This window comes from Bradyrhizobium acaciae (genome assembly GCF_020889785.1).
GTDB classification, from domain to species: Bacteria; Pseudomonadota; Alphaproteobacteria; order Rhizobiales; family Xanthobacteraceae; genus Bradyrhizobium; species Bradyrhizobium acaciae.
The window spans coordinates 1-41,829 of the sequence record NZ_JACMYK010000060.1; the positions used below are offsets into that span (position 1 = coordinate 1).

Genomic DNA, 41,829 nt, shown 5'->3' on the forward strand with positions numbered 1-41,829 from the left:
CGAGGTCGGTACCGACGGCAGTCTCGGCGGCCAGGCCAACGTGCCCGGCGTCGCCGGCACCTGGAAGGACCTCACCGACAGCGTCAACTCGATGGCCGGCAATTTGACGGCGCAGGTTCGTAACATTGCCGAGGTGACCACCGCTGTGGCGCGCGGCGACCTGTCGCGCAAGATCACGGTGGACGTGAAGGGTGAAATCCTCGAGCTGAAGAACACCATCAACACGATGGTGGACCAGCTCAACGCGTTCGCCGGCGAGGTGACGCGCGTCGCGCGCGAAGTCGGTACCGAAGGCAAGCTCGGCGGCCAGGCTGAAGTACCCGGCGTCGCGGGCACCTGGAAGGACCTGACCGACAACGTCAACTTCATGGCGTCGAACCTGACTGCGCAGGTCCGCAACATCGCAGAGGTCGCGACCGCGATCGCCGGCGGCGACCTCTCCAAGAAGATCACGGTGGACGTGCGCGGCGAAATCCTGCTGCTCAAGGACACCCTCAACACGATGGTCGAGCAGCTGCGCTCGTTCGCTGCCGAAGTGACGCGCGTGGCGCGCGAAGTCGGTACCGAAGGGCGGCTGGGCGGCCAGGCCGTGGTGCCCGGCGTCGGCGGCACCTGGAAAGACCTCACCGACAACGTCAACCTGCTGGCCGCGAACCTGACCACCCAGGTCCGCAACATCGCGGAAGTCACGACCGCCGTGGCGCGCGGCGACCTCTCGCGCAAGATCACGGTCGACGTGAAGGGCGAGATCCTCGAGCTGAAGAACACCATCAACACGATGGTGGACCAGCTCAACGCCTTCGCCGGCGAGGTGACGCGCGTGGCGCGCGAAGTCGGCACCGAAGGCAAGCTCGGCGGCCAGGCCGAGGTGCGCGGCGTCGCCGGTACCTGGAAGGACTTGACCGACACCGTCAACGTCATGGCGGCGAACCTGACCGAGCAGGTGCGCGGCATCGTCAAGGTGGTGACCGCGGTCGCCAACGGTGACCTGAAGCAAAATCTCACCGTGAAGTCGAAGGGCGAGGTGGCTGCGCTCGCCGACACCATCAACAACATGACCGAGACGCTCGCGACCTTCGCCGAGCAGGTCACCAGCGTGGCGCGCGAAGTCGGCGTCGAAGGACGATTGGGCGGTCAGGCCAACGTGCCCGGCACCGAAGGCACCTGGAAGGACCTCACCGGAAACGTCAATTTGCTGGCGGCCAACCTGACCTCCCAGGTGCGCGCGATCGCGGAGGTGGCGACCGCCGTGACCAAGGGCGACCTGACGCGCTCGATCCAGGTCGACGTGCGTGGTGAAGTCGCGGAGCTCAAGGACAACATCAACACGATGATCGGCAACCTCCGTCTCACCACGGAGCGCAACACCGAACAGGACTGGCTGAAGACCAACTTAGCGCGGTTCACCAACATGCTGCAGGGCCAGCGCGACCTCGCGACCGTCGGCCGCCTGCTGTTGACCGAGCTTGCGCCGCTGATCAACGCGCATATGGGCGTGATCTACCAGGTCGACAATCCCGAGAATGCGCAGCTGCGTTTGCTGTCGGCCTATGCCAGCGACAGCAGCAATCCGCATCCGCAAATCGTCCAGTTCGGCGAAGGATTGATCGGTCAGTGCGCGCTCGACAAGCGCCAGCGCTTGGTCTCCGACATTCCCGGCGACTCGGTGCCGATCAATTCGGCGCTGATGCGGATCATGCCGAAGAACCTCGTCGTATTCCCGGTGCTGTTCGAAAACCAGGTCAAGGCGGTGATCGAGCTGTCCTCGATCTCGTCGTTCACGACCTCGCAGATTACGTTCCTCGAACAGCTGACCGACAGCATCGGCATCGTGCTCAACAGCATCGAGGCGACGATGCAGACCGAGGCGCTGCTCAAGCAGTCGCAACAGCTCGCCGGCGAATTGCAGACCCAGCAGAAGGAGTTGCAGCAGACCAACGACCAGCTCGAACAGAAGGCCCAGCAGCTTGCCGAACGCAACGTCGACGTCGAGCGCAAGAACCAGGAAATCGAGCAGGCCCGGCGCGCGCTGGAAGAGAAGGCGACCGAACTGTCGCTGACCTCGAAGTACAAGTCCGAATTCCTTGCCAACATGTCGCACGAGCTGCGGACGCCGCTGAACTCGATCCTGATCCTGGGCCAGCAGCTCACCGAGAATCCGGACGGCAACCTGACCGGCAAGCAGGTGGAGTTCGCCCGCACCATTCACGGTGCCGGCACCGACCTGTTGAACCTGATCAGCGACATTCTCGATCTGTCCAAGATCGAGTCCGGCACGGTGACGGTCGATGCCGAGGAGATTCTCACCTCGAGCCTGCTCGAGACCGTCGGGCGGCCGTTCCGGCATGAGGCGGAGAACCGACATCTCTCCTTCAGCATCGATGTCGACGCCAACCTTGCACGCAGCATGGTCACCGACTCCAAGCGGTTGCAGCAGGTGCTAAAGAACCTGCTCTCGAACGCGTTCAAGTTCACCGCCGATGGCGGCGTCAGCCTGACCGTGTCGGCCGCGCTCGGCGGCTGGAGCGTCGAGCATCCGATCCTGAACGCTGCGCCCGCCGTCGTGGCGTTCGAGGTGTCGGATACAGGCATCGGCATTCCACAGGACAAGCAGAAGCTGATCTTCGAGGCGTTCCAGCAGGCCGACGCCGGCACCAGCCGCAAATATGGCGGAACGGGCCTTGGCCTTGCCATCAGCCGCGAGCTGGCGGGCCTGCTCGGCGGCGAGATCCATCTGCGCAGCGCGCCAGGCAAAGGCTCCACCTTTACGCTTTATCTGCCGCTGAAGTATGCAGGACCGTCGGTCGCGTTGCGTCCGCAGACGCAGCCGATACAAATGCCGCACAGCCCGGCACCGTCGCTGCAGGCACCGAGCACGCAGGAGCGCGTGATCGAGCAGCTTCCGGACGACCGGCTCGATCTCGAACCCGGCGACACCATCCTGTTGATCGTCGAGGACGACCCGCATTACGCCCGGGTGCTGATCGATCTGGCGCGCGACAAGGGCTTCAAGGTGCTGGTTGCGAGCCGCGGTGCCGAGGCGCTGGATCTCGCCAAGCAGTTCCAGCCGAGCGCAGTCTCGCTCGACGTCTTCCTGCCCGACATGCTGGGCTGGACCGTGCTGAGCCAGCTCAAGCACAATCCGTTGACCCGTCACATTCCGGTCCAGATCATCACCCTCGACGAGGATCGCCAACACGCGTTGGCGCGCGGCGCGTTCTCTTTCGTCAACAAGCCGACCACGACCGAGGGCGTCAGCGCGGCGCTGTCGCAGATCAAGGAATATGCCAGGCCGCGTCGCAAGCGCCTCCTCATTGTGGAGGATAATGCGGCCGAGCAGCTCAGCATCACCGAACTGCTCGGGCATGAGGATATCGAAATCGTGACCAGCGGCACCGGAGCAGGGGCGCTGGCAACGCTGCGCGAAAATCCCTGCGACTGCGTCGTGCTCGACCTGCGCCTGCCCGACATGAGCGGCTTCGAGGTGCTGGATCAGATCCGCAAGGACGAGACGCTGTGCAATATTCCCGTTGTCGTGTTTACCGGCCGGGAACTTTCGGCTGAAGAGGACGCGGAACTGCACACGATGGCGCGCAGCATCGTCGTCAAGGGTGTGGAGTCGCCGGAGCGGCTGCTCGACGAAACGTCACTGTTCCTGCACCGTGTGATCACGGAATTGCCCGTCGAAAAACAGAGGATGCTGGAGAAGCTCAACAGTTCCGATGAGGATCTGATCGGCAAGACCGCGCTCCTGGTCGACGACGACGCCCGCAACATCTTCGCGCTGTCGAGCGTGCTGGAGCGGCGAGGTATGAAGGTGTTGACTGCGACAACCGGTCACGAAGCGATCTCGTTGGTCGAATCCAATCCGAAGATTGCGATCGTACTGATGGACATCATGATGCCGCAGATGGACGGTTACCAGACCATCGGCGCCATCCGGCAAAATCCCGCATTTGCGCGGCTGCCGATCATCGCGCTGACCGCGAAGGCAATGAAAGGCGACCGCGAGAAATGCCTGGAGGCAGGCGCGTCCGACTATCTGGCGAAACCCGTGAACACAGAGCAACTGCTGCTGGCGATCCGCATGTGGCTGCACCGCTGATCGGCGATCGAACATGATGGACCATGAAAAGGTAAACATCCTTCTGGTCGACGACCAGCCGGCGAAGCTGCTGGCCTATGAGGTTATCCTGAAGGAGCTCGGCGAAACGCTCGTCGCGGCATCGTCGGGCCGCGAGGCGCTCGAGTTCCTGCTCAAGAACGAAGTCGCCGTCATCCTGGTCGACGTCTGCATGCCCGAGCTCGACGGCTTCGAGCTCGCGGCGATGATCCGCGAGCATCCGCGTTTCCAGAAGACGGCGATGATCTTCATCTCGGCAATCCAGGTCAGCGACATCGATCGGCTGCGCGGCTACGAGATGGGCGCGGTCGACTACGTCCCGGTGCCGGTCGTGCCCGAGGTGCTGCGCGCAAAGATCCGCGTGTTCGCCGAGCTCTACCGCAAGACACGGCAGCTCGAACGCCTCAATGCCGAGCTCGAGGACCGCGTGCGCGCGCGCACCGCCGAGCTCGAGCAGTCGACCACGCGGCTGGTCGAGAGCGAGGCGCGCCGCAGCATGGCGATCGCCGCCGGCAAGATGGGCTCGTGGGACTGGGATTGGGTCAACGGCGACTGGATGTGGGACGAGGGGCAATACAAGATCTTCGGCGTCGACCCGAAATCCTTCACCCTGACATCAGACAACATCCAGGCACTGTTTCACCCCGATGATGTCGAGGAGCTGAAGCAGGCCTGGGCTGGGTTCGGCAACGGACGGACGTCTTATGAAGCCGAATTCCGCGTCATGCGGCCGGACGGCGAGGTGCGCTGGTGCGTCGGCACGGCCGCGGCCACCAGTGACAGGAACGGCAGGGTGGTGCGGGTGAGCGGTGTCACCGTCGATATCACCGATCGCAAGAAGGCCGAGGAACGCCAGAACCTGTTGACCCGCGAGGTCGACCATCGCGCCAAGAATGCGCTCGCGCTGGCGCAATCGATCGTGCGGCTGACGCGCGCGCAGAACGTGACGGCCTATGTACGCGCGGTCGAAGGCCGCATCACGGCGCTGGCGCGGGTTCACACCGTGTTGTCGCTGTCGAGCTGGCAGGGTGCCGAGATCCGCCGGCTGGTGACCGAGGAGATCGCGCCTTATTCCGAGGCCGGACAGATCCAGATCGAGGGCGGGGAGGTGCAGTTGCAGCCCGCGACCGCACAGACGCTGGCTCTAGCACTGCACGAGCTCGTCACCAACTCCGCCAAATACGGCAGCCTGTCGGTGCTGTCAGGCCGGCTCGCGATCACCTGGGAAGTGCAGGATGACACGCTGATCCTGGCCTGGGTGGAATCCGGCGGACCGCCGGTGACCAAGCCGAAGCAGAAGGGTTTCGGCACCAGAAGCGTGATCGCCAGTATCGAGACCCAGCTCGGCGGGCGAGCCGATTTCGATTGGCACGTTGAGGGCCTGGTGTGCCGGCTCACGGTTCCGCTCAAGGCGCAGGTTGGAGAGCCGGCGACCTACCGCGATCTGTCGACGACGGCCGAGCGCAAACCGATGGCCAGTTCCAGGGCCGTCTAGGCATCCTGCAAAACAGGAACCAAGCACCCGGCGCTGCGGTTAACGAGGGCTGATTGCTCCCGTTCGTAGCCTGAGGTGCTGCCGTGGATGCCCAAACCCGAGAGCGCGGGCCGTCCGTGGAGGAACCGCGGCAGCCCGGGCGCACCCCCGAGCAAAAATCTCGACCCGACCGTGCATCCTCGCCGCAACAGGATGCCGACCGCAAGCCGTCGATGCGTGACCGGCTGCGCGAGCACTGGATACTCGCGAGCGCCGGCGCCTGTCTGCTTCTGCTCGCGCTCGTTGGTGGCACGGCCTACTGGCTCAATGTCCGCCACTATGAATCGACCGATGACGCGTTCGTAGCGGCGCGTAGCTTTGCCGTCGCGTCGAAGGTCGGCGGCTATGTCGTCGAGGTCCCCGTCACCGACAACCAGCACGTCGACGCCGGCGATCTCCTCGCGAGGATCGACGAGCGCGACTATAAGATCGCGGTCGATCAGGCCAGTGCACAGGTCGCAGTCGCCGAAGCCAACATCGCCAACGTGCAGGCGCAGATCGACAGCCAGCAGGAGCAGATCAAAGAGGCCAAGGCGCAGGCGCAACAAGCCGAAGCCCAATTGAAATTCGCCGAGCAAGAGGCCGCCCGTGCGCAAGACCTCGTCGAGAAGGGGGCAGGCACGGTGCAGCGGCAGCAGCAGACGCACTCCGATCTCGATGCCCAACAGGCCAATGCAAGCCGTGCCAGGACGGCGGTGACCGCCGCCGAACTTGGTGTCAAGACGCTCGAGGCTCAGCTCAAGAGCAGCAAGGCTTCGCTGGAGCAGGCGCAGGCACAGCTCGATCAGGCCAAGTTGAACCTGCAATATACGAGCGTCGTCGCGGCCCAGCCCGGACGCGTCGTGAAGCTGAGCGGCGCGGTCGGCACCTATGTCGCGCCGGCGCAGAGCGTCATGATGTTCGTTCCCGACGAAATCTGGATCACCGCCAACTACAAGGAAACGCAGCTGACGGACATGCGTCCGGGCCAGCCGGTCGAGATCAGGATCGATGCTTATCCGGGACGCAAGCTCACCGGCCACGTGGCGTCGGTTCAGCCGGGCTCGGGCACCGCGTTCAGCCTGCTGCCGGCGGAGAACGCGACCGGCAATTACGTCAAGGTCGTGCAGCGCGTTCCGGTGAAGATCGTGGTCGACAACTGGCCCGCGGATCTGCCGGTCGGGCCGGGCATGTCGGTCGTGCCCTGGACCAAGGTGCGATGAGCGACGTTGCGGCAGGCGGCGGCGCGGCCTGGTCGCCGGAGCGGTCGGCTGCCGGTGGGCACAATCCCTATCTGATTGCCTTCGTCGTCTCGATCGCGACGTTCATGGAGGTGCTGGACACCACGATCGCCAACGTGGCCCTGCGCCACATTGCAGGCGGGCTCGCCGTCGGCATCGACGAGAGCACCTATGTCATCACCAGCTATCTCGTCGCCAACGCCATCGTGCTGTCGATCTCAGGCTGGCTCTCGACCGTGATCGGCCGCAAGCGCTTCTACATGATCTGCGTCGGCACGTTCGCATTTGCCTCGCTGCTGTGCGGGCTGGCCTGGAGCCTGGAGGCGCTGGTCCTGTTCCGGATCATCCAGGGCCTCGGCGGCGGCGGGATGGCAACCAGCGAGCAGGCGATCCTTGCCGACTCCTTTCCGCCGGCCAAGCGTGGCCAGGCGTTTGCGATCTACGGCGTCGCGGTCGTCGTGGCCCCCGTGATCGGGCCGACGCTCGGCGGGTGGATCACCGACACCTATACCTGGCACTGGATCTTCCTGATCAACGTGCCGATGGGCCTGATCTCGCTGTTCCTGGTCGGGACTTTGGTCAAGGAGCCGTCCGGCGCCGAGGAGGAGCGCAAGGAATTGCTCAAGGACGGCCTGCGGGTCGACTACATCGGATTCGTGCTGGTCGCGATCGGGCTCGGCTCGCTCGAGTTCGTGCTCGACGAAGGCCAGCGCAAGGACTGGTTCGGGTCCGACATGATCACGGGCTTCGCACTGGCTTCCGCGGTTTGCTTGATTGCGCTGGTCCCCTGGGAGCTGACGCGCAAGGATCCGATCGTCGACCTTCGTCTGCTGGGACGGCGCCAGTTCGGATCGTGCTTCCTGGTGATGCTGTGCACCGGCGCGGTCCTGATCTCGTCGACGCAGCTGATACCGCAATTGTTGCAGACCGAGCTGAACTATACCGCGCTGCTTGCCGGGCTCGCGCTGTCGCCCGGCGGCATTGTCACGTTGATCCTGATGCCGGTAGTCGGCAATCTCGTCAGTCGCGTGCAGCCGAAATATCTGATCGCGCTCGGCGGCTGCATCGTCGCATTCTCGATGTGGCATCTGACCGGGCTGAACGGCGACATTACCTATGGCTATGCCGCGCTGGCGCGCATCTTCCTTTCCGCCGGCCTTCCGTTCCTGTTTCTGCCGGTGACGACGGCGTCCTACGATGGCGTGCCGCCGGACAAGACCAACCAGGCATCGGCGCTGATCAACGTCGCCCGCAACATCGGCGGTTCGATGGGCGTCGCGCTGGCCCAGACGGCGCTCGCGCAACGCCAGCAATTCCACCAGAGCCGGCTGATCGAGCATGCCGCACCGTCCGATATCGGGTATCAGCAGACCATCGATACGATGACGCGCTATTTCCAGGCGCAGGGGTCGAATGCATCGGATGCCGCATCTCAGGCGATCGCCTGGGTCGGCCAGACCCTGCAGCAGCAGGTCGATCTCCTTGCCTATATCGACGTGTTCTGGTTGCTCTCGATCATCGGCCTTGTGATGATCCCGCTTGCGCTGATCATCAAGCCGGTCGATCTGACGTCGTCGCCCAAGGGACATTGAGGGCCATAGAGCAGACGACATTGTGAACTCGGCCGGCGGTCGAACCGCGCTATGACCTGCATAACCGAACGGACATCAGGCGAGGGGTACATGCTGAACACGAACTTTGCCGGTGTGGGTCTGACGGTCGTCATCCTCGCAGCGACCGGCATCACCCGGTCGGCCGCCGAGCCCGTGCTGAAAGGCACCGAGGCGTTTGGTGACTGGCAGCGCGACAAGCCGGGCACGGTACGCCTGATCACACCGCAGGACTTGCCCAAACCGGGTGCTACGGCTTCCAGCAGCAATTCGTCGCGCGTGGTGCAGAGGCCAGCCTCGGCGGTGCCGCAGGTGCCGGCGGGGTTCAAGATGGAGCTGTTTGCGAGCGGGCTCAGCGGCCCGCGGATCATTCGCACGGCGCCCAATGGCGACATCTTCGTGGTGGAAACCGGCCCCGGCCGTATTCACGTCCTGCGCAGCGACAACGGCGCCAGCAAGCCTGCGACCAACGAAGTCTACGCAACCGGGTTGAACCGCCCGTTCGGCGTCGCGTTCTTTCCGAACGGTGACAATCCGCAATGGCTCTATGTCGCCAACACCGACAGCGTCGTGCGCTTTGCCTACCGCAACGGCGATCTCAAAGCACAGGGCAAGCCAGAGACGATCGTCGCCCGCTTGCCGCACGGCTACGGCCATTCCACGCGTGACATCGTGTTCACGCCGGACGACAAGCGGATGCTGGTGTCGGTCGGGTCCGCCGGCAACGCAGGCGAGGGGCTTGGCCAACCTCCTGGCGGCATCGAGGCCTGGAGCCGCGACCACGCGCTTGGCGCAGCCTGGGGAGCCGAGGCCGATCGCGCCGCCGTGCTTGCCTTCGATCCGGATGGCAAGAACCAGAAGCTGTTCGCCACGGGGATCCGCAACTGCGTTGGACTTGCGATCCAGCCCGGAAGCGGCACGCCGTGGTGTTCGACCAACGAACGCGATGGCCGCGGCGACAACCTTGTGCCCGATTATGTGACGCGGATTCGCGAAGGCGCGTTCTACGGCTGGCCTTGGTATTATATCGGTGCCAACGAGGATCCCGCGCATGCCGGCGCGCGGCCTGACCTGAAGGACAAGGTGACGGTCCCCGATGTGCTGTTGCAGGCGCACTCGGCCTCGCTTGGCCTGACCTTCTACACCGGCAGCAAGTTTCCGTCCGAGTATCGCGGCGACGCGTTTGCCGCCGAGCACGGCTCATGGAATCGGTCGAAGCGCACTGGCTACAAGGTCATTCGCATCAGGCTGAAGGATGGCGTGCCGACCGGCGAGTACGAGGATTTCGTCACCGGCTTTGTCGTCGGCGACAACGAGGTCTGGGGCCGTCCGGTCGGCGTGACCGTGGCGCGCGACGGCGCGCTGCTGGTCTCCGAGGACGGCAATGGCACGATCTGGCGCGTCAGCCACGACTAACCGTTCGATCAGCTGCCGCTATCCGAGGCCATCCTTGAGGCCGTAGTCCTCGTAGATCGTGAGCGGGTCGGTATCCGGAAACAACCGGCACTTGGCCTGCGCCAGATGCAGCGTAACCGCGCCGGCCTCGCATCTCGCGGTCAGGATTTTCCGGACATCCTCCATATGCGCACGCGGCTGATGCTTTGACGGCAGCTGTTCAAGCGCAACCAGCGCGGTAGCCAGGGCCTCCGTGACCACCCATTCGTCATGTCCGGTAATTCCCTTTCGCGGCATTGCGACATCCTCCGTAGCACCGGCTGCGACATTGTAACGCGAGAAGGGTGGGGGCTGTCATCAGCCAACATGGGCAGGGCAGCAAGGAACCGGTTCGCGCGGGCCATGCCACGATGCGTCGCAGGGAACCAGCATGGCAACGCGCGGCGGCAATGATTACAACGACGGTCGCCCTTTCATCGATAACCACGCTGCCGGATGTTCGAACCCTATCTCTCGGCCTGGAGCCTCGTCCCAGACGGCGACCCGATCGCGACGCACGCCGCACGGTTGCTGCCGGTACGACGGCACGGCGAGCCCGCAATGCTCAAGCTCTCGCACGAGCCGGACGAGCGCCTCGGCGCCATCGTGATGGAGTGGTGGGATGGAGACGGCGCGGCGCGCGTCCTTGCCTGTGACGGCGATGCGCTCCTGCTCGAACGGGCGATGGGTTCGGCTTCGCTCGGTCGAATGGCGCGAACCGGCCGGGACGATGAGGCCTGCAGAATTCTCTGTGCAACGGCCGATCGGCTTCACGCCCCGCGAGCGAAGCCACGGCCGGATCTGACGCCGCTTGCGGACTGGTTTCGCGAGCTATGGCCGGCGGCCGGCGCGCATGGCGGCACTCTGAACCGATCGGCTGAAGTCGCCCAGGTACTGCTTTGCGATCAGCGCGAGATCGTAGTGCTGCATGGCGACCTGCACCACGACAACGTACTCGACTTCGGTGCGCGGGGCTGGCTCGCGATCGATCCAAAACATCTCGTCGGCGAGCGCGGCTTCGACTTCGCCAACATCTTCACCAATCCTGACCTTGCGGACCCGACATCGCCGGTCGCGACCCAACCCGGCTGCTTTGCGCGGCGGCTCGACATTGTCGTGGAAGCAGCGCGGCTCGATCGCCGGCGCATGCTGTCATGGATCGTGGCGTGGACCGGTCTGTCGGCGGCATGGTTTCTTGGCGCCGACGATCCGCTCGCCGAAATCGACCTGCAGATTGCAAAGCTTGCCGCGGCCGAGCTCGACCGGATGGGGTAGCGCCGGCAGCGGCTATGCCGCCGCAGCACTCGCTCCACTCAGCGAAACACTCAGGATTCGCCACTTCGAAATATCGAAGAAGTAGGCGGCCTTGATGCGCGCGGATGCGGGGTCCGGCGCCTGAATCGCCGTGTGGAATTGCCGCGTCCCATCGCTCAGCGAAATCCGGAATGTCTGCATTGGTCGAACCTCCACGCGCGGATGCTGCGGCAGGGAGGGTTAACATCCGGTTGCTGACGATCGCGCTCGCGCGGCGCGCTCGCTTCGCGAGCGGTCGCTTTCTCAGTTAGGCCGACGGCAAGCGCACCATCGTATCCTCGGCGCCAACGATGCGTCCGTCCTGTGCACGCAGCTCGAGCCGCCGCACCGGCAGGCCATTCTTTCGGTCGACGAGCAGCACATGCGCCTCGTCGGGCTCGAAGAAGAAATCCTCGCCCCATTGCCGGAGCGCGACGAGGAGAGGGAACAGCCCGCGTCCCTTTTCGGTCAGCACATATTCCTGATACGGGCTGCCGTCCGCCGCGGGCACGGTCTCCATGATCCCATGCGCCAGCAGATTGCGGAGCCGGGCCGAAAGGATGTTCTTCGCAAGCCCGAGGCTCTTCTGAAACTCACCGAACCGGCGCAGCCCGTCGAACGCGTCGCGGACGATCAACAGCGACCACCAGTCGCCGATCGCATCCAGCGGCCGGGCGACGCCGCACATCGAGTGCCTGTGGCTCACTCTCTTGGCCATTGCGATTCGCCTGACGCTCCTCATCCCTACCTTGATCGGCTCGCTGTCGCGGCCGCAGCGACCGTCCGATCACGACTTCGATATATCGGTTGCAAAGTAAAACCTCAAGCGATAGACCATGGTTTCAAACTGAAACCATGCGAGATTGACCGTGATCCAACCCGACGCCACATTCGCCGGCACCTTTCCCTTCTCGCCGCATTTCAGCGCGGCTCCAGGCTTCCGGATGCATTATGTCGACGAAGGCCCGCGGCACGGCGAGGTGGTGCTTTGCCTGCACGGCGAACCGACCTGGGGCTATCTGTTCCGCCGCCTCGTGACGGCTCTGTCCGCGACGCATCGTGTGGTCGTTCCGGATCACATGGGCTTTGGGAAGAGCGCGACGCCGGCGCAGCGCAGTTATTGGCTGCAGGACCACGTCGACAATCTCGAAGCGCTGGTCCACGCGCTCGACCTCACCAATATCACCCTCGTCATGCATGATTTCGGCGGCCCTGTCGGCATGGGATTCGCGGCCCGCCATCCGGATCGGATCCGCCGGATCATCTCGGCCAACGGGCCGACGCCGTTCGGGCAAAGCGACCTGTTCGAGCGCATCACGGCGAATGCGCAGATCTCGCCCTGGTTTCAATGGATCGCCAGGGCCGAGGCCAACGGCGAGCTCGAGCCGGTTCTCGGACAACTCGGCTTCAACATCCTCAGCACGCTGAAACTCAACGGCTTCGAGAACAATGCCGTCATCACCGACGCCTGGCTCTCGGCCTACGGCGCGCCCTTCGCACGTCCGGCCGACTGCCTCGGCGCGATCGGATGGGCGAAGGGCTTTGCGACTGGCGCGCATTCGTTCGCAACGCCCGATCCCGTCGCCGACCGTTTGATCCGCAGCAGACCCGCGCTCGCCATCTGGGGCGAGGCGGACCGCACCCTGCATGCGGAGCATTTCCTGCCGCTGTTTTCCGCGATCTTCCCGGCGGCACCGATCAGGCGCCTTGCCGGCGTCGGGCACTACTGCTTCGAGGATGCCCCGGAGGAAATCGGCAACCTGATTGCGGAGTTCGTCCGGCAGACGTGACCACATGCCGGCCAATACGGGGCAGGGCGCACGTCCCACGAGCTTTGAGCAATGGCGGAGCGCGTGACCGCCAACGCACTCACCTTGTTGCTGTCTGCGCCTCAATGTCGGCGCGAATGGCGCCCCAGCTCGGTACACGGGCTGGGGCGCTGCGCGATGGGAAAGGGCGGCCCTTGCGACGGTGGTGAATCTGCAAGATCGCGTCAGCAGACGTCTGCTTCAATGACCTGCGCGATGATCCCGCGTACCTGTTTTGGGATAATAGCTGGCTCCGCAGGCGTAGGTCTCTCCGCAATGTCGGCCGAGGTTGGCCCCCGGCGTGTTGGATACGGATACTCCGCCTTCTCCCTGCGCTGAACCGCGATGGTCGCGGACGGATGTTGCGAGTGGCGCGAATGCGTGCCCGCCGCCACCGGCACCCGCGAAAGCTGATGATCCTGAGAGAAGTGCGATGGTGACGCCAGCCGCGGCAATATACTTGTTCATCTGATCGCTCCCTTTGCAAACCGGATCATTCCGGCGACGGCAGGACCTTGCGCAGAGACGGGGGACAAATGCCGTGACTCGCGTCACGTTCGGCTATCGAGGCGCTGCCGCGGCGGGACTTGCGCGGTCGAAAAACCAGATTTCGCAGTGGAAGTCTGAATTGCCCACGCGTGTTGTCGCGGCGGGCGGGTTGCCAAAGTCGCTCCGACGGATTTCAATGTCGGCATGGAAATCAATATCCGATGCCCGCCATCCATGATCCCTCATCTGCAGCTGATCCAGCGCGGTGAGTATGACGTCCCATACAATCATCCCCGCCCGATCATCCTCGACGTCGGCGCGAATGTCGGCGGCTTCGCGGTCTGGGCGATCAAGCGTTGGCCGGGCTGCGAGATTTATTGCTACGAGCCGCTTCCGGACAATTTCGCGATGCTGGAAGCAAATGTTGACATTCTCGCCACAGCTCGAGTCTCGAACAGCATCCATGCTCACAACTTCGCCATCGGCGACCCACTACACACTCAGATGTTTCTGGGTAAGAACAATTGCGGCGAGGCCAGTTTCTTCGACTTGGGAGAACAGGCGCGAAGTTCAGTCTCGGTCGCCACCAAGCCGCCGACGGTCATGCCGCCGGCACAGATCCTAAAGATCGATACCGAAGGGTGCGAAATCGAGGTTCTGTCGGGGCTGAAGTCGATCGACTACGACGTCATTCTGCTCGAATACCATTCCGAACGAAACCGGCGAGAGGCGGATGCGTTGCTGCGCGACTACACGCTGACCGGCGGCTATGGGCGCGGCCCGCATCGCGGCATCCTCAAATACATGCACTCGCGACTGATCGCATCGTCCGAACAATCGCGATAGTTGGACCGATGACGCCAGAACGCCCCACATGTTCAGCATGAATGACGATTGCCGCGATCAAGGCCAATCCGGCATCGCAGATGTCGGCGCGGGAGCTGGAAATCCTTCGGTTGCTTGGTCGTGGCGACAAGATCGTCGACGTCGCATCGGCGCTAGGCTGACCCGGTCGAGAATTGAACTGGCCGCGTGCGGTGACGCGGCCAGTCATTCATTGCCGGAAGAACGAACTGCATCGTCGGGGCAATGGAAGCGACGAATGCACCTCTCCGGCAATCTCCATGGGAAATGATCGACGGCTCACCAACTGGGGAATGACCAACCTTCCCACTCGGGATCGCGGTAGCTCGCAAAGCGCTGGCGGCGCTGTGCAAAGTGCCGGCTTCTTTCGCGTTGCGCGTACCGGGGGGATTTTGCGTGCCGCAACGTCTGTTCGGGTGCCTTAGGCAGGGACAGCCGAGGCGGGTCGGCTTGCGCCACGGCTGCGGGTTGAGGCGCTACAGTTTCGGCGGTCAGCGGAGCCGAGGGCGCCGGTGAGCCGGTGACGAGCGGGGCGCTTGTATCCATCCGTATCGCTTCCGGCCATTTGTGCCGCGAGTGAATGCGGATCGTTGCGTGGTCGATGTCGTTGCGGGCAACGGCAGCTGGCGCTGCCGGAAAATACCGATCCGCGATGAACAGCAAGCCGAGTAGCATTGCGCTTGTAAACAGAACGTATCGAAACAGAGGCATCAAACCGTCACCGCAATTCCGGACCGCATATCGGCACCGGCGCCGACCAACGGGAAAAAACGGCAATCGTTCCTGGCGTTTCTCTTGCAAAAGAAGAGGCCGCCGATTGGCGGCCTCGTCGTGTTTGCTGGTGCGCGAACTACCAGGTGGTCCACCTGTCGCCGCGCCAATAGCCGCGACCTTCGTGCTCACGGAAAGTGAACTGCTCGTGCGGTCCCCAACGCCAATTGTCCTCGTGGACAACGACGCCCGAGTCTCTCGGATAATCGTAAGCCTCGTGGGTGTGCCAGCACACTTGCCCAGAGCACACGATGGCGGCCGATGCGCTCATCGCGGAAGCAGCCAGGAAGCCCACGCCAAGAATGGCGCCGGCGACGGTTTTGCCACGCAGTCTCATGTCGGGTCTCCTCACGTCGAAACCATTGCCCGTGCGCCAACACGTCGGAGTCAAGGCTGTTCCTGTTTTCGGGAGAAATATGCAATGCACTGGGAACCGTCGACCTCCGGCGCGGTTGACGGCCTGTGCTTAGGCACACAATCAACTTCCCCAAGGGCTCCGGCGCGGTTCCTCGGCTGCGCCGGAGCTAACGTTTGCGTCGAGCCTAAGCGCAGAATGTCGTGTCGAACGGTGCGGTGTGGCACGCCGTTGGCCGCATCACCTCAAGCGGCTCCAGGACAGCAGACATTTTGTGGACGGCAGACATAAAGGCAGTCGAAGGTCTTGCTGCTAGAGCGGCGCCCGGATCTGCTGTGCGGCCGGCAACGTGAGGTTCTTCGCGGCTCTCGATTCCACGAATAGGCCGGACGTCACGATCAGGGCGAGAGAGAAAAATGCCACGACCGACATGCATGCAAACTGATTGCCAGCGCCCATCGCAGCCACTCCGCGTTTGTTTCAAGCCGTGAACGTGGCAGGAATCAGTTCGTTCCTTGGATCGGGAAAAAGCCGGCGATGCTCGCCTGACCATGGTCGCTGCGAGCACAGGGAATGACAGCACGTTAGGGATCGGGCAGGGCCATGGGGCCCCGAAACGGGCGGCCCAGGTATCTCCGAGAGAGGCTACGTACCTCTCATATGTTAATGCCGGAACCAGCCCCGGAAACGAAAAGCAGATGCTGTCTATGCCTCGCCTGAATCGATGCCCGCCCCGTAGTCAGACGAAGGGTGCAGTTGATGGACTTCATCGACCGCTACTTTTTCGCCGCAACAATTACAGTGACTGTCGTGCTCTGGCTTTACCTAGCTCTGCTGGTGGCCGGTAGCTGACGGCATGACGGCTGTCTGAACGCGAACGTCTCGGTTGGTCGAACCGGCCACAGCCGCCAGAGGGGTGCGGAACGCATGCCGTTCCGGGAAACCCAATCGGCGCGACAACGATAACTCCCAAATCAGCCGCGAAGGTCAACTAGCAGAGGTACTGCCATGCGAACGATCTTGATCGTGGAAGACGAGTATTTCATTGCAGACGACTGTGCCGCGTTGGCACGCCAGGCCGGCTATCACGTTGTCGGGCCATTCGCTTCAGTCGATGAAGCTCGCCCGCATGCATCCGGCGCCTGTGGCGCGCTGATCGACATCAATGTCAATGGAATCGCGTCTTACAAATTGATCGACGACCTGCTTGAGATGGGCACGCCAGTCACACTGTATACCGGGTACGACGCCAGCATTCTGCCTGAGAAGTACGCGCACCTTCCGGTGGTGACCAAGCCGCGAGGGTGCGCCGAAGCCCTCGGGATACTCTGCAAGCAGATGGCCTCGGCCGGATAGGACTGCACGCCATCTCGGCCTGCGGCGTCGAGCTGCTCCGGAAGTGCTGTCGAGCCCGCCGCCGCGACATTGGAACCGCTGCCACTACGGCTGCATTGGTCGCGATCTGAAACGTATTGGTCCCGATGCATGACGCTGCCTGATGTCCGGAAGGGTATGCCTTCCGTCAAATTGTCACGCGACGAGTTCGAGCGGCACTATCGAAGCCGTTTCACGGATCCTGCATTCCAGCCACTGCACCGGGAGATCGATGCGATCGTTGCGGCTGCGTGGGACGCCTACAGCCATTCGCGCAAGGCACCGCGGACGCGGCAGGCCGGACCCGGGTTTTCAGATCCGACTTACGACATCGCCGTCGACTGGCTGGCAGCGCGGCAGGCGATACTGGAGGCTCAACGGCGTCACGATTCGGCTGATGAGCCGCCCCGTATTCTCGTCATCAATGGTTCGCCCCGGAGCGAGCATACTTGCCCTAGTGAGATGTCGAAGACTTGGCGGCTGGTCAAACTGACCGAGCCGTGTCTTCGACGAATGGGCATTGCCGTGGATATTCTGGATCTCTCGAGATTGACATCCGAATTCGGCAAGCAGATCCACCCCTGCAAGGCTTGCGTCGCGACGGCAATGCCGCTTTGCCACTGGCCATGCAGCTGCTACCCAAACTATTCGCTGGGGCAAACCGACGACTGGATGAACGAGATCTACCCGCTTTGGGTAGCTGCGCACGGCATTCTCATTATCACGCCGGTGCATTGGTATCACGCGCCTGCCGCGCTGAAGGCGATGATCGACCGGCTGGTCTGTGCGGACGGAGGAAATCCAGATCCGTCTTCGACGCACGGCAAGCGGGCGGACGAGGCCAAGGTGTTGGAGCTGAAGGGTTGGTCCTATCCGCGCCATCTCGCCGGCCGCCATTTCGGCGTCGTGGTGCACGGCGATAGCGTGGGGGCCGAGACCCTTCGACGATCATTGTCGGACTGGTTGACCGATATGTGTCTCATTTCGAGCGGGCGGGCCGGAGAAGTGGACGGCTATCTCGGCTACATGGAGCCCTACGCGACCTCTCATCGGGCGCTCGACAAGGATACAGCTTTTCAACAAGAAGTCGTGAATGCGGCGAAGGCGCTAGGAAATGCCGTGAAGCTCGCACGTGCAGGGAAGCTTGAAAATCCCGGAGCGGGCATCGACGATCCCAATCCGAAATGAAGCGTTGGCCAACACCGCGGGCCCTTCAGGGCTGCCCGGATCCGCCCGCAGATCCGTAGACCTGCCCCGTCGCGTAGCTCGCATCACCTGCGGCGAGCTGCACATAGATCGATGCGAGCTCTGCGGGCTGGCCCGGCCGGCCAAGTGGCGTCTGTCCGCCGAACTTCTCCAGCTTTTCCATTGAGGCTCCGCCGGAGACTTGCAGTGGGGTCCAGATCGGGCCAGGCGCGACGCCATTCACCCGGATTCCCTTCGGGCCGAGCTGCTTGGCAAGCGACTTCACGTAGTTCATGGTCGCAGCCTTGGTCTGCGCGTAGTCATAGAGTTCGGGCGAGGGATCGTAGGCTTGCTCGGAGGTCGTCCCGATGATGCAGGCGCCCGGCTTGAGATGCGGCAGCGCAGCCTTGATGATCCAGAATGGCGCGTAGATGTTGGTCTTCATCGTCGCATCGAAATCATCAGATGAGACGTCGAGGATGGAATCCCGCGATTGCTGGCGAGCGGCGTTGCAAACGACGATGTCGAGACCGCCCAGGCCGTCCACGGCGCGCGCAACCAGCTCCCTGCAGAATGTTTCGTCCCTGATATCGCCGGGGATCGCGAGGCCATGACCGCCGTCCGCTTTGATCAGCGCGATCACGTCCTGTGCATCCGGTTCCTCGCTGGGGAAGTAGTTGATCGCAACGTCGGCGCCTTCGCGGGCAAACGCGATTGCCGCCGCGCGGCCCATTCCGGAATCGCCCCCGGTGATCAGCGCCTTTCGGCCGCGCAGCCGGCCCGAGCCCTTGTAGCTGGTTTCACCGTGATCGGGACGCGGCTCCATCTTGCTCGCCAGGCCGGGCCATGGCTGCGACTGCTTCTTGAACGGCGGTTTCGGATGGAGGCGGGTCGGGTCTGTTAAGCTTTCCGGTTTCATCTGCTCATTTCCCTGGCTGCTTGTTGAGGAGATCACCAGACATGACCGACCTCCTGTCCGGATGGACAACATGCCTGGGCGAGATTCGTTGCTGCCTGCTTGCGTCGCCGGGTGCCACCAAGCGGCTCGACCATCCGCGACGCTGCCGGATCAGTGCATCTTGGTCGTTTCTGTGGGCTCGACCGTCACGTGCGCAGGCAGCCGCAGATAGGCCGGATTGAACCTGGCCAGGCGGACCAGTCCGTTCCAGTCGGTGATCGTGATTATCCTTGAACGCCATTGCAGCAGGTTACTGCGGCGAAGTTCCTGGATGGTGCGATCGACGTGAAGCGCAGATAGGCTGCAGGCCGCACCAAGGTCGGACTGCGTAAACGGTGAGGGAATTCGAAAGTCCCTTGCGAGGCCGACGGCCCGAAGACGTACGAAGATCTCGCATAGGAGATGAGCCACGCGTTGCAGCGCATCGCGGCTGCTCAAATTCACGATCCAGTTTCGTGACCCGGCGGCATCGCCCAGGATGAGAAGAAGAAGTGCATGCGCAAGCGACGACGATAATCCGCACAGATCGCGGAGGACGTCATGAGGAACCGAAGCGATAACGACCGGCCCAACCGAGACAAGATTGTAGTCGAGGCGAGCTTCGTGGATCGTAAAGAGATCCGGGACATCACCCGGGACATGGATTGAGACGATCTTGTCGTCGCGGCTGTCGAGGTCGAGCCAACAGAGGTATCCCTGCAGCAGCAGATGGCAATGGGTTGATGTCCCTCCGCGTCGCAGGATGTGATGGCGATGGCCATAACGATCGATACTGCTCGGCAGTTTCGCGAGCAGATCGAGATCATCAGGCGACAATTCGACCAGATTTGCCAGGCGACCGGCAAATTTCGAGAAAACGAATCCTGCTTGCATGGCGCCGCCCGCGATTGCCCCAGCGTCTGAACGTAGTGACGACCGGAACGGCATGTCATTAACCTATGACATGTCGCGAACCTATGACATGTCGCGCGGGCGGACGAGGTCGATCGCTGCCAAAAGGTGGACTGCTGTTCGCGGAAAATGCCACGTCACTTGCGTAGGAACCATCGTTAGTCGCGGGCCTTGGTTGGCGGTCCGCGGTCACCGGCTCCAGCGGACCTTCCGCTGCAACGGCCGCCCGTTGCCGCCCGCATGAGACCGGGAGGACAATCATGGCGAACAAGCGCAGATTGAGTGACGATCTTGAGGTCGAACCGTATGACGCGCCGTCCGGCGGCTGGGGCTCGGTGCGATCGCTTGCGAAGAGTCTGACCCGTGAGCATGTTCCCATCAAGGGCAGTCGTGTTCTGCTCCATCAGAACAAGACCGGTGGCTTCATGTGCGTTAGCTGTGCCTGGGCGAAGCCGGCCGATCCGCGCGTGTTCGAGTTCTGCGAGAACGGCGCCAAGGCGACGACATGGGAGATCACGCACAAGCGCGTCACGCCCGAGTTCTTTGCAGCAAGGACCGTGACCGAGCTCGAAGGCTGGGACGACCATCATCTGGAGGCCGCCGGCCGGTTGACCCACCCGATGCGCTGGGACGCGGCGATCGACAAGTATGTGCCGGTCAGCTGGGAGGCGGCGTTTGCCGAGATCGGTCGTGAGTTGCGTGCGCTGCACCCGGACAGCGCGGTGTTCTACACGTCCGGCCGCGCGTCGCTGGAAGCGTCCTTCATGTATGGCCTGTTCGCGCGTGCCTACGGCACCAACAATCTGCCCGACAGCTCGAACATGTGTCACGAGACGAGCTCGGTTGCCTTGCCGGAAAGCATCGGGGTGCCGGTCGGCACCTGCACGCTCGACGATTTCGACAAGACCGATTGCATCTTCTTCTTCGGGCAGAATGTCGGCACATCCAGCCCGCGCATGCTGCATCAGCTTCAGGACGCAGCCCGGCGCGGCGTGCCGATCGTGACCTTCAATCCGCTGCGGGAGCGCGGGCTGGAGGAGTTCGTCAATCCGCAAGCCCCCGGCGAAATGCTCACGGACAAGCCGACGCGCATCAGCTCGCAATATCATCAGGTCAGGAGCGGCGGCGACACTGCGGCCATCATGGGCATCGCGAAGGCATTGCTGGGGTGGGACGGTCACGCGGATCCGACAAATCCGATGATCGATTGGGCTTTCGTCAACGAGCACACTCACGGCTGGGACGAATTCGCGGACGCCATAAATCTCTGCGAATGGTCGGAGATCGAGAGACGATCCGGTCTGCGGCGTGATGCGCTGGAAGCCGCGGCCGCGGTCTACGCGGAGGCCAAGGCGGCGATGTTTATCTACGGGATGGGCCTCACGCAGCACGAGCAGGGCGTCGAGACGGTGCAGACCCTGGTCAATCTCGCCCTAATGCGCGGCAATGTCGGGCGGCCCGGCGCCGGCATCGCTCCGGTGCGCGGTCACTCCAACGTGCAAGGGCAGCGGACCGTCGGGATCACCGAGAAGCCGTGGATGGTGCCGGCCGACAAGATCAAGCAGCAGTTCGGCATCGATGTGCCTGACAACAAGGGTCTAACCACAGTCGAGGCCTGCGCGAAGGTGATCGACGGCTCGGTGCGGGCGATGGTGCTGCTCGGCGGCAATCTGGTCCGCGCCGTACCCGAGCATCGTTTGGTCGAGCCGGCCTGGCGCAAGCTCCGCCTGACCGTCAACATCCTGACCAAGCTCAACCGCTCCGCGCTGGTCCATGGTGAGGTATCGTTCATTTTGCCATGCCTCGGCCGCATCGAGTTTGACGAGCAGGCCACCGGTCGACAGGCAGTCGCGATGGAAGATTCGACCGGCTGTATGCACGGCTCGCGTGCCCAGGTGACGCCGGCCAGCCCGCATTTGCTATCCGAGCCGAGGATCATCGCTGAATTGGCGAAGGCTGCGGCGCCGGGGCGCTCGACCATTCCCTGGGATGATTGGGTGGCTGATTACAGCCGGATTCGCGACGCGATCGCGGCGACCTATCCAGATATCTTCCACGACTTCAACGCCCGGCTCTGGCAGCCCGGTGGCTTCCACCGGCCGCTCGCGGCGCGCAAGCGGCAATGGAAGACGAAGACCGGAAAGGCCAACTTTATCGTGCCGGTTTCGCTTGCCAGCGATCCAAAGACTGAGACGAAAGATCCCGACGTGGTGCAGCTCATCACGCTGCGCAGCAATGGCCAGTTCAACACGACGATCTACAGCTACGACGACCGGTTTCGCGGCATCCATGGCTCGCGCCATGTGGTGCTGATGCATCCAGGGGACATTGAGCGGTTTGCGCTGAAGGAAGGCGCGTTGGTGACGCTGGCAACGGCGGCTAATGACGGCGTGATGCGTGAGGTCGCTGGCCTCCGCATTGTGGCGTACGACATTCCCCAGGGATGCATCGCCGGCTACTATCCCGAGTGCAATCCGCTGTTACCGCTCTGGCATCACGAGAAGAAGGCGAAGACGCCTGCGGCCAAGTCGATCCCGGTGCGGGTGAGGGCGGAAGCGTAATCTGAAGTCGCGCATGTTGCGGTACGATCGCCACATTCGAGCATACACGGACGCGTGGCGTCTTTGTCGCGACATTCTGTCCGAGCTTTGCACGCCATCCGATGAGCGGGGAACGCGGATATTAATGGCCGAATGACGAATTCTCTGGCGCCCAAGTTCCAGGCGCAGCTTTGGTTAGCAACTTTCCTGAACAAGGTTTATTGTATTTGCATCACTGGCCGAGGCTCTGTCCGTAGGCGTCGGTGGCTGAGAGACCGAGTGCGCTCCCGCCTGCAAGGTCGAGGGAGCGTGCAATGACGCTAGCCAGCCCGATTCCAGCTATCCCCAGATCACGCCCGACGTTTGCACATGACGCGGCCATCATCGATAACTCCCGAGCCGTTATCGCGCGATCGCTGGACATTCTGAAGCAATGCCAGCCCGGGACATTCCTCGGAAGCCAACGGCGTGAGGAGACTTTCTGGCAACAATTGGCGAATATTCAAGCGCCTGCCCTAATTCCATGATGGAAAGGCGAGACCAAAGAAACGGCCCCAGCGGGGGGCACAGGCTGAGGCCGCTCTTGCACTATGGTGTCCAAGAGCCGCCGGCAGGGACAGCCCTCGAACGTGCGACAACTGGCGCCGCGTGGGGCCAGTTCCTAACCGATCAAAAGGCAGCTGACGCCGACGACGAGTGCGAGAAACGATAATCCCGCGATGCTCAGGAAGCCGAAGTCCACGCCGTCCATTTTCTCCAATCTGAACATCCAGGCAGTCTGCGCCTCGGTCCCAGCCGACGGCATTTAAGTATGCATGTCAGTAAGGGTGTCCTAATTCGTCGGCATCAAAAAAGAAGCGGCCCCAACGAGAGCGGCGAGCTGGGGCCGTCTTCGTTCCGTTACTGCGTCATCGACCGCGTCAGCCGGTTTTGGGACCCGTTACCCGGATCCGCTGGAGCAATTTCTTGTCGGCCTCGAGGAAGCGCTCGAGATGCGAGGAGAATTGATGGCTGAGCGCCAATCGTCGCCAGGATTGCGCCAGCAGTTCGTAATCCTTGCGCGCTGTTTCGTCGCTCGACGTTGCGGCGCGTCGGTCGGCATCGTCGGCCAATTGCCGACATTTCGCTATCTGGCCGGTTGAATCGTGCAGCATCGCTGTCCTTCATGGCAAGGATGCATCGAACAGATCAACTCGCCGGTGATCGATCTTAGCTGATGTTGGGCCTCAAGGTCCGCAGTTGCGCGGCGACGAGGCGTAGCTCGTCAGCCAATTGCGCATTGCGCAGGCGAGTCTCGCTGACGGTTGAGAGGTCGGCGACCAGCGCCCGCTCTGCGGCCGTCTGCTCCAGCTGCTCGATACGTCTTTCGATCTCGGTCATTACGCATCCCCCGTCCGATATCGTGACGCGGGCATCGTGAGTCAACTTGCCAAGGTGCGCCTTAACATTTGCAAAGCGCGCGCCGGATTTCTTTTCTCCGCAGCGCCTGCTCGTCCTCGGAATTAACCAACGTCATGGTTCACGGCCTCGCACTACGCTATGGCGGAGGATGGATGATCGGGGAATCGTGCGTGGCGGCCTATCGGGTGTAGTTCTGGACCATGACGGGCACGTTACCGATCCGCCGCGCATCTTGGATTGCGCCAACGATGCGGAGGCGGCCCGGCAGGCCCCGGCAACATCTGGACGGCAAGGTCATCGAGATCTGGGAAGGTGCACGGCGGATTTTCGCGCTTGAACCAGAGCATTAGGCACCTCGGAACCCAGCTGCAATCACGCGCGCAGGATCATGCCCGCGAGGCTCTGCGCCATGGCGCGATGGTCGAGGGGCTTTTCCCACAACGCGATGTCCGCGAACTCGTTATTGATCACGATCCTGTCGTATCCCGAGGTGAATACGATCGGCACGCCGCGCGCGCGCAGCTCACGCGCGACCGGATAGATCATCTGCTTGCGGATGTTCACGTCGAGCACCGCGCCGTCGATGACGCCGCCATCGTGCAGCATGCGAATGGCGTCGTCGATGTCGCCGACCGGACCGGCGATGTCGGCGCCGAGCGAACGGAATGCGCTGCCCATGTCATCGGCGAGAAAATATTCGTCTTCGACAATCAGGACGCGCCGTCCGGTCAGGAGGGGACGTTCGCGCGAACCGGCAGCAAATTCAGACATATCGGCTCCAGCCTTCCGGCGTGAAATCACCGCAAAATTGGAACATAGGACGAAAGCACGCCTTGTTGCAAACAACGTTGAAAGGGCCAGTTCCATGCCCAATCGCGACATCATCGTCATCGGCGGTTCGGCGGGAGCGACTGCACCTTTGAAGGTTATTCTCGGCCGGTTGCCGACCGACCTGCCGGCCGCGATATTCGTCGTATTGCACATACCGGCACACGGCATCGGCATCCTCTCGACGGTGGCGAGCGCGGCCGGCAAGCTGCCGGTCCGACAGGCGGAAAGCGGCATGGTGATCGAGAACGGCCATGTCTACCTTGCGGCGCCGGACCATCATCTCCTGATCCATGACGGCCATATGATGCTCGGGCGGGGGCCGCGCGAGAACCTGGTGCGGCCAGCGATCGACGCGTTGTTTCGCTCGGCCGCGCTGCACTACGGACCGCGGGTGATCGGCGTGGTACTGAGCGGCCTGTTGTCCGACGGCGCGGCGGGTCTCAACGCGATCAAGCGTTGCGGGGGGATTGCATTGGTTCAGGAGCCCCAGGACGCCATCTCCGACGAAATGCCGCTTCGGGCGCTGGAGGCGACCACGGTCGACCTGTGTGTTCCGGGAGCACGGCTTGGCGATGTGCTGTCGGATCTGGTTCGGGAGCGAGCCGGCGCCGTTCTGCCGATTCCGCCCGAGATCGTGCTGGAGGTGAAAATTGCAGCGGGGGAACGGATCGGTAGCGATACGCTGGTCGAGATTGCCGATCCGGCACCGCTGACCTGTCCGGGGTGCGGAGGTGTTCTTTCCGTGCTCAGGATGGGCCATCCGCTGCGATTTCGCTGTCAGGTCGGCCATGCCTATACGGCCGATGCCCTTGCCAAGGAGCAGGAGGGCCGGGTCGATGAGGCGCTTCGGGTCGCGCTGCGCATCATCGAGGAGCGTGCTGAGCTGGTGCACCGGATGGCCGAGGACGGCCGCCAGAGCGGACGTGCGGCAGTCGCGCAGATGTACGACGCTCGCGCCGCCGAGTATCGCGAATATGCCGACATGATCCGCAGCGTCATGCTAGAATCACTCGATCCGAAGCGACCGGCGCGGAAGGAACCGTGATGGCCAGCGCTGAACATGCGAACTGGGCCGCGCAATTGCGGTCTGAGCGAGCGCAGTTGGTGAAGGCAGACGTCGATATCGAGGAGGGCTGGACGCGTATTCGCAATCAGCAGGATCTCCTGGATTGGCTGCAGCGGGCCGGCCACGATACCAACCAGGCTGAGCGCCTGATCAGCCTGCTCAAGGAAACTTTGGTCGAGTGGGAGCGGCATCGCACCCTGATCGTGCAGCGGGTCGCTTACCTCGAAGAGCGGGTCAGATCTCAACTAGCCTAGGGAGGAGAATCGAGGACCCGCCTTGGTGCGCTGAATTCCGCTCGAGCCCTAGCAGATGGTCAAACTGTTGCAGGATGCGCCGACGCCAGGGGGCACTCCCGTCAAGGAGACGTCGGGCATCGGCGACCGCTGTTCCGTGCGCCTGATCGGGCCGGAAGCTCTCCGGCTGCGTTTATCGTCGGGTCCGCTGCCGTCAAGCGAACATGACGGGCTCCGGCTTTGGAGGGCAATCGGCCGGCATTGAGGTTCCCGGCAGATCGGAAAATTCCCACTTATCCCATTGGGATAGGACTAAACTCTGCTATCAAAAGGCGCGGGCGAGACGCCGGCAGGAGAACGAGAGCCGCTGCAATCATGGATGATGTTGGCCAACCCGAGGGCGGAGACGAAGAGCGCCAATCCAAGGCGCCGCTGGTCGTGGGCGTGGGCGCGTCCGCTGGCGCGCTTGATAGCATCGAACGATTCTTCTCGAAGCTGACGCTTAATCCGGACCAGGCCATCGTGCTCGTGTTGCAGTACCGGGATGCGATCGAAGACGGCCGGCTGCGCCAAGCGCTGCAACAATCGGATGGAGCGAAACTATCGGAGATCAGTGACGGTCAACTCGTGGAAGGGGGCACGATCCATCTTTGTCCGTCCGACATGGTCACCACCATGCATGGCGACCGTTTCGCGGTCCGGCGCGCGGAGCAAGCTCGGGGCGAGCGGGCGACCATCGACAGCTTTCTGGTCTCGCTGGCCGAGGGGCGTGCCGAGCAATCCATCGGCGTGGTGCTTGCCGGCACCGGCGGCGACGGCACGCTCGGGGTTGCGACCCTGAAGGATCATGGCGGCCTGGCAATCGCCGAGCGTATCGGGGACGGCCAATCCGACCCGCACAATGAAGGCAATTCGGCAGTTGCGATCGCCGACTTCGTGCTACCGCCCGAGGACATTCCCGAGCATATCGACGTTTATGCTCGACACCTTCGCCGGCTCGACGAGAAGCAAGGCTTTGACGAGGTGTTGGCCGCAGCCGCAACTTCGCTCGCGCGTATTGCGGATATCCTCCGCAACAAGACCGGTAACGACTTCCACGGCTACAAGCAGAACACGTTCCTGCGCCGTGTCCAGCGCCGCATGCAGGTGGTGCAGATCGACGATATTTCCGCCTATGTCGATTTCCTGAGGAACGACAAGGACGAGGCGCAGCACCTGTTCAACGACCTCCTGATCGGGGTCACGGAGTTTTTCCGTGACAAGAAGGAGTTCGACGTTCTGGAAACGCAGGTCATCCCGAAGATTTTCGAGGGAAAGGGGGCTGGCCAGCAGGTGCGCGTCTGGGTGCTTGGCTGTGCCACGGGGGAGGAGGCCTATTCGATCGGCATCCTGCTCCGCGAGCACATGGCCGGCCTCGACTCGGTGCCGCAGGTGCAGATCTTCGCGACCGATATCGACGGCCGTGCACTCGCCACCGCGCGGGTCGGTCGATATCGGACCAGCATCGAAAACGACATGACGCCGGAGCGGCTGGCGCGCTGGTTCGTGCGCGAGGGCGACACTTATTGCATCGTCAAGGAGCTGCGCGAGATGTGCATCTTCTCGCAGCACAACGTCATCAAGGATGCGCCGTTCTCGAAGCTCGATCTGGTCTCGTGCCGCAACCTCCTGATCTATCTCAACGCCGAGCTGCAGAACCGTGTGATCCCGCTGTTCCACTTCGCGCTGCTCGCGGATCGCTTCCTGTTTCTCGGCAACTCAGAGAACGTCACGAGGCATCCCAAGCTGTTCGCTCCGGTTGATCGCCGCGCGCGCATCTTCAGAAAGCTCGAGACCGGGACGAGGCTGCCGCCGGAATTTCCCATCACCACGGCTGCCGGAAGAGCCGCGATCGACATCCCGGCCGTGCGCTCCATCGGCCCCGATGTCGGCCTCGAGCGCCGCGCCCAGCGTCTCGCCGAGCGCTATGCGCCGGCCTATGTGATCACCGACGACCATTTCCACATCCTGCATTTTTCCGGCCGCACCGGCCGCTACATCGAGCCGACCGCCGGCGCGGCGACGCTCGACCTGCTGCAACTCGTTCATCGCGATCTGAGGCTTGAACTGCGTACCGCCTTAAGCCGTGCCGTTGAAACGAATGAGGCCGCGCACGCCGAGCAGGTGCAACTCGGCGTCAATGGACATCGCGTGCTGGTCGATATCACGGTCGAACCAATTCCGGATGCGCCCGCGGGGCAGCGCAATTTCGTGGTCCTGTTCAAGGATGGTCCGATCCGCCCGGTGGATCAGCCCGAGAACAATCCCGATGCTCTGGTCAGGACCGAGCATGTCGAGCGGCTGGAGAGCGAGCTGCGCGCTACCCGCGAACGGCTGCAAGCCACGATCGAGGAACTCGAAAGCACCAATGAGGAGTTGAAGTCCTCCAACGAAGAATACCAGTCGCTCAATGAGGAGCTGCAATCGGCCAACGAGGAACTTGAGACCTCGCGCGAGGAATTGCAGTCGGTCAATGAGGAGCTGACCACGGTCAACGGCGAACTGGCGCACCGCGTGCAGGAGCTGACCCGGGCCACCAGCGACCTGAAGAACTTCCTCGAAAGCACCCAGATCGCAACGGTGTTCCTGGACAACGATCTGAAGGTGATGAACTTCACGCCGGCGATCACGCAGTTGCTGCATCTGGTCGAGACCGATGTCGGCCGCCCGATCGCGCATATCAAGGCGCGCATTCCGATCGAGGAGCTTTACGACGACGTTCGCCGCGTGCTGCGGACGTTGGCGAGTGCCGAACGCGAACTGACTGCGCCCGACAGCGGCACCCGGTATATCGTGAGAATCCTGCCTTATCGCAGCATCGACAATTTCATTGCCGGCGTCGTGATCACCTTCATCGACGTTACCGCGATCACGCGTGCCGAGGAGCGGCAAAGGCTGCTGCTTGCCGAATTGCAACACCGCGTCCGCAACACGCTCGGTGTGGTCCGCTCGATCGCGCGTCGCTCCGCCGAAACCAGCGCCAGCGTCGAGGACTATGCATCGCATCTCGACGGCCGTCTCAACGCCTTTGCGCGCACCCAATCGCTGGTGACGCGCGATCCGGATGGTGGCGTCGACCTCGAATACCTCGTGGTCGAGGAGTTGCTGGCCTACAATGCCCGAGAGGGCGAGCAATTGAAGGTCTCGGGCCCCAAAATCCGCCTGCAACCCAAGGCCGCGGAGACGTTCGCGCTGGCGATCCACGAGCTTGCAACCAACGCCTTGAAGTATGGCGGGCTGAGCGCGACGGCCGGCCGGATCGAAGTCAACTGGCGCATTGATGATGCGGCCGAGCCACAACAGCTTGTGTTTGACTGGCGCGAACGGGGCGGGCCGGCGGTGACGCCGCCGCATCGCAGGGGATTTGGATCCGAGTTGCTGGAGCGGACACTGGCGTTCGAGTTCAAGGGCAAGAGCACCCTCGATTTCAATCCACCGGGCCTTCAGTGCACGATCGCAATTCCGATGAGCCCGCAAACCATCCATACGCCGAGTATGGGGAACTGAGATGCATCCCCCGATGCTCGAGGGGACGCTCGCGCAGCCGGTGATCCGGCGACTCAATGCCTTGCGGCAATTGTCCGAACGAGGGATCGCATTGCTGCAGCAAGCGATCCTGGAAGGACTGCAGCGCGCACGTCCAGGCGAAGACCTTGTGAGCGAGGGCGATCCGATCGACAGTGTCCGGATGATCCTGTCGGGCTGGCTCTGCCGCTACAAGACGCTGGAGGACGGCCGCCGGCAGATCGTCAACTTCGTCCTGCCCGGCGATTGCTGCGACGCTTGCGTCTATCTGCTGACGGCAATGGATCATTCGATCGGTGCTCTGACCCCGGTTACTTATGCCGCGATCAAGCGGAGCGCGTTTGAGCAGCTCCTGGCGAGCGATCGTTCGGTGGCGGAAGCCATGTGGTGCGAAACCATGGTAAACAGCGCGATCCAGCGGGAATGGACGGTCAATATCGGTCGGCGGGTGGCGCTGGAACGGATCGCGCACCTGCTGTGCGAACTCCACGAGCGGCTGCTTCCCGTGGACATGATCGAGGACGGCTCCTGCCTGTTCCCGATTACACAAATGGACCTGGCCGATGCGACCGGCCTGTCCGTGGTCCACGTCAACAGGACGTTGCAGGAACTGCGCAGCTCGGGCCTGATCGTGCTTCGGGACCGAACGCTGACGATCACCGATTTGAAGGTCCTCAAGGACACTGCGCTGTTTTCAGCGGATTATCTACACACCAAGCGGCGCGGCTAGGTGTTGTCCCTTGCAGCGTCTGCCGCGTGACGGCGCGAATTTCCGCACTGTCTTAACATACTTAAAGTCGCGTCGTGCTGCCCCGCGTTAGGCTTTCGGTCCAGTCACAAAAAAGCATGGGAGAGCGTGATGCGCGATGGCGAGACGGTGGCCGTGCTTCGCGCGGTGCACGACGAAGTCTGCACCGACGTCCCGCGCTCCAACACGACGCGGCGGACCGGTGTTGCATCTGGACTGCTGCAGGCTGTTCGCGAGGGACGCTCGTCGATCGAAGAACTCAGGCGCGCCGGCCGCGCCGCTCTGCGCACCGTCCCAAGCATGTGGCCCTGAAAGTCGCGGCGTCGCCGATATCGCGGTGCACATTTGCAGAGATTTGTGCCGGAACGTGTCTCGACACGCGCACTACCCATAAACGGTGGCTCTGAAGGTGCATCAGTTTGACTGAGAGAACTCCACTCGGACCCCGGCTCCCAACCCCTGAGCCGGGGTTTTTCTTTTCTCGAATTGAGATGCGTGCAGCGACGCGGGCGCGCGTTCGCGTAGGAACTTTGGCTTCACGGGCAGATTGTCAGCAGGAAGTAAGCGGAGGAGGCTTGCATGAACCAGCTGATTTATCTGGTGGGACTGATCGTGGTCATTCTCGCGATATTGTCGTTCTTCGGACTGCGGTAGGCGCGTCATGGATAACGAGCATGGGCTTGCCGTGTCCGCCGCCAACAGGACCGGTCTTCGGCTACAGTGGAGCCCGGTCGTTGCCGGCGCGCTCACTGCGGCGGCGCTGACGGCGATTCTGATCGGCTTCGGTGCTGCCATCGGCCTGGGCGTGAGTTCGAGTTCGCCGTCATGGCGCGATGCATCGGCAGCGCTTGCGCTGTTGTCCGGGCTTTACCTGATCTTGCAGGCGCTGGTCAGCTTCAGCGTCGGCGGGTACATCGCGGGCCGGGCGCAGCGCGTGATCGGCGCTATGCCGGCGGATATGCCGGCGGATATGATCGAAAGCCGCGACGGGCTTCATGGTCTGACGGCTTGGGCGCTCGCTGTCATCCTGGGCGCGGCAATCGTCGCGCTGGTGGGCATGTCGACCGCGCGCCCGGTGATTCAGAACCGGCCATCCGCGACGGCCGCGGAGCCGCTCCTGAGCGCAGAGCTTGACCATCTGTACCGGTCCGTACGGCGCCCGGCCAACATCGACATCGGTTACGAGCGCGCAGAGGCGGGCCGTATCCTGCTGACCAGCTCGAGCCATAGCGGGATCAGCGCCGAAGATCACAGCTATCTGATTCAGCAAGTTGCGGCCACGACCGGCCTGGCTGCTGCCGAGGCGGAGAAGCGCGTCGACAGCGTGATTGGCGATGCCAGAACTGCCATTCAGCGATCACGGCGCAGTGCGGTGATCTTGGCGTTCTCGGTGGCGGCGGCGCTGCTGTTCGGTGCGGTCGCGGCCTGGGCCGCGGCTTGTGCCGGTGGCCGCCATCGCGATGGCGCAACGCTGCCGGAGTGGATGGGTGGCAGACCGACGACGGCCGTGCCGATCGTCTGATGCAATTGAACGTCCTTCAAGGGAGACAATGATGGCGACGATCTTGGTGATGGATCACTCCGGTGACACGAGGCAGCAGTTCGACCCGAACGACAGCGAGCAGCTCGCTTGGGCCAATGCGCGCTTCGCTGAATTGACGGCGGAAGGCTATACCGCCGCAGTGCGGAGGTCCTCCGGCGAGGCCGCACTGGTTCGCACGCTTGATCCGGCCGCCGAGGAAACCCTGTTCTATCCCAGACTGGTCGGCGGTTGACGCCATGATGGCTCGTATGCCCGAGGTGTCGCTGTCGTCTGTGTTTCGGCGCGCCAGCAACACGATATGCGCGACCGCGGCCGCGGTCCGGGAGCGCTGGCAGGCCTATGAACGAATTGAGGCGCGCGGAATTGCGCTGTTGTCCGCATGGCTGTCACCGGAGCAGCGGTCGCAATTTGAGAAATACAGGCGCTTCGACGTCGTCGGCTCAGAATCTGGCAAGCGATACCGGATCTGCTACGGGACATCGACCAACGTCTATGAGATGGACAGCCGAGATCGCGTCGTGCTGGGTTGGTGCTTCCGTCCTGTCGGTTTTCTGGTGCCTGGCGACGTCATGCTTGCCCAGAAGATCGCGCTGGAAACCAACGAGCGCGCGACGCTGATGGTGGCGCGGCCGTTCCCCAGCACCCTTCCTCCGCGCGCAAGTCACGCTCCAGGCGGCTAGGCATTCGGCGTGCCGCAGACCACGCGTTCGGGAACGCGAGTTTCGCAGCTGCGTTTGGCTTGCTTGTGGTGACCGGCCGGTCGCCTTTGCCACAGGAAAGCCGATGACGCTCAATTTCGAAACGCTGAAGGCGACGCTGGTTCTTTACGGGCTCAACGCAGTGTTCGCCATCCTGCTGCTGATCCTCGGTTGGTACGCCTCCGGCATCGCCCAGCGCTTTGTCTCGCGCGTACTTGCCGCAACGCACCGCGTCGACGCCCTGGTCACGGTGTTCCTGTCCAGCCTGGCCCGCTATGCTGTGCTCGCAGTGGTCGGTATCGCCGTCTTGCAGCTGTTCGGCATCCAGACGGCAAGCCTCGTCGCGGTGCTCGGTGCCACGTCGCCGGCCATCGGGCTGGCCTTGCAGGGACGCTATCGAACCTTGCCGCCGGCGTGATGCTGTTGTTGTTCAGGCCGTTCCGGATCGCCGATGACGTGGAGGTCGCCGGCAAGGCTGGCAAGGTGCATGCCCTGTCGCTGTTCATGACCGAGCTGATTACGGCCGACAACACCCAGATCCTGCTGCCCAACGGTTCGGTATGGGGCAGCGCGATCATCAATCACAGCACCTATCCCGGCACGGGCGAGGTGAAGGTGTCGTTCCCGGTGCGCTCTGGGCGTCCGATCGCGCGGATCGGCGAGCACATATTGAAACACCTGCGCGAGGACTCCAGGATCGAGCCGCAGCCCGCGCCCGAGGTCCACGTCTCCAAAGTGGTCGACATCTCTGATGCCGTTGATCCGATCGTCGAGCTGACGGTCAGCGCCAAGGCCAAACCGGCCGAGGCCGACGCGGTGAAGCAGCGGCTCATGGACCTCGTCAGCACGATGCTTGCTGATGCAAACGCCACCCGGCCCGAGCCGTCACGCGCGGCGGGGTAGGGAACGTCGATCATCCTGCCGGGTTGTCGGTTGCCGACTTGCAATGGATATTGCCAAGGAATTAGCAAGGATATCGATATGGGCGCCAACTCCCGACCGTCTTCGCTGAGCTTGATCTTCCGCTCTTATCTCGGAGACTTACGACAGTGGATCGGGCATCTGGTGACCGGCTACGCGCTAGCAGGCGGCTTCATGCTGGTCGGTGCGGTGTCGCTCGTGGTCGCGATCGGGATTGGGGTAGCGGCGGCCTTTCACGCTCTTGAGGTGCGTTTCGACATCTGGATCGCATATGCCGTGGTGGGGTGTGCGTTTCTCGTCATCGCGCTCGCGGGCTTTGTGGTGGGCCGTGCACTGCTCGCGCGTCCGGCACCGGAAGTACCGCGGCCAAGTCGGCAGGCGGACATGCTCAAGCGATCGATTGCGGCCCCCGTTGCGGCCCGCCTGATCGCGGCTTCCCGGCCAGGAGCGGCCGCGGGCGTCGATCCCACGACCCAAGCCCTGGCGGCAGGGGCTGCGATCATGCTCGTCGGCTGGTTCGCCGCATCGCGTTTCAGGCGTCGGCCGGACGCCTTCCAGGATTAGCGATGGCTCCGCGCTCCAGTTGGCCGAACGACCTGATGCTTGCCGGTGCAACGGCGCTGGCAACCCTGGCGATCTATCGACATGTGTCCCAACCGGAGACGCCGGTCGAACTGGAGCAGGGCGCGGAGCCCGCGTTGGCTGAAGAGCAGGATCGCGGACGGCTGGCGGACACGCCACTGCAAATTCCGGCTGCCGGCTGGAAGGATATTCTGCTGCGAACCTGGCAGCAGATCGATGAGGACCGGTTGCTGGCGACCGCCGCCGGCGTCGTGTTCTACGGTCTGCTGGCGATCTTTCCGGCCATCACTGCGCTGGTCTCGAGCTATGGCCTGTTCGCAGATCCGTCCACCATCTCGTCCAATCTGCAGAGTCTTGCGCTGATGCTTCCCGAAGGCTCATTTGCCGTCGTCCAGGACCAGATTGCGCGCGTGCTCGCGAAGGGCACTTCGACCCTTGGCCTAACCTTTGCCGTTGGACTGCTGGTCGCGATCTGGAGCGCCAATGCCGGCATGAAGGCGGTCTTCGACGCGCTCAATGTCGTCTACGAGGAGAAGGAAAAGCGCGGCTTCATCAAACTCAATCTGATGTCGCTCTCGTTCACGATCGCCGCCCTGATTTCGATCATGCTGATGGTCGGAGCAGTTGTGGTCGTCCCGCTTCTGCTGCAGCAGGTTGGCCTGGGCACGCGGGCCGAACTGATTGTCCGGTTCGGCCGGTGGCCGATCCTCGTGCTCCTCCTCCTCGTCGCGCTTGCGGTCCTGTACCGCTATGGCCCCAGCCGAACCAAACCGCGCTGGCAATGGCTCAGCGTCGGCGCCGTTGCCGCGGCCGTGTTGTGGCTTATCGGTTCGTCGTTGCTGTCCTGGTATCTGGCGAACTTCGGGAACTACAGCGCGACCTACGGCTCGCTGGGAGCTGCCATTGGCCTGATGACCTGGATGTGGATGTCCGCCATCATCGTGCTGTGCGGGGCCGAACTGAACTCGGAGATCGAGCATCAGACCGTCATCGATTCGACCGAGGGCCGCCGCAAGCCACTCGGCGCGCGCGGCGCAAGAATGGCCGACACGGTCGGCAAGGCGGCATAGCCCGATCCGCGGCGGGCCGCTTCAGTAGTGCCGCACGGTCGGTCGGAAAGCGATCCAGATCACGACCGATAGCAATCCCAATCCGCCAAGCACCAGGAAGGCCGGGCCATAGCCAACCCACTGCGCGATCCAGCCGCCAAGCGCGGGGCTGAGCGACGCGCCGATGCCCTGGATCGTGATCACGGCGCCTTGCCCCAGGTTGACGCGGCCGGTTCCGTTCAGCGATCGCGCCACCATTCCCGGCACGGCGACGCTCTGCAATCCGGCGCCGACGCCGTCGAGAATCTGAACCGGAAGCACGCCCAACCAGCCGGAGAGGAAAAAGGCGAGCACGCCGCGCACCGGCAAAGCCAGAAATGACAGCAGCAGGACGATCCAGTAGTTGCGGCGCTCGGCCGCGTGCATGCCGGCGATCGAGGCGAGGACCATCACGGCCTGGGCCACCACGATGGTGGTTGCGACAAAGCTCGGGCCATTGGCGTGCCCGCCGGCGACGGCGGCAAGGCCATAGAGTGGCACGATCGCCGCGTTGCCGAGATGAAATGCGGCCAGGGCGACAGCCAGCACCATTAGCGGCCTGTGCTTCACTAGCACGCTGAAGCCACTGGGCTGGCTGTCCGGATCCTCCTCCTTGCCGCGCGCGGCGCGGTGGTCGATGCTATCGGGCGGGATCGACAGCACGCAGGCAATCGTGACTGCGCCAAATAGCGCGGCGAGCAGAAAGACCGCCACATAGCCATATTGCCAGCCGAGATAGCCGGATGCCGCGGCGCCGACCATGTTACCCGCGTGGTTGAAGGCCTGGTTGCGGCCGTTCTGCCGGTTGAACCCGCGCTGCCTGACGATGCCGAGGGTGATCCCGGTGACGGCCGGAACGATAGCCGCGCCCCCGATCGATGTTGCAACCTGGGACAAGGCGACGGCCCAAAACGTTTGCGACACCAGGATAACGGCTGAAGCCAGCACGACGGCAACGCCGGGTACGATCACCCATGTCCGCTTGTGGTTCGTGGCATCGATGCAGCCGCCGATCGGGGTCGTGATCAGCATGCCTGCCATATTGCCGAGCGTCATCGCGGTCCCGATCAGGCCGCTGGTCCAGCCATGCAACTGCAGGAAGACACCGACGAACGGCCCGATCCCGGACTGCATGTCCGCCATGAAGAAGTTCACCGCAAGCAGCGGCCATAGACGTGCAGCGGTAGCGGATGTTTGTGCTTTGCGGCGGCTCATGTTCCATGAACGCGCATAATCGCCGAATGAAGCCCCAGCGGATTGATATTTTTCCGCAACGGCCCTGCGGTCGCGGGCATAGGAACCAACGACATGACGCACGCTTGTGCCAAATGGTTCAGATCAACGTATTGGAAAAGCCGATCGAGCGGATCAAGGAAACCTGCGACCTGATGGGCATCGCGGACAAGTTCGATCGCGCGCTCCCAGAACTCGAGACCTTTCTCGAGGCGGAGGTCGCGCGCGGCGAGGTGAGCGAGACGAAGCTGACTTTCGACGGGCTTCGCTACCTGCGACGGCTGCTGACGGCGGCGCCTGTCGACCGGCACGCCGGATAAGTGCGGCCGTTTCATGCTGATCCAGAACCTTTCAACACCGGTCAATGGAGTTGCCTATGGCGTTTTCTGAGGAAATGAACCGATGCGTTGAGACTTGCCTGTCCTGCTACAGGACCTGTGTCGGTACGGCCATGAACCATTGCCTCGTCACCGGCGGCAAGCATGTTGAACCGGCGCATTTCCGCCTGATGATAGCGTGCGCGGAGATGTGCCGGACGGCGGCCCACTTCATGTTGATCAACACCCCGCACCACAAGCATACGTGCCGCGAATGCGCGGAAATCTGCGGTGAATGTGCCGAGGATTGCGATCGCGTTGGCGGCATGGACCAATGCGCAGCCATATGCCGCGCGTGCGCAGAATCCTGCCGGAAGATGGCAGCCTGACCGCCGGTCTCCCTTCGCGTGGATTCCGGCAGTCCTCGTCTATTTCATCAGGACGTAGATGAGGACAATGATCGCCAGCGCAATGATGACCGACGTGACGATCATGCCGAATGGGCGTGCCTGCCTTGCTTGCGTCGTCTCGGCGATGCTCGGCGGTGCCGGTTCAGCGGGACCTTCTCTGACCATGTCGGCGTCCTGCTCGTGGAAACTCTATCCCGACGCTGCCGATGCAGGTTGGTTCCTAACGCGGTCCGTGACGAGACCGCGCACTTAGGAACTTCGCTTCGAACCTGCCGTTGGGCCTCTTTCGGAGCTGCGCAAATGCAACAAGAGGTGACAGCAGTCGCCACGCGTCCTGTCAATCCCGCTTCGACGGCAAGGATAGGCGCACACCCCATCCACCCGATGCTGGTGCCGTTTCCGATCGCCTGCTTTGTTGGCACCTTGGCGACCGACATTGCCTACTGGCAAACGGCCGAGATGCAGTGGGCCAATTTCTCGGCTTGGCTGTTGTTCGCAGGGCTGATCATGGGCGGCCTTGCTGCGATCGCCGGCTTGATCGACTTCCTGAGCAATCGCCTGATCCGCAGCCTCCCGTATGCGTGGTTTCATATGGTCGGCAACGTGGTCGTGATGCTGCTCGCGCTGTTCAACGCCTTCATCCACAGCCGCGATGCCTGGACCTCGGTGGTGCCGACCGGGCTGGTGCTGTCGGCGCTGACGGTGCTCGTCATGTTGTTCACGGGCTGGCTCGGCTGGGCGATGGTTTATCATTATCGGGTTGGAGTGGCCGGCTGATGGGGATCGATCGGACACGAACCACTCACGTTAAACTTGCCACGGTGCTGGTAACCGGGTTGTGCCTTGCAGGTTGCAGCAAGGAAACAGCGCCTGACCCGAAAACCCAGATCGGTGCACGACCCGACCTGCCGGCGCTGGAACAGTACCTGATGCCGCCGATGCACGTCGCTTCGGTGGTGGGATGGAAGCAGGGCGAGAAGCCAAAGGTACCGGACACGCTGCAGATCAATGCGCTTGCCACCGGATTGCAGCATCCCCGATCGCTCTATGTGCTTCCGAACGGGGACATCCTCGTTGTCGAATCCAAGGCCCCGGGGACCGAGCCGATCAAGCGGCCCAAGGATTTCATCATGAAATGGGTGGAGTCGTGGGCGACGTCGGGTGGCGATACCGGGGAAAGCAATCGCATCACGCTGCTGCGCGACAGCAACGGCGACGGAAAGCCGGAGATGCAGAGCATCTTCCTGGACCACCTTCATTCACCGTTCGGTGTCGCGCTGGTAGGTAACAATCTCTACGTTGCCAACACCGATGCAATCGTCCGCTACTCGTATCACGAAGGCGAGACCAAGATCACGGAGCCGGGCCAGACCCTGACGGAGCTTCCCGGAGGGCCGATCGACCACCATTGGACCAAGAGCTTGGCGGCGAGCCCGGACGGCAACTTGCTCTATGTCGGAGTCGGCTCCAACAGCAACATCACCGAGAACGGCATCGAGGCAGAGAAGAACCGCGCCGCGATCCTCCAGGTTGAGCGCGCCACCGGCCGCTGGAAGATCTTTGCCAGCGGGTTACGCAATCCCAATGGTCTGACCTTCGAGCCGCAAAGCCATGCGTTGTGGGCGGTCGTCAACGAACGCGACGAGATCGGCCCGAACCTTGTGCCGGACTATCTGACGTCGGTGAAGGAGGGCGCCTTCTACGGCTGGCCTTATAGCTATTTCGGTCAAAACGTGGATCCGCGCGTGAAGCCGCAGCGCCCAGACCTCGTTTCGAAGGCGATCGCGCCGGATTATGCGTTGAGCTCGCACGTCGCGCCGCTGGGACTTGCCTTCTATACCGGCGACAAGTTGCCGTCGTCCTATCGGGGCGGTGCCTTCATCGGCGAGCATGGCAGCTGGAATCGGCCGCAGCTCAACGGGTACAAGGTCGTCTTCGTGCCGTTTGCCGACGGCCGCCCGAACGGACCTGCGCAGGACGTCGTCACCGGGTTCTTGAGTGAAGATGAAAAGTCTCGCGGCCGCCCGGTGGGATTGGCGATCGACAAGTCCGGTGCGCTTTTGATCGCCGACGATGTCGGTAACACGGTGTGGCGCGTCAGCGCCTCGGGCGGCCTTTGACGGCACGCCGGCCATCCGCCCCATAAGCCACCAGGTTCAATCACGGAGGCGAAACGTGTCGAACATGCTCGAAGAAAAGCTCAGAGATGCGATCACGGGCGAATTGAAGCGGCAGGCGGCCAACCGGCCGGATCTGCTCCGCGTACAGGAGACCGCGGACCTGTCGGTCAGCGGCACGATCGACCTCGATGCGTTGGTCATGGTGATCGCGGGCTCCGTTGCCGGCGGGCCCTGAACGAGGCGCTTTAGGAACCGATCGGGACGAAGATGCTTCTGCATTTGAGGGAGATCGATATGAACAAAAAACCTGTGACACCGGATCGTGGGCGCCAAAGTGACTGGGGCTCGCATGCGCAAACCGACAAGCCATGGAAGGGCAATCCGGAGAAGGAGCAGCGCTCCGAGGACGAGAAGCCGGATTTGGAAAAGTGGCATGAATCGAACACGAAGTGATGCGCGAGCGCTTGGAGACACTGAATGGATATGGGCCTCGAAATCATCTACGGCATCGCAGCGCTCGTGCTGCTCACGGCTCTGATTTTCGGGGTTCTGCGGTACCATTTCCGTAGCCGGCGCGCGGTTCAGGCTGCCGATCAGATCGTCCGTGAGAGATATAAGCGGAATGAGACGTAATGCTGCGTTACCTCAGCACTTATCTTGGAGGAGACGATGGGACTGGCTCAATATGCGGTGATCGCATCCGGCGAAGAATGGGGCGTTTTACATGACGGCAATGTCAATGGTGGATACGCCACCAAGGAGGCTGCGTTCGAGTCCGCTGCAGCCGCTGCTGCGCTGGCGATCAGGATGGGGCACGAGGTCCATGTCAGCGTGCCTGGGCGAGGGGAGGGTGAGGCTGCTCTCACCAAGCACGCGAGCTGATTTGTTGCCGGTTGTCGGATCGAGCTTGGGACGCGGTGGACCGAACGCCAGACTAGGCGAATAGCAGTGCCGTGACGATCAGCGCCACCATCCCCACGGCAATCAACATCCAGGGAACATAAGCCGGCATCGGCGTACCTTGGAGCTCTCCCGCTCCGAGCCGGAGCTCTGGAGCGGCTGAGCGAGAATCTGCCTAGAGTTGCGCGTGTTGCGTCGTCGGCCGCGAGATTAGACTCAGAGCCGCGCCTGTACCGTCATTCGGCTGGATCTGCGCGATATCTCCGAGTGCGATGATGCCGACCAGGCGCTTGTCCCGGTCCAGTACGGGAAGGCGCCGGACCTGGATCGCTCCCATGTTCTGGGCGATATCCTCGATCTCCTGATCCTCGAAGCAATACTTCACCTCTGCGGTCATGATGTCGCCGACCCTCGAGTCCGGACCTCGGCCCATTCCGATGCCACGAACCGCGATGTCGCGATCCGTGATCATCCCGACCAGGCGCTCATTGTCGGCAACCGGCAGCATGCCAACGCCCAGCGTTCCCATCGCTTCGGCGACGTCGCGGAGCGTGCTATCGGGGGTGCACAGCTGGACCTCGGGTGTCATCGCATCGCTAATCCTCATGATCGCCTCTCCATTTGGTTGGGTGTCTCGACGGCCTAACGATGCGGTTCGGAGCGACGTTCCTAACTTTGTGCGGAGTTATCTGCCATTCTCGGTGGTCAGTTCGAAGGATTTGACGGCAAAATGCTTTTCGATGACGCTCAATAGATCGACCGGCGGAGGGACTTTTTCCGGCCGTCGCCACGAAATCTCAAAGACATAATCCGCTTTGGCAAATCATCGTGGCGTCGCTGTTCTTGAAATCGGCAGCCGTAGTGCAGTGGCTTGATCAAGTTTGGCAGCGCGTCGATCACGCGATGTCAGCTTCACAGGTGACGGTCAATGTCGCAGGGGGAAATCGTTCATTCCTACGACGAATGCCGCCGCGGGACTGCCGAGCCGAGCAGATCGCAAAGCCTGGCTGCATCGGCCGGTGCGGCGCTCTTTTGATCGTTGTCGAAGTAGACATAGACATCGCAGCCCTGCCGTTTCCAGCTACGAAGGCGCTTCGCCCAATCGGCAAGTTCGGCCGGCTTGTAATGCCCACTGTAGCGTCCACCGGGACCATGGCCGCGGACATAGACGAAGTCGGCGGTGCGCCTCCAGGGGGAGGGTGCGTCATGGTGATCGGAAATGCATAGCGCCATATTGCGTTCGGCGAGGAGTTTCAGGATGTGCGGAACGTACCAGCTCGGGTGACGGAACTCGAACGCGTAGCGCCGGCGTCGCTTCAAGAGCTTGAGGAACGAAGCCAGCCGCTCGGCATCCGCGGTGAAGTTGGGCGGCAGCTGGAACAGGATTGGCCCAGCCTTGTTGCGCAGTATCGACAGCCGGCTCTCCAGCAATGCAAGACTATTGACGGAATTGGCGGACAGCCGTTTCCAGTGGGTGATGAATTTCGAGGCTTTCCATGAAAATACGAAATCGTCGCCGATCGCTTCGCGCCAGCCGGCAACCGCCTTTTGCGTCGGCGTGCGGTAGAACACGCCATTCAGCTCCGCCGACTGGAAATGGCGTGCGTAGTAATCCAACTGCCGCTTGACCGGCAGTCCCTTGGGGAAGAACGCTCCGCGCCAGGACGCATAGTGCCAGCCGGATGTACCAATCAAAATGCGCGCCATCGCGAGCTATGTCCAATC

Annotated in this window: 43 protein-coding genes and 1 pseudogene; 32 read left to right on the top strand and 12 right to left on the bottom strand. The window is 62.8% G+C overall.

The genetic code is table 11. The features are described 5' to 3' along the window. The 5 genes from H8A92_RS22095 to H8A92_RS22115 all read left to right on the top strand — a co-directional run. The coding region (locus tag H8A92_RS22095; protein ID WP_229197695.1) for a response regulator at positions 1–4,105 on the top strand (4,105 nt) is incomplete at its 5' end. 16 nt (positions 4,106–4,121) lie between these two features. Next, on the top strand, positions 4,122–5,618 hold the full coding sequence (locus tag H8A92_RS22100) for a sensor histidine kinase (protein WP_229197736.1): 1,497 nt from the start codon (positions 4,122–4,124) through the stop codon (positions 5,616–5,618). A gap of 83 nt (positions 5,619–5,701) precedes the next feature. Then, positions 5,702–6,859: an HlyD family secretion protein gene (locus H8A92_RS22105; protein ID WP_229197697.1), complete on the top strand. Its 1,158-nt coding sequence runs from the start codon at positions 5,702–5,704 to the stop codon at positions 6,857–6,859. Beyond that, entirely contained in the window at positions 6,856–8,469 is a 1,614-nt protein-coding gene (locus tag H8A92_RS22110; RefSeq protein ID WP_229197698.1) for a DHA2 family efflux MFS transporter permease subunit, read from the top strand. Before H8A92_RS22105 ends, H8A92_RS22110 begins: the two co-directional genes overlap by 4 nt. Positions 8,470–8,559: 90 nt before the next feature. Next, entirely contained in the window at positions 8,560–9,903 is a 1,344-nt protein-coding gene (locus tag H8A92_RS22115; protein WP_229197699.1) for a PQQ-dependent sugar dehydrogenase, read from the top strand. An 18-nt stretch (positions 9,904–9,921) separates the two neighbouring features. On the opposite strand, the gene H8A92_RS22120 is transcribed toward H8A92_RS22115, so the two are convergent. Beyond that, positions 9,922–10,179, bottom strand: a complete 258-nt coding sequence (locus tag H8A92_RS22120; RefSeq protein ID WP_163153833.1) for a hypothetical protein — start codon at positions 10,177–10,179, stop codon at positions 9,922–9,924. A gap of 198 nt (positions 10,180–10,377) precedes the next feature. On the opposite strand from H8A92_RS22120, the gene H8A92_RS22125 reads away from it, so the two are divergent. After that, the gene (locus H8A92_RS22125; protein WP_229197700.1) at positions 10,378–11,196 is read left to right on the top strand and encodes an aminoglycoside phosphotransferase family protein; all 819 of its coding nucleotides are present in this window, start codon (positions 10,378–10,380) and stop codon (positions 11,194–11,196) included. Positions 11,197–11,482: 286 nt separating this feature from the next. Here H8A92_RS22125 and H8A92_RS22130 read toward each other — a convergent pair whose 3' ends face one another. Next, positions 11,483–11,932, bottom strand: a complete 450-nt coding sequence (locus tag H8A92_RS22130; RefSeq protein WP_229197701.1) for a winged helix-turn-helix transcriptional regulator — start codon at positions 11,930–11,932, stop codon at positions 11,483–11,485. A 151-nt stretch (positions 11,933–12,083) separates the two neighbouring features. On the opposite strand from H8A92_RS22130, the gene H8A92_RS22135 reads away from it, so the two are divergent. The 3 genes and pseudogenes from H8A92_RS22135 to H8A92_RS41050 form a co-directional block, all read left to right on the top strand. Further along, the gene (locus tag H8A92_RS22135; protein WP_229197702.1) at positions 12,084–13,004 is read left to right on the top strand and encodes an alpha/beta fold hydrolase; all 921 of its coding nucleotides are present in this window, start codon (positions 12,084–12,086) and stop codon (positions 13,002–13,004) included. 711 nt (positions 13,005–13,715) lie between these two features. Beyond that, entirely contained in the window at positions 13,716–14,357 is a 642-nt protein-coding gene (locus tag H8A92_RS22140) for an FkbM family methyltransferase (RefSeq protein ID WP_229197704.1), read from the top strand. A 50-nt stretch (positions 14,358–14,407) separates the two neighbouring features. After that, a pseudogene (locus tag H8A92_RS41050) lies at positions 14,408–14,515 on the top strand (DNA-binding response regulator); the annotation flags it as partial. 710 nt (positions 14,516–15,225) lie between these two features. Here H8A92_RS41050 and H8A92_RS22145 read toward each other — a convergent pair. Then, positions 15,226–15,483, bottom strand: a complete 258-nt coding sequence (locus H8A92_RS22145) for a hypothetical protein (RefSeq protein WP_229197706.1) — start codon at positions 15,481–15,483, stop codon at positions 15,226–15,228. Positions 15,484–16,527: 1,044 nt separating this feature from the next. Between H8A92_RS22145 and H8A92_RS22150 the strand changes: the two genes are divergently transcribed. Continuing rightward, the gene (locus tag H8A92_RS22150) at positions 16,528–16,857 is read left to right on the top strand and encodes a response regulator (protein WP_229197737.1); all 330 of its coding nucleotides are present in this window, start codon (positions 16,528–16,530) and stop codon (positions 16,855–16,857) included. 129 nt (positions 16,858–16,986) lie between these two features. Further along, on the top strand, positions 16,987–18,063 hold the full coding sequence (locus H8A92_RS22155) for a flavodoxin family protein (protein WP_229197707.1): 1,077 nt from the start codon (positions 16,987–16,989) through the stop codon (positions 18,061–18,063). A 25-nt stretch (positions 18,064–18,088) separates the two neighbouring features. Here the strand turns inward: H8A92_RS22155 and H8A92_RS22160 are convergent, their stop codons facing one another. After that, a complete protein-coding gene (locus tag H8A92_RS22160; protein ID WP_229197709.1) occupies positions 18,089–18,979 on the bottom strand; it encodes an SDR family oxidoreductase in 891 nt (296 codons plus the stop codon). Between the two features lie 150 nt (positions 18,980–19,129). After that, complete coding sequence (locus H8A92_RS22165; RefSeq protein ID WP_229197710.1) at positions 19,130–19,891, bottom strand: Crp/Fnr family transcriptional regulator; 762 nt, start codon at positions 19,889–19,891, stop codon at positions 19,130–19,132. A 278-nt stretch (positions 19,892–20,169) separates the two neighbouring features. Between H8A92_RS22165 and H8A92_RS22170 the strand changes: the two genes are divergently transcribed. After that, the gene (locus H8A92_RS22170) at positions 20,170–22,470 is read left to right on the top strand and encodes an FdhF/YdeP family oxidoreductase (RefSeq protein ID WP_229197711.1); all 2,301 of its coding nucleotides are present in this window, start codon (positions 20,170–20,172) and stop codon (positions 22,468–22,470) included. Between the two features lie 899 nt (positions 22,471–23,369). Here the strand turns inward: H8A92_RS22170 and H8A92_RS22175 are convergent. The 3 genes from H8A92_RS22175 to H8A92_RS22185 all read right to left on the bottom strand — a co-directional run bounded on the left by H8A92_RS22175 (position 23,370) and on the right by H8A92_RS22185 (position 24,741). Continuing rightward, the gene (locus H8A92_RS22175) at positions 23,370–23,603 is read right to left on the bottom strand and encodes a CDK5RAP3 family protein (protein WP_229197712.1); all 234 of its coding nucleotides are present in this window, start codon (positions 23,601–23,603) and stop codon (positions 23,370–23,372) included. Positions 23,604–23,658: 55 nt separating this feature from the next. Further along, positions 23,659–23,829: a hypothetical protein gene (locus H8A92_RS22180; RefSeq protein WP_229197713.1), complete on the bottom strand. Its 171-nt coding sequence runs from the start codon at positions 23,827–23,829 to the stop codon at positions 23,659–23,661. A 393-nt stretch (positions 23,830–24,222) separates the two neighbouring features. Continuing rightward, a complete protein-coding gene (locus tag H8A92_RS22185) occupies positions 24,223–24,741 on the bottom strand; it encodes a response regulator (RefSeq protein ID WP_338026590.1) in 519 nt (172 codons plus the stop codon). Here H8A92_RS22185 and H8A92_RS22190 point away from each other — a divergent pair. The 12 genes from H8A92_RS22190 (at position 24,716) to H8A92_RS22240 (ending at position 35,106) form a co-directional block, all read left to right on the top strand. Further along, positions 24,716–25,726, top strand: a complete 1,011-nt coding sequence (locus H8A92_RS22190; RefSeq protein ID WP_229197714.1) for a chemotaxis protein CheB — start codon at positions 24,716–24,718, stop codon at positions 25,724–25,726. The genes H8A92_RS22185 and H8A92_RS22190 overlap by 26 nt on opposite strands. Then, positions 25,726–26,001: a hypothetical protein gene (locus H8A92_RS22195; protein WP_229197716.1), complete on the top strand. Its 276-nt coding sequence runs from the start codon at positions 25,726–25,728 to the stop codon at positions 25,999–26,001. Before H8A92_RS22190 ends, H8A92_RS22195 begins: the two co-directional genes overlap by 1 nt. A gap of 354 nt (positions 26,002–26,355) precedes the next feature. After that, positions 26,356–29,526: a CheR family methyltransferase gene (locus H8A92_RS22200; RefSeq protein WP_229197718.1), complete on the top strand. Its 3,171-nt coding sequence runs from the start codon at positions 26,356–26,358 to the stop codon at positions 29,524–29,526. A gap of 1 nt (position 29,527) precedes the next feature. After that, positions 29,528–30,274, top strand: coding sequence for a Crp/Fnr family transcriptional regulator (locus tag H8A92_RS22205; protein WP_229197720.1), 747 nt, complete (start codon positions 29,528–29,530; stop codon positions 30,272–30,274). Positions 30,275–30,403: 129 nt separating this feature from the next. Beyond that, positions 30,404–30,604, top strand: coding sequence for a hypothetical protein (locus H8A92_RS22210; RefSeq protein WP_229197721.1), 201 nt, complete (start codon positions 30,404–30,406; stop codon positions 30,602–30,604). Positions 30,605–30,953: 349 nt separating this feature from the next. Further along, positions 30,954–31,814: a hypothetical protein gene (locus H8A92_RS22215; RefSeq protein ID WP_229197722.1), complete on the top strand. Its 861-nt coding sequence runs from the start codon at positions 30,954–30,956 to the stop codon at positions 31,812–31,814. Positions 31,815–31,845: 31 nt separating this feature from the next. After that, positions 31,846–32,067 (top strand): hypothetical protein, encoded by a 222-nt coding sequence (locus H8A92_RS22220; RefSeq protein WP_163159239.1) that lies wholly within the window; start codon positions 31,846–31,848, stop codon positions 32,065–32,067. A gap of 16 nt (positions 32,068–32,083) precedes the next feature. Continuing rightward, complete coding sequence (locus tag H8A92_RS22225; RefSeq protein ID WP_229197723.1) at positions 32,084–32,515, top strand: hypothetical protein; 432 nt, start codon at positions 32,084–32,086, stop codon at positions 32,513–32,515. Between the two features lie 103 nt (positions 32,516–32,618). Beyond that, positions 32,619–32,951: a mechanosensitive ion channel family protein gene (locus H8A92_RS41055; protein WP_338026592.1), complete on the top strand. Its 333-nt coding sequence runs from the start codon at positions 32,619–32,621 to the stop codon at positions 32,949–32,951. After that, complete coding sequence (locus tag H8A92_RS41060) at positions 32,951–33,436, top strand: mechanosensitive ion channel family protein (protein WP_338026593.1); 486 nt, start codon at positions 32,951–32,953, stop codon at positions 33,434–33,436. The genes H8A92_RS41055 and H8A92_RS41060 overlap by 1 nt, the downstream gene beginning before the upstream one ends. A gap of 78 nt (positions 33,437–33,514) precedes the next feature. Further along, the gene (locus tag H8A92_RS22235; RefSeq protein WP_229197724.1) at positions 33,515–34,018 is read left to right on the top strand and encodes a phage holin family protein; all 504 of its coding nucleotides are present in this window, start codon (positions 33,515–33,517) and stop codon (positions 34,016–34,018) included. A gap of 2 nt (positions 34,019–34,020) precedes the next feature. Further along, positions 34,021–35,106, top strand: a complete 1,086-nt coding sequence (locus tag H8A92_RS22240; RefSeq protein ID WP_229197725.1) for a YihY/virulence factor BrkB family protein — start codon at positions 34,021–34,023, stop codon at positions 35,104–35,106. 21 nt (positions 35,107–35,127) lie between these two features. Here H8A92_RS22240 and H8A92_RS22245 read toward each other — a convergent pair whose 3' ends face one another. Continuing rightward, the gene (locus tag H8A92_RS22245; RefSeq protein WP_274613445.1) at positions 35,128–36,339 is read right to left on the bottom strand and encodes an MFS transporter; all 1,212 of its coding nucleotides are present in this window, start codon (positions 36,337–36,339) and stop codon (positions 35,128–35,130) included. A 131-nt stretch (positions 36,340–36,470) separates the two neighbouring features. On the opposite strand from H8A92_RS22245, the gene H8A92_RS22250 reads away from it, so the two are divergent. Beyond that, positions 36,471–36,677: a hypothetical protein gene (locus H8A92_RS22250; protein WP_229197727.1), complete on the top strand. Its 207-nt coding sequence runs from the start codon at positions 36,471–36,473 to the stop codon at positions 36,675–36,677. Positions 36,678–36,733: 56 nt separating this feature from the next. Further along, positions 36,734–37,063, top strand: a complete 330-nt coding sequence (locus H8A92_RS22255; RefSeq protein ID WP_229197728.1) for a four-helix bundle copper-binding protein — start codon at positions 36,734–36,736, stop codon at positions 37,061–37,063. 39 nt (positions 37,064–37,102) lie between these two features. Here H8A92_RS22255 and H8A92_RS22260 read toward each other — a convergent pair whose 3' ends face one another. Continuing rightward, positions 37,103–37,249, bottom strand: coding sequence for a hypothetical protein (locus H8A92_RS22260; RefSeq protein ID WP_229197729.1), 147 nt, complete (start codon positions 37,247–37,249; stop codon positions 37,103–37,105). Positions 37,250–37,384: 135 nt separating this feature from the next. Between H8A92_RS22260 and H8A92_RS22265 the strand changes: the two genes are divergently transcribed. The 6 genes from H8A92_RS22265 to H8A92_RS22290 are packed head-to-tail and all read left to right on the top strand — an operon-like array spanning position 37,385 to position 40,086. Further along, positions 37,385–37,861: a DUF2231 domain-containing protein gene (locus tag H8A92_RS22265; RefSeq protein ID WP_229197730.1), complete on the top strand. Its 477-nt coding sequence runs from the start codon at positions 37,385–37,387 to the stop codon at positions 37,859–37,861. Beyond that, complete coding sequence (locus H8A92_RS22270) at positions 37,861–39,204, top strand: PQQ-dependent sugar dehydrogenase (protein WP_229197731.1); 1,344 nt, start codon at positions 37,861–37,863, stop codon at positions 39,202–39,204. The genes H8A92_RS22265 and H8A92_RS22270 overlap by 1 nt, the downstream gene beginning before the upstream one ends. A 55-nt stretch (positions 39,205–39,259) precedes the next feature. Next, on the top strand, positions 39,260–39,439 hold the full coding sequence (locus tag H8A92_RS22275) for a hypothetical protein (protein ID WP_229197739.1): 180 nt from the start codon (positions 39,260–39,262) through the stop codon (positions 39,437–39,439). A 32-nt stretch (positions 39,440–39,471) separates the two neighbouring features. Next, positions 39,472–39,657 (top strand): hypothetical protein, encoded by a 186-nt coding sequence (locus H8A92_RS22280; RefSeq protein ID WP_229197740.1) that lies wholly within the window; start codon positions 39,472–39,474, stop codon positions 39,655–39,657. 24 nt (positions 39,658–39,681) lie between these two features. Next, the gene (locus H8A92_RS22285) at positions 39,682–39,837 is read left to right on the top strand and encodes a hypothetical protein (protein ID WP_229197732.1); all 156 of its coding nucleotides are present in this window, start codon (positions 39,682–39,684) and stop codon (positions 39,835–39,837) included. A 36-nt stretch (positions 39,838–39,873) separates the two neighbouring features. Next, entirely contained in the window at positions 39,874–40,086 is a 213-nt protein-coding gene (locus tag H8A92_RS22290) for a hypothetical protein (RefSeq protein WP_229197733.1), read from the top strand. A 193-nt stretch (positions 40,087–40,279) separates the two neighbouring features. On the opposite strand, the gene H8A92_RS22295 is transcribed toward H8A92_RS22290, so the two are convergent. Both H8A92_RS22295 and H8A92_RS22300 read right to left on the bottom strand, forming a co-directional pair. Then, entirely contained in the window at positions 40,280–40,711 is a 432-nt protein-coding gene (locus H8A92_RS22295; RefSeq protein WP_229197734.1) for a CBS domain-containing protein, read from the bottom strand. A gap of 347 nt (positions 40,712–41,058) precedes the next feature. Continuing rightward, a complete protein-coding gene (locus H8A92_RS22300; RefSeq protein WP_229197735.1) occupies positions 41,059–41,811 on the bottom strand; it encodes a DUF72 domain-containing protein in 753 nt (250 codons plus the stop codon). Between the last annotated feature and the right edge of the window lie 18 nt (positions 41,812–41,829).

What these genes read in the sequence shown, in the direction of transcription:
- H8A92_RS22100 (WP_229197736.1), top strand. Translation starts at nt 4,122, where the DNA reads ATGGACCATGAAAAGGTAAACATCCTTCTGGTCGACGACCAGCCGGCG.
- H8A92_RS22110 (WP_229197698.1), top strand. Translation starts at nt 6,856, where the DNA reads ATGAGCGACGTTGCGGCAGGCGGCGGCGCGGCCTGGTCGCCGGAGCGG.
- H8A92_RS22115 (WP_229197699.1), top strand. Translation starts at nt 8,560, where the DNA reads ATGCTGAACACGAACTTTGCCGGTGTGGGTCTGACGGTCGTCATCCTC.
- H8A92_RS22120 (WP_163153833.1), bottom strand. Translation starts at nt 10,179, where the DNA reads ATGCCGCGAAAGGGAATTACCGGACATGACGAATGGGTGGTCACGGAG.
- H8A92_RS22125 (WP_229197700.1), top strand. Translation starts at nt 10,378, where the DNA reads ATGTTCGAACCCTATCTCTCGGCCTGGAGCCTCGTCCCAGACGGCGAC.
- H8A92_RS22130 (WP_229197701.1), bottom strand. Translation starts at nt 11,932, where the DNA reads ATGGCCAAGAGAGTGAGCCACAGGCACTCGATGTGCGGCGTCGCCCGG.
- H8A92_RS22140 (WP_229197704.1), top strand. Translation starts at nt 13,716, where the DNA reads ATGGAAATCAATATCCGATGCCCGCCATCCATGATCCCTCATCTGCAG.
- H8A92_RS22145 (WP_229197706.1), bottom strand. Translation starts at nt 15,483, where the DNA reads ATGAGACTGCGTGGCAAAACCGTCGCCGGCGCCATTCTTGGCGTGGGC.
- H8A92_RS22155 (WP_229197707.1), top strand. Translation starts at nt 16,987, where the DNA reads ATGACGCTGCCTGATGTCCGGAAGGGTATGCCTTCCGTCAAATTGTCA.
- H8A92_RS22160 (WP_229197709.1), bottom strand. Translation starts at nt 18,979, where the DNA reads ATGAAACCGGAAAGCTTAACAGACCCGACCCGCCTCCATCCGAAACCG.
- H8A92_RS22165 (WP_229197710.1), bottom strand. Translation starts at nt 19,891, where the DNA reads ATGCAAGCAGGATTCGTTTTCTCGAAATTTGCCGGTCGCCTGGCAAAT.
- H8A92_RS22170 (WP_229197711.1), top strand. Translation starts at nt 20,170, where the DNA reads ATGGCGAACAAGCGCAGATTGAGTGACGATCTTGAGGTCGAACCGTAT.
- H8A92_RS22175 (WP_229197712.1), bottom strand. Translation starts at nt 23,603, where the DNA reads ATGCTGCACGATTCAACCGGCCAGATAGCGAAATGTCGGCAATTGGCC.
- H8A92_RS22180 (WP_229197713.1), bottom strand. Translation starts at nt 23,829, where the DNA reads ATGACCGAGATCGAAAGACGTATCGAGCAGCTGGAGCAGACGGCCGCA.
- H8A92_RS22190 (WP_229197714.1), top strand. Translation starts at nt 24,716, where the DNA reads ATGCCCAATCGCGACATCATCGTCATCGGCGGTTCGGCGGGAGCGACT.
- H8A92_RS22185 (WP_338026590.1), bottom strand. Translation starts at nt 24,741, where the DNA reads ATGACGATGATGTCGCGATTGGGCATGGAACTGGCCCTTTCAACGTTG.
- H8A92_RS22195 (WP_229197716.1), top strand. Translation starts at nt 25,726, where the DNA reads ATGGCCAGCGCTGAACATGCGAACTGGGCCGCGCAATTGCGGTCTGAG.
- H8A92_RS22200 (WP_229197718.1), top strand. Translation starts at nt 26,356, where the DNA reads ATGGATGATGTTGGCCAACCCGAGGGCGGAGACGAAGAGCGCCAATCC.
- H8A92_RS22205 (WP_229197720.1), top strand. Translation starts at nt 29,528, where the DNA reads ATGCATCCCCCGATGCTCGAGGGGACGCTCGCGCAGCCGGTGATCCGG.
- H8A92_RS22210 (WP_229197721.1), top strand. Translation starts at nt 30,404, where the DNA reads ATGCGCGATGGCGAGACGGTGGCCGTGCTTCGCGCGGTGCACGACGAA.
- H8A92_RS22215 (WP_229197722.1), top strand. Translation starts at nt 30,954, where the DNA reads ATGGATAACGAGCATGGGCTTGCCGTGTCCGCCGCCAACAGGACCGGT.
- H8A92_RS22220 (WP_163159239.1), top strand. Translation starts at nt 31,846, where the DNA reads ATGGCGACGATCTTGGTGATGGATCACTCCGGTGACACGAGGCAGCAG.
- H8A92_RS22225 (WP_229197723.1), top strand. Translation starts at nt 32,084, where the DNA reads ATGCCCGAGGTGTCGCTGTCGTCTGTGTTTCGGCGCGCCAGCAACACG.
- H8A92_RS41055 (WP_338026592.1), top strand. Translation starts at nt 32,619, where the DNA reads ATGACGCTCAATTTCGAAACGCTGAAGGCGACGCTGGTTCTTTACGGG.
- H8A92_RS41060 (WP_338026593.1), top strand. Translation starts at nt 32,951, where the DNA reads ATGCTGTTGTTGTTCAGGCCGTTCCGGATCGCCGATGACGTGGAGGTC.
- H8A92_RS22235 (WP_229197724.1), top strand. Translation starts at nt 33,515, where the DNA reads ATGGGCGCCAACTCCCGACCGTCTTCGCTGAGCTTGATCTTCCGCTCT.
- H8A92_RS22240 (WP_229197725.1), top strand. Translation starts at nt 34,021, where the DNA reads ATGGCTCCGCGCTCCAGTTGGCCGAACGACCTGATGCTTGCCGGTGCA.
- H8A92_RS22245 (WP_274613445.1), bottom strand. Translation starts at nt 36,339, where the DNA reads ATGAGCCGCCGCAAAGCACAAACATCCGCTACCGCTGCACGTCTATGG.
- H8A92_RS22255 (WP_229197728.1), top strand. Translation starts at nt 36,734, where the DNA reads ATGGCGTTTTCTGAGGAAATGAACCGATGCGTTGAGACTTGCCTGTCC.
- H8A92_RS22260 (WP_229197729.1), bottom strand. Translation starts at nt 37,249, where the DNA reads ATGGTCAGAGAAGGTCCCGCTGAACCGGCACCGCCGAGCATCGCCGAG.
- H8A92_RS22265 (WP_229197730.1), top strand. Translation starts at nt 37,385, where the DNA reads ATGCAACAAGAGGTGACAGCAGTCGCCACGCGTCCTGTCAATCCCGCT.
- H8A92_RS22270 (WP_229197731.1), top strand. Translation starts at nt 37,861, where the DNA reads ATGGGGATCGATCGGACACGAACCACTCACGTTAAACTTGCCACGGTG.
- H8A92_RS22280 (WP_229197740.1), top strand. Translation starts at nt 39,472, where the DNA reads ATGCTTCTGCATTTGAGGGAGATCGATATGAACAAAAAACCTGTGACA.
- H8A92_RS22285 (WP_229197732.1), top strand. Translation starts at nt 39,682, where the DNA reads ATGGATATGGGCCTCGAAATCATCTACGGCATCGCAGCGCTCGTGCTG.
- H8A92_RS22290 (WP_229197733.1), top strand. Translation starts at nt 39,874, where the DNA reads ATGGGACTGGCTCAATATGCGGTGATCGCATCCGGCGAAGAATGGGGC.
- H8A92_RS22295 (WP_229197734.1), bottom strand. Translation starts at nt 40,711, where the DNA reads ATGAGGATTAGCGATGCGATGACACCCGAGGTCCAGCTGTGCACCCCC.
- H8A92_RS22300 (WP_229197735.1), bottom strand. Translation starts at nt 41,811, where the DNA reads ATGGCGCGCATTTTGATTGGTACATCCGGCTGGCACTATGCGTCCTGG.